This is a genomic window from Microvirga splendida (assembly GCF_016427565.1).
Lineage (GTDB): Bacteria > Pseudomonadota > Alphaproteobacteria > Rhizobiales > Beijerinckiaceae > Microvirga > Microvirga splendida.
This window is the reverse complement of record NZ_JAELXT010000016.1, coordinates 1-57,671: the sequence shown is the minus strand read 5'-3', so window position 1 is coordinate 57,671 and position 57,671 is coordinate 1. Positions and strand designations below refer to the sequence as shown.

The window sequence follows — 57,671 nt, the reverse complement described above, 5'->3', positions numbered from 1 at the left end:
GCCAGCGCATCTGTATCGCGCGTGCGCTCGCCAGCAATCCCAAGCTCATCATCGCGGACGAGTCCGTCTCCGCCCTTGATGTGTCGATCCAGGCGCAGATCGTCAACCTGCTCATGGAGCTTCAGGAGAGGCGCCGCCTGTCCTATCTCTTCATCACCCACGACATGGCCGTGGTGGAAAAGATCAGTCATCGCGTCGCTGTGATGTATCTGGGCCAGATCGTCGAGCTCGGGTCCCGGCAGGCGATTTTTGAGAATCCGCAGCATTCCTACACCCGCAAGCTGCTTGCGGCGGTGCCTATCGCCGATCCGCAGCGCGAGCGGGCGAAGGTGCGGATCGAGGGAGAAATCCCGAGCCCGGTACGTCCGGTCGGGCAGGAGCCCGCCATCCATCGCATGCGCGAGGTCGAGCCGGGGCACTGGGTCGCCATCGAGGCGGATTCGCTTCGTGGGGCAGCGTAAAAAAGTTTTCCAGAGGGAGATAACAGGATGAAGTTTTCGACAACACTGAAAGCGCTCGGTTTCACGACCGCAGTGGCCCTGGCGCCGCTGATGGCGGTGAGTGCGCAGGCGGCCGGCACCCTGACGACCGCCGTCGCCATCGATCCCGGCAGCTGGGATCCGATCGACACCTTCCTGGTCGATTGGTCGTCCGCCGCCAACAACATCTTCGACGGGCTGACCGCCCGCGGCGCGGACATGAAGCTGAAGCCGGGTCTTGCCACGTCCTGGGAGCTCTTGGACGACAACAAGCGCATCCGCTTCAAGCTGCGCGAGAACGTGAAGTTCCATAACGGCGAACCCTTCAATGCGGAAGCCGTGAAGTTCACCTTCGACCGCCTTCTCGGTGAAGAAGGCAAGAAGGGCCCGCAGCAGTCGAACTATACCTCCATCGACCATGTCGAGGTTGTGGACGAGAATACGGTCGACTTCGTCATGAAGCAGCCCGATCCCGTTCTGCTCACCAAGCTCGCTGGCTACGGCGCGATGATCGTGCCGCCGAAGTACATCCAGGAGAAGGGTGACGCCTATTTCAACACCCATCCGGTCGGCACCGGCCCGTTCAAGTTCGTCGAGTACAATCCGAAGGTGAACCTGGTTCTGGAAGCCAACCCCGAGCACTGGGGCGGTGCTCCCAAGCTCGACAAGGTCGTGACCCGCTTTATCTCCGAGGCGAACACGCAGGTCGCCGAACTCCAGGCCGGCCGCATCGATGTCGCGACGCTTATTCCCTTCGGCCTTGCGCCGACGGTCGAGAAGAGCCCGAATCTCGACCTCGTCAGCATCACTGGCCCGACGGTGGTCTCGCTGCGCTTCAACACCAAGGAAGGCATCACGAAGGACCCGAACGTCCGCAAGGCGCTCATCACGGGCGTCGACCGCGATGCGATCATCAAGGCGGTGCTCCTCGGCCACGCCAAGCCGATCGCCAGCTTCCAGTCGGAGCTGTCCTTCGGCAACGATCCGGCCATGAAGCCGGTGCCCTTCGATCTCGCCAAGGCGAAGAAAATGCTGCAGGACGCGAAGGTTCCGGCCGGCGCTCCGGTGCGGATCGATTTCCGCGGCAACGATGCGACCTTCCGCGAGGTGGCTCAGGCTACGGCGGGCTATCTGCAGGCGCTGGGTCTGAAGCCCTCGCTCCAGCCGCACGAGCCGCCGGTCCTGCTCAACGACATCATCCCGAACGGCAAGACAGGCGAAGCCTGGCACCAGGCCTGGGGCGGCTGGACCTTCGACTACGACAACACGGCTTACCTGATGTACCACACGGGCGAGAAGTGGAACCCGTACGGCAGCGATCCGAAGCTCGATGCACTTCTCGAGAAGCAGCGCACGGTCTACGATGTGAAGGAGCGTGAGAAGATCCTGCAGGAAGTGGCCCGCTACGTGGCCGATCAGGCGCTCGAGCTCCCGCTTTACAACCAGAACACGATCTACGGCGTGAACAAGCGGGTGAAGAACTTCGACGCTCCCGCCGACCGCCGCTTCCGCTTCACCGAAACGACCGTGGAGTAAGCGGACCGCTCCGGCGCCTTCAAACGGGCGCCGCGCACCGACGACACGAGCAGGCCCCGCGCGAGCGGGGCCTCTTTCAAAAGCAACAACACCGAAACCCGGACGGACCACGGCATGGCAGGCTTCATCCTCAAGCGATTGCTGCAGGCGATCTTCGTGATCCTGGCCGTCACCCTGATCGTGGCTTTCGCGATCCGGCTCTCCGGCGATCCGGCCGTCATGCTGCTCAGCGGCGGCGGCAATGTCACCGAGCAGGACCTGCAGAACATCCGGCAGGCGCTCGGTCTTGAGCGCCCCTTCTACGTCCAATATCTCGGCTTCCTGCGGGGAATTTTCGTCGGCGATTTCGGCAAGAGCTTCATGGGCGCGACACCCGTTTCCGCGCTGATCGCCCAGGCGCTTCCGGCAACGCTTCTCCTGGCTTTCGTCTCGCTCCTGATATCCATCGTCCTGTCCGTGCCGCTCGGCATCTACGCCGCTGTCCATCGCGGCCGCTGGCCGGATCAGCTCATCCGCATCCTGTCGCTGGTGGGGCTGTCCTTTCCGAATTTCTGGCTCGCCATCATGCTGGTGCTGCTGTTCTCCATCGTGCTCGGCATCCTGCCGCCGAGCGGCATGGAAGGGCCGGAGAGCTTCGTCATGCCGGCGCTCACCATGGCGATCATCCTCACCGCGACGAACGTGCGCCTCGTTCGCACCTCCATGCTGGAGACGCTCTCACAGCAATACATCATGGTGGCGCGCTCCAAGGGGCTGCGCGACCGGGTGGTCCTGTACAAGCATGCCCTGCGCAACTCGGCGATTCCGCTCGTCACCTACATCGGCCTGCAGTTCGGCAGCCTCATCGGCGGCATCGTGATCGTGGAGCGGGTGTTCAACTGGCCGGGCATGGGCTCGCTCGCGTTCGATGCCATCTCCAACCGCGACTATCCGGTGCTCCAGGGCGCCATCACGGTGCTGGCGCTGTTCATCGTTCTCATCAATCTCCTGGTCGATATCGCCTATGGGCTGATCGATCCGCGCATCCGGACGGAGTAAAGCCCATGGCAACGGCTCAGGCTGTCTCCCCGTCGCGCTCGTGGTTCAAGTCGCTCGAGCTTGTCCTCGGCATCCTCTTTGCAGGCGGTATTACCCTGGTCGTGCTGCTCTCCCCGGTCCTGTTTCCGGATGGCGGCGAGGGCATGGACCTTATGGCGAGGCTCATCCCGCCGTTCGAGAGCTGGGAGCACATCCTCGGCACCGACCCCCTTGGCCGCGACGTGCTGGCCCGCGTCGCCGTGGGCGGCAAGATTTCGCTCATGGTCGGCTTTCTCTCCGTGCTCGGCGCCGTCACCATCGGCACCCTTGTCGGTTTGGCGGCGGGTTATTATCGCGGCATTGCCGAGATACTCCTGATGCGCTTCGTGGACATTCAGCTCGCGCTGCCCTTCATCCTGGTGGCGATCATGTTCCTGGCCATTCTGGGTGCGGGCATCGACAAAGTGATCCTCGTCATGATCGCCACCCAATGGGTGCAATATGCCCGCCTCGTGCGCGGCTCCGTGCTGGCCCTGCGGGAGCGCGAGTTCATTCTCTCCGCCCGCGCCATCGGTGTTAGCAACGGGCGCATCATCTTCACGCACGTGCTGCCCAACGTGCTCGGCCCCATCGTGATCCTCATGACCCTGCAGGTGGCCAACAACATCCTGTTGGAGAGCAGCCTGACCTTCCTCGGCCTCGGCGTCGATCCGCTCATCCCGAGTTGGGGCGGCATGCTGGCCGATGGGCGCACCTATCTGCAGACCGCCTGGTGGGTCAGCGTGTTCCCCGGGCTCGCCATCATGTTCACCGTGCTCGGCCTGAACCTTCTGGGCGACTGGCTGCGCGATTATCTCGACCCGACAGGACAGACCTCGAAATGACGATTTTGCTCGACGAGCGGGTTCCGCGCACTCTCGATGCCCTCGTGCGCGAATGGGCCAGCGATGATCATCGCGGCATGGTCCTCGAGGCCTGGCTGTTCGAGGACGAGGCGGCGCGTCGCCGGGCCGAACAGGTCTTCGCCGATGCGGGCGTCCATGCCCGCCTGCGCAGCGCCTACAAGCCGCTCGTCCATGCCTTCCTGGAAGAGTTCGACATGGCGGGCGTGACCCGCGCGATCGTGCGCTACCCCGTGCATGAGAATGCCGACCGCCTCCGCTTCCTCTCCGAGGCTTATCCCCTGGCGGCCCTGCTCGGCAGCATCGAGACCCGCTTCGAGCCCGGCGAGGCCGATCTGACCTATGAGGTCACGCTGGAATATGCGGATGAGAGCGTCGCGAAGCATGAGGTCTTCGCGCCCAACCGCCTGCGCACCAACCATCTGGACCAGGTCGACCTCACGCCTACCGGCTGGCTGAAGGTGACGGGGCGTATCGATGGGGGCGCCGATCTCGACGAGCCGGTCGAGACCGAGATCGAGCAGGTGTTCCATAAGGTGATGGGGGCTGTCTTGGCCCATGACTGGCCGGCAACGGAGCCCTATGTGGAGACGCTCGCCATCGATGTCGCTATTCCCGGCATCGAGCGCGAGCTCGCTTACGGCGACGAGGTCATGAGCACCCGCGAGGCGCTGCACGAGGATTTCTATTTCTCCATTCTCGAGTTCTTCAAGCACCACTCGGGCCGCCCCTCCGACGACCGGGGCCTGCAGCCGGGTCAGATCGTGCCGGATATCCGCGCAGGCGAGGGCGATGCGCATGTTCGCGTGACGCTGCGCTCTTTCGGCGTGCCGTCCGATCCGGTCCGGCCGGAGCAGGATATCGAGGCGGCGGACGCCGCGCCGTCCTTGGCTCAGATCCATCGCGAGCTTGCGGAGCTTCCTGGCGATGCCTTCGAGGGTGTCTCCCGCGAGGGGCGGCCGGTGCGCGGCATCTATCGTCCCGGCTCGCGCCCGGCCGTCCTCGTCACGAGCGGACAGCACGCCAACGAGACCTCGGCTCCCGTTGGAACCTTGAGGGCCGTGCGCCGGCTTCTCGCCAATCCCGAGGCCAACATCGCCTATATCCCGGTCGAAAACCCGGACGGCTATGCGCTGCATGGCCGCCTCTGCGAGGGCAGCCCGCGGCACATGCACCATGCCGCGCGCTACACGTCGCTGGGCAATGATCTGGAATACGGCCGCGCCGAACCCGGCTACGAGATCGGCGCCCGCAACCAGGCCCTGGCCCTGTCGGGCGCACAGCTTCACCTCAACCTGCACGGCTACCCGGCCCATGAATGGACCAGGCCGTTCACGGGCTACCTGCCGCGCGGCTTCGAGCTCTGGACGATCCCGAAGGGCTTCTTCCTCATCATGAGGCACCATCCCGCCTGGAGCGAAACGGCCAGGACGCTGATCGAAGCCGTCACGACAGGCCTGTCGGCCGTCCCAGGCCTGGCCGAGTTCAACCGGCGCCAGATCGAGATTTGCTCGATCCATTCCGGCGGCACGCCCTACGAGATCATCAACGACATCCCCTGCCTGATCACGGCGGACGAGCGGCACCCGACCCCGCTGACTCTCATCACAGAGTTTCCTGACGAGACGATCTACGGCGAAGCTTACCGCTTCGCTCACACGGTCCAGATGGCGACGGTGATTGCCGCCGAGGAGGCCTTCACGTCCATGATGGCGGCGGTTGGCTGAGGCTGCCTGCGGTTATGGCGGCCTGACGATCAGGCAAGCCGGGCCTTGGTGCGCAGATATGATGACGTTGCGTCATGGGGATCATGTGACGTGACCCGCAAAGCTTCCACGCCCCTTGTACAGCCCATAATATAACGTTATATCACTTGATTATTCCAAAAGCGCGAACGGCGCGATTCCAAGTTGCTTCAGGGGTGTCGATACCATGCCTAAATTGTTTGAATTTCAAGGGAATACCCTGCCGTCCTGGTATGACGGGAACTACGAGGCGACATGGCTCTCAAGAAATTACGATCTGATCAGGGATGATGGCGCATCGCAGATGGTCATCGTCCCGACGGTCTATATGGACACGCTGAGCTCGACAGATATTTACCGCGACAACAATGACCTCGGCGGCCACAGCAGCGATCCCTATACGCGCACCGAGAGCGACGATTCGATCCGCTATGCCATCGCTCAGGCCAAGGGGCGCGAACTCGAGGTTGTCTTCAAGCTGCATGTGAACATCCAGACCGAGGAATGGAATGCCCTCATCGGTCCTCCGGCGGGTTCGACCCCGGCTGAGGCTAAAGCCTGGGCGGATGCGTGGTTCGCCTCCTACAAGAAGGAGGTGCTCCACTATGCCAAGTTGGCGAAGGAGGAGGGCGTCACCACTTTCGTGATCGGCAACGAATGCGAAAGCATGACGCGGCCCCAGTACACCGAATACTGGCAGGACATCATTGCGGCTGTCCGCGAGGAAATGAAGGAAGAGGGAAAGCCGGATTATCCTCTAAAGCTCACATACGCTGCGACCTGGACCGAGGCTCTTCATGTCGGGTTCTGGCAAGAGCTCGATTACGTCGGGGTCAATCCTTACATCGCCTTCTCCAACAAGGATGACCCGACCCTGCAGGAGATGATTGCCGGGTGGACCGAGCGGTCCGAGGTTCCCTATGTTCGGGGCGTCATCGACGCAAGATTCCCCGGACAGGACCTGTCCGCCATCGATGCCTTGAAACAGATTGCCGAAATAGCTGGCAAGCAGCTGGTATTTACCGAGGTGGGCTTCCGCAGCCTGGATGGTACGAACAAGGATCCGGGCGTTTACACCAGCAACGGTCAGGTCGACGAGCTTGAGCAGCTCGACATGTTCAAGGCCTTCTACAAGATCATCACCGATCGCGTGGGGGAGGGCTGGATCGCCGGCTACTGGTTCTGGAACTACGCTCAGGGCTCGGATTCCTTCGATGAGAATCCCGACGACAATTACTATACCCATGGCAAGCTCGCCGACGCGGTGATCGAGCAGTACTTCAAGAACCCGACGTCGGTCATCGGCCGCAAGCTCGTCGGCAAGGATAGTGCTCAGAACCTGAACGACACGCTTCTCGGCGGGTTCAATCACGACACGCTCATCGGCGGCAAGGGCAGCGACGTGCTGCTCGGCGGCGCCGGTGCCGACGTATTCGTCTATTATGGCGGTGACGGCGCCGATACCATCACCGACTTCAAGGCTTCGGAAGGCGACAAGATCAGCCTGCTCAACGCCGGCGTCATCGGCTTTGCCGATCTGAACATTTCCGCCATCCCTAACGGCGACGGCTACGTGGTCCGGTTCGCGGATGGCGGCAGCATCACCATCCTGACGAAGGAAGCGCTCTCGGCCAGCTGGTTCCTGTTCAACACCCTCGGCCAGACCGGGCCTTCGGTGAAGCCGACCTCCGGCAATGATGAACTCACCGGAACCAACACGGGCAACAGGATCGACGCGGGTGCCGGCGACGACCTCGTCAACGGCCTCGGTGGCAACGACCGGCTTTACGGCGGCACCGGCAACGATACCCTCAACGGCGGCGAGGGCAACGATCAGCTTTATGGCGGTGCCGGCCTCGACATCGTCAATGGCGGCAACGGCAACGACCGGCTTTATGGCGGCAGCGAGACCGACATCATGCATGGCAATGCCGGCAACGATCAGGTCCGCGGCGACGACGGCAACGACATGCTCTACGGCGACGCCGGAAACGATCTCGTCCGTGGCGGCATCGGCAACGACCAGCTTTATGGCGGATCGGATAACGATAAGCTTTATGGCGATCTTGGCAACGATAACGCTCAGGGCGGCCAGGGTCACGATACCATCTACGGCCACAGCGGCAATGACACGCTCGATGGCGGGGAGGGTAACGACAGGATCTATGGCGGCAGCGGCGACGACAACTTGCAGGGCTGGTTCGGCAACGACTTGCTCTGGGGCGGCACCGGTGGCGACACCATCGCTGCCGGCGGTGGTGTCGACAGGATCTGGGGTGGCAGCGGTGCCGACCGCTTCGTCATCGGCGAGGGCTTCGGCCGTGACATCATCTATGACTTCAAGCTCAAGCAGGGCGATCAGCTGATCCTCCAGAGCAACATGAACGGCCTGCGTTTCACACGCGACACGTTCGCATCTCTGCAGGACCGCATGAAGCAGGTCGGCAGCGATACCGTGATCGATCTTGGCGGTACCGACAACATCACGCTGAAGAGCGTCAAGGCATCCACTCTCGACGTGAACGACTTCTGGTTCTACTGACGGAATGCAGATTCGATGACGATGCGGCCGGGGATTTCCCCGGCCGTTTTGCTTTCAGGGCCCGGTTTCTGCCCGACCGGGAACAAGCCCGCTTCCGCTGCCGTTCCTCCGGCGAGGTGGAGCGATGAGGTTCCGGTGGGAGGTGCAGCCATGGCCCGGTTGTCCTGGAAGCAAGGCGAGAACGATGCGTCCATCAAGGAGGCTGTCGATCTGGTGCGCGAGCACGGCGAGACCCTGCCGCCGATTGTCGACGAGCAGGCCTTCGGCGCCATGTTCGACCGCTTTGCCGACGCCAAGGTGGTGCTGCTGGGCGAGGCGAGCCATGGCACGTCGGAGTTCTACCGGGCGCGGGCTGCCATCACGAAGCGCCTGATCGAGCAGCACGGCTTCACCATCGTGGCCGTGGAGGCCGACTGGCCCGATGCGGCGCGGATCGACGCCTATGTGCGCCGCCGCTCTCCTGCCGATGGTGAGGACGAGGCATTTGAGCGTTTTCCCACATGGATGTGGCGCAACGAGGAGGTCTACGATTTCGTCAACTGGATGCGCGAGCACAACAAGGATCGCGCCGAGGATGAACGGACCGAGTTCCGCGGGCTCGACGTCTACAGCCTGAACGGGTCCATCCGCTCCGTGCTCGATTATCTCGACAAGGTCGACCCTGAAGCCGCCAGCGAAGCGAGGGGGCGCTATGGCTGCCTGAGCCCGTGGCAGTCGGATCCGGCGCGCTACGGCCGCGCGGTTCTCACCGGGCAGAAGAAGCCCTGCGACGAGGCCCTGCTGCGCCAGCTCCAGGATATCCTCGACAAGCGCATGGAATACCTCCAGGCCGATGGCGGCGAGGCCTTCTTCGATGCGGTCCAGAACGCCAAGATCGTCCACGCGGCCGAGCACTACTACCGGATCATGTACGAGGGCGCGACGGAGTCCTGGAACCTGCGCGACCGCCACATGTTCGAGACGCTCCAGAGCCTGCTCGCGCGGCGCGACAACGCCAAGGCCGTGGTCTGGGCCCACAACTCCCACATCGGCAACGCCGCCGCCACGGCCATGGGCTGGCAGGGGGAGTTCAACATCGGCGAACTCTGCCGCAAGACCTATCGCAATGAGGCGGTGCGGATCGGGCTCAGCACGGATCGCGGCACCGTGGCGGCGGCCGACGATTGGGACGAGCCCATGCGGGTCAAGAACGTGCTCCCGGCCCGGCCCGACAGCCACGAGCGGATCTTCCGGGAGACGGGCTTAGGCTGCTTCCTCACCGACTGGCGCGAGAACGGGCAGGCCGACCTGACGGGGGTTCTCTCGCGGCCGCGCCTGGAACGGGCCATCGGGGTGGTCTACCGGCCCGAGACGGAACTCTACAGCCATTATTTCGAGGCAATCCTCGCCGAGCAGTTCGACGCCCTCGTCTGGTTCGACGAGACCAAGGCCGTGACGCCACTCACCCGTGCCCACGGCAAGGGCATGCCGGAGACCTATCCGTTCGGGCTCTGATGCGGACAAACCCTCCCCCCGTTGCGGGGGAGGGTGGCGAACGGAGTGAGCCGGGAGAGGGGCTGTGCTCGACGCTCGACGGCCCCTCTCCCGACCTGCTTTCGCAGGCCACCCTCTCCCGCTGAAGGGGAGAGAGTTTGGGTGAGCGCGTGTTCTCACTTTGTTCTTGACGGCGGCCTCAATCTTGGCTATAACATTCCCCTAGATCTGCTCCTCTGAGGGGCGCGCTCGCGAGGCGTCGCAGTGTGGGAGCAGGCACGGTCCCGCCGCAGGGCTCGCACCCCTGTGATCGCGGGTGGCCGATCCTGGCTCAGACCAGGTCCGCTGAAACAAACCGTGCGCGAAGAGGCAGTCTGGCTCTTCCATTCACCATCACACAGCGAGCCGGGCTGCCCGACGCGCCACCCTCGACCAACCCCTCAGGCTCGCAGCGCACGCTGCGGGCCCACAGGTGCTGGCTCTTTGGAACTCCGCGGGCGACACTCCCCCGCCTTGCCCCGGTGGCCTGCCCCTGCTAACTGACGGCCAACTCCATTCACATCTCGATCAAGCAGGGCTTTTTCCGTGTCCCGTCAATTCATCTACCACATGCGTGGCCTCACCAAGACCTATTCGGGCGGCAAGAAGGTCTTGGACAACATCCATCTGTCCTTCTACCCGGACGCCAAGATCGGCGTGCTCGGCGTCAACGGTGCCGGTAAGTCGACCCTGCTTCGCATCATGGCCGGCACCGACACGGACTGGACCGGCGAGGGCTGGGTCGCCGAGGGCGCCCGCGTCGGCTACCTGCCGCAGGAGCCGCAGCTCGATCCGTCGAAGAACGTGCGCGAGAACGTCATGGAGGGCGTGGCCGCCAAGAAGGCGATCCTCGACCGCTACAACGAGCTCGCCATGAACTACTCCGAGGAGACGGCGGACGAGATGACCCGCCTGCAGGACGAGATCGAGGCCAAGGGCCTGTGGGATCTCGACTCTCAGGTCGACCAGGCCATGGATGCCCTGCGCTGCCCGCCGGACGACTGGGCCGTGGACAAGCTCTCGGGCGGCGAGCGCCGCCGCGTGGCGCTCTGCAAGCTGCTCCTGGAGCAGCCGGAACTGCTCCTCCTCGACGAGCCCACCAACCACCTGGACGCCGAGACCACCGCCTGGCTCGAAGGCCACCTGCGCAGCTATCCGGGCGCGATCCTGATCGTCACCCACGACCGCTACTTCCTCGACAACGTCACCGGCTGGATCCTTGAGCTCGACCGCGGGCGCGGCATTCCCTACGAGGGCAATTACTCGTCCTGGCTCACGCAGAAGCAGAAGCGCCTCGAGCAGGAGGGCCGCGAGGACGAGGCGCACAAGCGCACCATCGAGCGCGAGCGCGAGTGGGTGTCGGCCTCGCCGAAGGCCCGCCAGGCCAAGTCGAAGGCCCGTATCCAGCGCTACGAGGAACTCGTGGCCAAGGCCAACGAGAAGGGTCCGACGACCGCCCAGATCGTCATCCCGATCGCCGAGCGCCTGGGCAACAACGTCATCGAGTTCGACAACCTGAAGAAGGCCTTCGGCGACAAGCTCCTGATCGACGGCCTGTCCTTCAAGCTGCCGCCGGGCGGCATCGTGGGCATCATCGGCCCGAACGGCGCCGGCAAGACGACCCTGTTCCGCATGATCACCGGCCAGGAGCAGCCGGACGAGGGTTCCATCAAGATCGGCGAGAGCGTCAAGCTCGGCTACGTCGACCAGAGTCGCGACTCGCTTGACGCCAACAAGACCCTCTACGAGGAGATCTCCGGCGGCAACGAGGTGCTCTATCTCGGCAAGCGCGAGATCAATGCCCGCGCCTATTGCGGCGCCTTCAACTTCAAGGGATCCGACCAGCAGAAGAAGGTGGGCGTGCTCTCCGGTGGTGAGCGCAACCGCGTGCATCTGGCCAAGATCCTGAAGTCGGGCTCCAACGTCCTGCTCCTCGACGAGCCGACCAACGACCTCGACGTGGACACCCTGCGGGCGCTCGAAGAGGCGCTGGAGGATTACGCGGGCTGCGCGGTCATCATCTCGCACGACCGCTGGTTCCTCGACCGCATCGCCACCCACATCCTGGCCTTCGAGGGCGACAGCCACGTGGAATGGTTCGAGGGCAACTTCGCCGATTACGAGGAGGACAAGAAGCGCCGCCTCGGCACGGATTCCACGATCCCGCACCGGATCAAGTACAAGAAGTTCTCGCGGTAATTCACTCGCGGGAACTATCCTTGTCGGCATTCATAAACGCGGGATCGGGCGCAAGCCTGCCCGCGTTCTTTTATGCCAGAGATCAAGAGCGCGCTCGATCGGCGCCTTAGATCTTCAAGATGCTCTTCGCCTCATCGAGGAGCCTCTCCGACTCGGGATGGTTGCCAGCCTTGTGGGCTTCCTCGCCTCTCTGGCGCAGGCTCATGACCCTTTGCCGCTCGGCCGCCGTGAGCTGCGCCGTCTGCATGGCCTTGTCGATGGCGGCCATGTCCATGGGACAGCGGCGGGCGAAAGCCGGCGCGGTGGTGGCCATGCCGAAGGCGAGAACGAGAGTTAGTGTGCGAAGCATTGTAGGCCCTCCTGTTCCGCAAGAGCGCCAGGCTCTGTGCAGAAGGCGTCAAGTGTTTTGCCCCCAGGCTCAATTCTACGCCAGTATCCTCGACGGGAGAACTTCACCTGATGGATGAGAGCCGGGCAATGGGGCAGCCATTGGAGGGTCAGGTGGTCTGGCCCATGGCTCGCTGACGCAGCCTTTCGGTTTACGCCAAGCCTTAGGTCTGGTTCCGGCCTCGCTGAAACAGTGATCCGTCGTCTCCTCTAAAGGGAGTTGGGTTCTTCAACGAAACAGTGTATGACCCTTGAGGCACGAGAGATAAGAAAGAAGACGTTCCGTGCCAGCCGATCACATTTCCAGCTTTGAATCCGTTGCTACGCCTGAAGAAGCCGTCGAGCGGCTCATCGAGCTCCATGATAGTGCCATCGAGGCGCAACGCCATGCTGTGGAGCATTTCTTCGCCACCGGCACGGCCCCCACACCCCTTGAGCGCTCCCGCTTCCGCTATCCGGAGCTTCGCCTCGGTTACCGGGCGAACTCGGTTCCGCCGGTCAAGCAGCGCGCCTATGCCAAGTTCCAGGGGCCCGGCGTCTATGCAACCACCATCACCCAGCCGACCTTCTACCGGAACTACCTGCTGGAGCAGCTGAACTACCTCGTGCGCGACTACGGCGCCACCATCGAGGTCGGGGTCAGCGACCAGGAGATCCCGTACCCTTACGTGTTCGAGCGGGGCGACGAACTGGGCCGGGGGGCCCATTCGGCCTCCGAGCTCGCCCAGCACTTCCCGACCCCGCTACTCGCCAAGGTCGGCGACGAGATCGCCGACGGCACGTGGATGTTCCATGACGGCGATCCCCGCCCCCTGGCGCTCTTCGATGCGGCCCGCGTGGACTATTCCCTTCGCCGCCTCGTGCACTACACGGGCAGCGACTGGCGCTGCGTCCAGCCCTGGATCCTGCTCACCAACTATCACCGCTATGTGGACCAGTTCATTCGCTGGGCCGTGAAGGAGCTTGCCGACGAGAACGGGCCCTATACACGGCTCGTCCTGCCCGGCGGCGTCAGCATCGAGCGGGGCCTCGACGAGACGACGGTCGAGGACCTGATCGGCTCGTCGCCGTGGCACCGGTTCCAGATGCCGGCCTACCATCTCATGCGCAAGGACGGGCAGGGCGTAAGCCTGGTCAATATCGGCGTCGGCCCGTCGAACGCGAAGAACATCACGGACCACCTGGCCGTGCTGCGCCCCCATTGCTGGCTCATGGTAGGCCATTGCGGAGGCTTGCGCCAGTCGCAGTCCATCGGCGACTACGTGCTGGCCCACGGCTATCTCCGGCGCGACCACATCCTCGACGGCGCCGTGCCGCCGGAAATCCCGATCCCGGCGCTCGCCGAAATCCAGGTCGCCCTGCAGGAGGCGGCCGTTCAGGTGACGGGCGAGAAGGGCGAGGAGCTGAAGCGGCGCCTGCGCACCGGCACGGTCGTGACCTATGACGACCGGAACTGGGAGCTGCGCTGGAGCCAGGAGCGGCGCCAGATCAACCTCTCCCGCGCCATCGCGGTGGACATGGAGAGCGGCACCATCGCGGCCCAGGGCTATCGCCTGCGCGTCCCTTACGGGACCCTGCTCTGCGTCTCCGACAAGCCGCTGCACGGGGAAATCAAGCTGCCGGGCGCGGCCAATGCCTTCTATGAGCGCGCAGTGAGCGAGCACCTCATGATTGGCCTTTCGGCGCTCGACATCCTCCGGGGACAGCGCACTTCCCTTCATTCGCGCAAGCTGCGGAGCTTCGACGAACCGCCGTTCCGGTAGGCGTTTCTTCCTCGGCGTCGGCGCAGCCCGCCGGCCGTGGGGCCAAGATCGTGTGCAGGAAAGCATTCGGACGTCCTTGGGCCAAGTCCCAGGGCGTTCGGCTGTTGCAGAAAGCTCTTCCAGCGCTGCTACCGAATGTCGCTACAATCCACAGCAACCAGCGCGGCCGCGCTAAGGCATTATTTCCTCAAGGAAAAGGGGAAAACGAGAGACTTCGGCGAAAGGCTCTCGTGACTCGACAGAGGAAGAAAATGATTCGTATCTTTATAACGTAGAAGGATTCGCTAGAGCCTGAATGAAGGCCCCCATGAGGATCGAACAACAAAGGTCATTCAGAGGGGTACCAGGCCTATGCCTTCAGCCAAGCACTTATTGACGACGGCAGCCGCCGTCCTGATCGCCTCCGCCGTCGGCCAGCCGGCCTCAGCGGAAACTGTCCTGAAGATCAGGATGCTCGGCGATCTCAAGATCATCGATCCGGTCATCAATACGGCGTCGCCCATCCGAGACATGGGCTACATGGTATGGGACACCCTGTTCGCCACCGACGCTGACGGCAAGATCCAGCCGCAGATGGCCGAGAAGAACGAGGTCAGCGCCGACGGCAACGTTCATACGATCACGCTGCGGGACGGGCTGAAGTGGCATGACGGCAAGCCGGTGACCGCTGCCGATTGCGTCGCCTCCATCGAGCGCTGGATGCAGAAGGATGCCTTCGGCAAGGAGCTGAAGGCGAATCTCGGCAAGATCGAGGCCGTGGATGCCAAGACCCTGCGCATCACCATGAACAACTATGGCGGGCTCGTCCTGCAGGCGCTGGGCAAGCCGGGCGCCAATGTGCCCTTCATGATGCCCGAGCGCCTGGCCAAGACGCCGGTCGATCAGCCGGTCACCGAAGCCATCGGCTCCGGCCCGTTCAAGATGATCGAGTGGACTCCGGGCAGCCGAGTCGTCTATGTGAAGAACCAGGATTACGTGCCGCGCAAGGAGCCCGCGAGCGGAATGGCCGGCGGCAAGGTCGCGAAGGTCGACCGTATCGAGCGCATCCATATTCCCGATGATACGGCCGCGGTGAATGCGCTGATCGCCGGCGAGGTCGACTACGTGGAGAACATCCCGCCGGATCTGATCCCGCTCGTCGAAACCAACAAGAACATCGAGGTTCACGTCCGCGACAAGCTCGGCAAGAACCTCCAGATCGTGCTGAACCACAAGCAGCCGCCCTTCGACAACGCGAAGGTGCGTCATGCCGTTCAATACGCCCTCTCCCAGAAGGAGTTCATGGAGGCGTATTTCGGCGAGCAGACCAACCTCTACAAGCTCTGCCCGTCCGTGTTCTTCTGCGGCGCTCCCTATGAGAGCAGCGCCAACGGCGAGCGCGTTATGACGCAGGATTTCGAGAAGGCGAAGGCGCTGCTTGCAGAGGCCAAGTACGACGGCACGCCGCTCGTGGTGCTGCACCCCACCGACCAGAAGGAGCAGAACGACTGGGTCGCTGTGCTCGTGCAGTCCCTGCGCAAGGCCGGCTTCAAGGTCGACGATCAGACCATGGATCTCGCCACCATGTTCTCGCGCCGCGCGAACAACAAGCCGGTGAGCGAAGGCGGATGGCACATCTTCACCACGGGTTGGGGCGGCGTCGACCAGATGCATCCGGCCACCAACGTCTATGTCACCGGCGCCTGCGACCAGGGCTGGTTCGGCTGGGCGTGCGACAAGGAACTGCAGGACCTGCGCAAGGGCTTCTTCGCCGCAACGACGGATGCGGGCCGGAAGGCGGCTGCGGAGAGGATTCAGGCCCGCGTGCACGACGTGGTGCCGTACATTCCGATGGGTCAGAACTTTGCCGTCCATGCCTGGAGCAAGAAGCTCGAGGGCGTTCTCGACGGCCCGGCCTTCTCGTTCTGGAACGTCTCCAAGAAGTAAGCCGTCCACACGGCGCGGCTCTCGCGGGAGGGCTCCTGCAGCCTTTCCCGTGAGGCGCATCCGGCGTGCATGCCGAGGGCGCGGGAGGTCTCCGCAAGGTGCCGGAAACCTCCCGTGTCATGCATCCTCGCAGGTCTCGCCGCATTCTCTCTAGGACAGTTCCATGTTCCGCTACATTGCCCTGCGCCTCCTGACGGCGTTGCCGATCGTTGCCTTCGTGGTCGTTTTCATTTTTTTGATGCTGCATCTGGCGCCCGGCGATCCCGCCGCGCTGGTCGCGGGCGACAATGCCACGCCGCAGCAGCTTGAGGCCATCAGAGCGCGCCTTCATCTCGATCGACCGCTCGCCAGCCAGTTCTGGCTCTGGCTCGTGCAGTTGTCGCAATTCGATCTCGGCCAGTCGATCTTCTCCAATCAGCCGGTCGCCGCACTCATTCTCAAGCGCATCGAGCCTACACTGATGCTGGCGATCTGCACCATGACCATCACGGTGCTCTTCGCCGTTCCCCTCGGCGTTCTTGCCGCGTGGCGCTCCGGCGGCGGAGTGGATCGCTTCGTCATGGGGCTGTCCGTCGTCGGCTTCTCGGTGCCCGTCTTCGTGGTTGCCTATTCCCTCGTCTGGGTGTTCTCCATCAAGCTTGGATGGCTGCCCGTGCAGGGCTACAAGCCGCTCGCGGAAGGCATCTGGGAATGCCTGCGCGGCCTCGTCCTTCCCAGCATCACCCTGTCGCTCGGCCTCTCCGCCCTGGTTGCCCGCGTGACCCGCTCGGCCATGCTGGAAATCCTGTCGGAGGATTACATGCGCACGGCGCGGGCGAAGGGGGCCGGGCTCATGCGCCTGCTCGTCGTCCATGCGCTCAAGAATGCGGGCGTGCCGGTGATGACCGTCGTCGGCATCAGCTTCGCGGTGCTCCTGGGCGGTGTGGTGGTGACCGAGTCGATCTTCACGATCCCGGGGATCGGCCGCCTGACGGTTGATGCCATCCAGCAGCGCGACTACCCGATTGTCCAAGGCGTCATGCTGTTCTTCTCGCTCGTGCTCATCGCCGTCAACCTCCTGGTCGACCTGAGCTATGCGCTCTTCGACCCCCGTATCCGGTACTAGGCTCATGACAACACCGCTCGCCCTGTCCGCGGAGGAGCCTCAGGCTCCGGCTCTTCCCCGGTTCGCCTGGGCCCACAGCCCGCTTCTCCTGGCCGGCGTGGTCATCCTCGGCATCTTCGTGATGATCGCCCTCCTGGCTCCTTTCCTGGTGGCGGATCCCACCGCCATCAACACCTCGAAGCGGCTGAAGCCGCCAAGCGAGATGTTCTGGTTCGGTACGGACCACCTGGGGCGGGATATCTTCGCCCGCACGATGGTCGGCACGCGCAATTCACTCCTCGTCGGGTTCGGCGTGGCCATTTCGGTGACACTCCTGGGAGTCACGATCGGCCTTTACGCCGGCTTCTCCAAGTGGGGCGAGCGCATCTTCATGCGGCTCATGGACGGCCTCATGGCCATCCCCGGCGTTCTCCTGGCCATCGCCCTCGTTGCCCTGTTGCGGGGTGGGCTGCTGGTCGTGATCATCGCCATCACGATCCCGGAAGTGCCGCGCATGGTGCGTCTCGTGCGCAGCGTCGTGCTCACGGTCAAGGAGCAGCCTTTCGTTGATGCCGCCATATCGGTTGGATCGTCGACGCCCAAGATCCTGTGGCTGCACGTGCTGCCCAACACCATCGGGCCGCTCTCGGTTCAGGCTACCTACGTGGCTGTCTCGGCGATCATCGCGGAGGCGGTGCTGAGCTTTCTGGGTGTCGGCACGCCGCCGGAGATTCCGAGCTGGGGCAACATGATGGCTGAAGGACGCGCCTATTTTCAGCTGGCTCCCTGGATCATCGGCTTTCCCGGCCTGATGCTCTCGATCATTGCCCTCACGGTGAACCTTATGGGCGATGCCTTGCGCGAGCGACTGGATCCGCGCCTTGCCCGTCGGAGCGGCCTGAAATGAGCGCCCTTCTTCACGTCGAGAACCTCTCCGTCACATTCGGTTCGGCAGACCGCCGCACCCATGCGGTTTCGGACGTATCCTTCACGCTCGAAGCCGGCAGAACACTCTGCCTCGTGGGCGAGTCCGGCTCCGGCAAGAGTGTGACGTCCATGGCCGTGATGGGCCTCCTGCCGGCCCGCGGCGCAACCGTCGAGGCCAGGCGCCTCGCGTTCGCCGGCGAGGATTTGAGAACCGCGACACCGGCCAGACTCGCCCAGCTCCGGGGCAAGGAAATCTCGATGATTTTCCAGGACCCGATGAGCTCTCTGAACCCGGCCCTCACAATCGGCTACCAGATTGCCGAGGCGGTGCGCCTGCATGAGCCGGTCTCGCGCGCCGAGGCCAGGCGCCGGGCGCTCGACATGCTCGACCGGATGCGCATTCCCGATGCCCGGCGGCGGCTCGACCAATACCCGCATCAGATGTCCGGCGGCATGCGCCAGCGGGTGATGATCGCCATGGCGCTCGCCTGCAACCCGAAGCTCCTCATCGCCGACGAGCCGACCACGGCCCTCGACGTGACCGTCCAGGCGCAGATCCTCTCCCTCATGGACGAGCTCAAGCGCGACATGGGCATGGCCATCCTGCTCATCACCCACGATCTCGGGGTGGTGGCGGAAATGGCCGACGAGGTTGCCGTCATGTATGCGGGGCGCATCGTCGAGCGCGGGCCTGTGACGGCCGTGTTCGACCGTCCCTCGCACGGCTACACCCACGGCCTGCTCGGCGCGAAGCCACGCCGCTCCAGCAGCGAGCGTCTGCTGGAGCTTCCAGGCGGCGTGCCGCGCCTCGATCGTCACGTCGAGACCTGCGCATTCGCGCCTCGCTGCCGTTTCGCCGAGACCGCATGCAGCCAGGAGCCTGTCGCTCCCATCGCCTTCGATGCGGGCCATATGGGCCTTTGCCGCCGCCATGCCGCCGTTCGCGCGGCCGTCGCAATGCAGGTAGATCACCATGCCTGAGACACAACCCATCATCGCCGTCGAGGGCGTGAAGCGTCACTACAAGATCGGCTGGAAGAAGCATGTGCGGGCCGTGGACGGCGTCAGCCTCGAGGTTCATCCCGGCGAAACCCTGGCCCTCGTCGGCGAAAGCGGCTGCGGGAAGTCCACGCTCGCCCGCCTCATCATGCGGCTCGAGCCTGCCACGGCAGGGCGGATCCTCCTGGAAGGGCAGGACATCACGGCCCTTCGGGGTGCGGCCCTCCAGTCGTCGCGCCGCCAGATGCAGATGGTGTTCCAGGACCCTTATGCCTCCGTGAACCCGCGCCTCACGGCCGAGGACATCGTGCGTGAGCCCCTCGACAATTTCCGCATCGGATCGCCGGAGGCGCGGCGGACGATGGTTCGAGCCCTGCTCGGCCGCGTCGGCCTTTCCGCGCAACATGCCACGCGCTATCCGCACGAGCTGTCGGGCGGTCAGCGCCAGCGTCTCGGCATTGCCCGTGCGCTCGCCCTGAACCCGAAGCTGATCGTCGCCGACGAGCCGGTCTCCGCCCTCGATCTGTCGATCCAGGCCCAGGTGATCAACCTGCTCCGCGACCTCCAGGCGGAACTCGGGCTCTCCATGCTGTTCGTCTCGCACGACATCGGCGTCGTGGCCCATGTGAGCCACCGGGTTGCTGTCATGTACCTCGGCCGAATCGTGGAGACCGGCACGACGGCGGATGTGGTGAGCCGCGCGCTGCATCCCTACACCCGTGCCCTGATCGATGCGGTGCCGGTGGAGCATCCGAGTCAGCGCCGGGTGCGCCGCCCCCTCGAGGGAGACCTGCCAAGTCCGTTGAACCCGCCTTCGGGCTGCCGCTTCAACACCCGCTGCCCCCATGCGGAGGCGCGCTGCCGTATCGAGGAGCCGGTGCTGAGAGGCGTCGGCGGCGAAGGGCATCAGGTCGCCTGCCACCTGCTGGCAGAGGATGGCAGCCTGCCGGCGCAGAAGACGGCAGCCTGATGGAGACGCTCGTCCTCGTTCCCGGCCTCCTCTCCGACGAGACCACCTGGGCGGCTCAGATCGGGCATCTCAGCGACCGCTACCGCGTCGTGGTGCCCAAAAGCCATTTCGCCGAGCCCACCATCGCGGCCATGGCGGCGCGCATGCTCCGCGACCTCCCGGAGCGTTTCATCCTCGTCGGCTGGTCCATGGGCGGCTACATCGCCTTCGAGGCGATCCGCCAGGCGCCGGAGCGGATCGCCAAGCTCGGCCTCATCAGCACGTCGGCACGCGCGGATGCGCCTGAGGCCGCCCCCTTGCGCCGGGCGTCGGTGGAACTGGCCGAGCGCACGTCTCCGCGCACGGCCTGGGAGGCGGGCGTGCCGCAGACCTATCACCGTCCCGAACGGATCGACCCTGCCTGGTTCGAGCAGCTCGCACACATGAACGACCGGCTCGGCGCCGCGCTCTACCGCAGCCAGCAGGAGGCGATCATCGCCCGCGCCGACTTGCGCCCGCTCCTCGCCGGGATTCAGGTGCCCACCTTCGTGCTCTGCGGAGTCTATGACCAGCGGACGCCGCCCGACCGTTCCTGGGAAATCGCCAGCGGAATCCCGGGCGCGGAGCTGCACATTCTCGCCGAGTGCGGTCACTGCGCGCCCAACGAGGACCCGGTCATGACCAATGCTCTGCTCGATGCTTGGCTGGCGCGGAAGCAGGGCTCGACCGGCACCTCTTCGAGGTGAGCTGCCGGGCCGGCCCCCTCTGCGGCGACGGAAAGGAGATGGCATACAGAGCCGTGAGAGCGCCATACTTGCTCCTGCTCCGAAAAAGATATAAATATATCTTTATATGTAAGAGCGAGATTTGGCCGTGCCTGACACTCCGTCTCCATCGCTGGACCTGACCCTGGACGTCTTGCGAGCCGCCGCAGAAGAGACGCGCCTGCGGATTCTGGCCCTTCTGATGGAGGGCGAGCTGTCCGTCTCCGACTTCACCGACATCCTGGGCCAGTCCCAACCGCGCATCTCCCGACATCTGAAACTCCTGGTCGAGGCCGGGCTCGTGGAGCGGCACCGGGAGGGGGCCTGGGCCTTCTTCCGTCTCACCGACCGGGGCGCTGCCCTGCGCATCATCCGCCCGACCCTGGAGAGCCTCGACCGCTCCGACCCGCAGCTCCTGGAGGACAGGACCAGGCTTCAGGCGGTGCGCGCCCAGCGTTCGCAGGCGGCGCAAGCCTTCTTCTCCCGGCTGGCGCCCGATTGGGACCGGATCCGCTCCCTGCACGCCCCGGAGGCGGTGGTCGAGGCGGCCGTGCTCGATGCCCTAGGCACGCGGTCGATCCGCAACCTCGTCGATCTCGGCACCGGCACCGGCCGCATGCTCCAGCTGCTGGCGCCCCGCGCCCAGCGGACGGTCGGCCTCGATGCCAGCCATGCCATGCTCTCGGTGGCCCGCGCCAATCTCGAGAAGGCGGGCTTAAGAGGAATCGAGCTGCGCCAGGGCGACATCTATGCCCCTCCGTTCCCGCGCGACACCTTCGATCTCGTCGTGATTCATCAGGTGCTGCACTACCTCGACGACCCAGCCCGGGCGATCCGCGAGGCCGCGCGCCTCGTGGCGCCGGGCGGTCGGATCCTCGTGGTGGATTTCGCGCCCCACAGCCTCGAATTCCTGCGCGAGGCGCAGGCGCATCGCCGTCTCGGCTTCGCCCCGGCCCAGGTCGCCTCCTGGCTCGATGAGGCCGGGCTCGACTGCACCCTCAACCGGGAAATCGCTCCGCCTAAACGAGGCGAAGAGCACCTGACCGTATCCCTTTGGCTTGGCCAGGATCGCCGCACCGTGACGGATTGGCCCTTGAACGAACCCGACAGAGAGGTCGCCTGATGTCACCGCTCACCCTTCGCGCCAGCCGTCAGGCTTCCCGTCCGATCAAGGTGTCGTTCGAGTTCTTTCCGCCTAAGACCCCGGAGATGGAGGCGACCCTGTGGTCGTCGATCCAGCGTCTGGCTCCGCTCAATCCGCAGTTCGTCTCCGTGACCTACGGGGCAGGCGGCTCCACCCGCGAGCGCACCCACGCGACGGTTTCCCGGCTCGTCCGGGAGACGCACCTGAAGCCTGCGGCGCATCTCACCTGCGTGGCGGCCACGAAGGACGAGGTGGATGATGTCGTGCGCTCCTACTGGGATGCAGGCGTGCGCCACATCGTGGCTCTGCGCGGCGATCCGGTGAGCGGAATCGGCACCCAATACGAGGCTCATCCGGGCGGCTACCAGCAGACCTGCGATCTCGTTGCCGGCATCAAGGCCATCGGCGACTTCGAGGTCTCCGTCTCGGCCTATCCGGAGAAGCACCCCGAAGCGGCCTCGCTCGATGCGGACATCGATGCCCTCAAGGCCAAGGTCGATTGCGGTGCGGACCGGGCGATCACGCAGTTCTTCTTCGATAACGACCACTACTTCCGCTATCTCGACCGCGTGCGGGCCCGCGGCATCGACATTCCCATCGTGCCCGGCATCGTGCCGGTGCAGAACTTCAAGCAGACGGCGAACTTCGCCTCGAAGACCGGCGCAAGCGTTCCCGCGTGGCTGGCGGCCCGCTTCGACGGTCTCGACAACGATGTGGAGACCCGAAAGCTCGTAGCCGCAGCGGTGGCTGCCGAACAGGTGCTCGATCTCGTCGACCGCGGCGTCAGCGAATTCCACTTCTACACCATGAACCGCGCCGATCTGGTCTACGCCATCTGCCATCTCCTTGGCCTGCGCGATCAGAACGTGAAGGCGGCTGCCTGACATTACCGAAATCACCGTCGCCAGCCCACAAACCGGCTGCGACGCAAAGAGAACAGATCGAATGACTGCATTCACTCCTCGCCCGGCCAACGGCTCCGACGTGCTCAAGGCGCTTCGTGAGGCCGCATCCAAGCGGATCCTCGTGCTCGACGGCGCCATGGGCACGGAGCTGCAGCGTTCGCGCTTCTCTGAGGAGGACTTCCGCGGCGAGCGCTTCCGGGACTGGAAGCAGGACGTCAAGGGCAACAACGATCTCCTGATCCTCACGCAGCCCGATGCGGTACGCGATGTGCATCTCGCCTATTTCCTGGCAGGTGCCGACATCGTCGAGACCAACACCTTCTCCGGCACCTCCATCGCCCAGGCCGATTACGGCATGGAGGAGATCGTCTACGAGCTGAATTATGAGGGCGCGCGCCTTGCCCGCGAAGCCGCTTTGATGGCCGAGAAGGAGGATGGCCGCCGCCGTTTCGTGGCTGGCGCCGTCGGGCCGACGAACCGCACGCTCTCCATCTCGCCCGATGTGAACAATCCCGGCTACCGCGCCGTCACGTTCGATCAGGTGCGCGAGTCTTACGCCGAGCAGGTGAGGGGGCTCGTCGACGGCGGTTCCGAGATCATCCTCATCGAGACGATTTTCGACACGCTCAACGCCAAGGCGGCTATCGTGGCCACGCAGCAGGTCTTCGCCGAGAGAGGCGTGCAGCTGCCCGTGATGATCTCGGGCACGATCACCGACCTGTCCGGCCGCACGCTGTCGGGCCAGACCCCGGAGGCCTTCTGGTATTCCGTGCGCCACGCGGAGCCGTTCTCCATCGGCCTCAACTGCGCCCTCGGCGCGCGCGAGATGCGGGCGCATATTCAGGAGATCGGCCGGGTCGCCGACACCCTCGTCTGTGCCTATCCCAATGCCGGTCTGCCGAACGAGTTCGGCCTCTACGACGAGCGCCCGGAGGCCACCGCCTCGATGCTGGCGGAGTTCGCCGATTCAGGTCTCGTCAACGTGGTCGGCGGCTGCTGCGGCACGACGCCGGAGCATATCCGCGCGATCGCGGAGGCCGTCGCCGGCAAGGCGCCGCGCTCGGTGCCTAAGATGCAGCCGCTCATGCGCCTATCGGGGCTCGAGCCGTTCACGCTCACCTCCGACATTCCTTTCGTGAATGTGGGCGAGCGCACGAACGTCACCGGCTCCGCCAAGTTCCGCAAGCTCATCACCAACAACGATTACGCCGCCGCACTCGACGTCGCGCGAGATCAGGTGGCGAACGGCGCCCAGATCATCGACGTCAACATGGACGAGGGCCTGCTCGATTCCGAGAAGGCCATGGTCGAGTTCCTCAACCTCGTGGCCGCCGAGCCCGACATTGCCCGCGTGCCGGTGATGGTGGACTCGTCCAAGTTCCATGTGATCGAAGCCGGCCTCAAGTGCCTGCAGGGCAAGGCCATCGTGAACTCGATCTCCATGAAGGAGGGCGAGGCGGCCTTCATCGAGCAGGCGCGGATCTGCCGTGCCTATGGCGCTGCCGTGGTTGTCATGGCCTTCGACGAGCAGGGCCAGGCGGATACCCTGGAGCGCAAGGTCGAGATCTGCACCCGCGCTTACAAGATCCTCACGGAACAGGTCGGCTTCCCGCCGGAGGACATCATCTTCGATCCGAATGTGTTCGCAGTGGCGACCGGCATCGAGGAGCATAACGGCTACGGCGTCGCCTTCCTTGAGGCGACACGAATCATCCGCGAGACGCTGCCGCACGCCCATATCTCGGGCGGCGTGTCGAACCTGTCCTTCTCCTTCCGCGGCAACGAGCCCGTGCGCGAGGCCATGCACTCGGTGTTCCTGTTCCACGCCATCAAGCTCGGCATGGACATGGGCATCGTCAATGCCGGCCAGCTTGCGGTCTATGACGAAATCGATCCAGAACTGCGTGAGCTGTGCGAGGACGTGGTGCTCAACCGCCGTCCCGATGCGACGGAACGCCTGCTTGAAGCGGCGCCCCGCTTCAAGGGCGACGGAACAGGGGCCGTGAAGGCGGCCGATCTCGAATGGCGCTCGTGGGCCGTGGAGAAGCGCATCGAGCATGCCCTCGTCAACGGCATCACCGAGTTCATCGAGCAGGATACGGAAGAGGCCCGCCAGGCGGCCGAGCGCCCACTGCACGTGATCGAAGGTCCGCTCATGGGCGGCATGAACGTGGTGGGCGATCTCTTCGGCGCCGGTAAGATGTTCCTGCCGCAGGTGGTGAAATCCGCCCGCGTGATGAAGCAGGCGGTGGCCTATCTGATGCCGTTCATGGAAGCCGAGAAGGCAGCTAACGGATCCACCGAGCGTTCCGCCGCCGGCAAGGTGCTGATGGCGACCGTGAAGGGTGACGTGCACGACATCGGCAAGAACATCGTCGGCGTGGTTCTTGCCTGCAACAACTACGAGGTCATCGACCTCGGCGTCATGGTGCCGGCCCAGAAGATCCTGGAGACCGCACGCCGGGAGAACGTGGACGTGATCGGCCTCTCTGGTCTCATCACGCCCTCCCTTGATGAGATGGTGAACGTGGCGAGCGAGATGGAGCGTGAGGGCTTCGACATCCCGCTCCTCATCGGCGGCGCCACCACGAGCCGTGTGCACACGGCAGTGAAAATCCACCCGAACTACAACAAGGGCCAGGCGGTCTACGTGACCGATGCGAGCCGCGCCGTCGGCGTCGTGTCCTCGCTGCTCTCGTCCGACATGAAGGACGGCTATGTGGAGACGCTCCGGGCCGAGTACCGCAAGGTGGCGGATGCGCATGCGCGCTCTGAAGCCGACAAGCAGCGCCTTTCCATCGAGAAGGCGCGCGCCAACAGTTTGAAGATCGACTGGGCATCGTACCAGCCCCCGAAGCCTACCTTCACCGGTGCGCGCGTGTTCCGCAGCTACGATGTGAGTGAACTCGTGCCCTATATCGACTGGACTCCGTTCTTCCAGACCTGGGAGCTGAAGGGCCGCTTCCCGGCGATCCTCGAGGACGAGAAGCAGGGCGAGGCCGCGCGCCAGCTCTGGGAGGATGCTCAAGGAATGCTCAAGCAGCTCGTCGAGGAGCGCTGGTTCAATCCGAAGGCGATCATCGGCTTCTGGCCCGCCAACGCGGTGGGCGACGACATTCGTCTCTTCACGGGCGAGAGTCGCTCGGAACAGCTTGCCGCCTTCCACGGGCTGCGCCAGCAGCTCTCCAAGCGCGATGGCAAGCCGAATATCTGCCTGTCCGATTTTGTAGCGCCCGTCGAGAGCGGCAAGCCCGACTGGATTGGCGCCTTCGTGGTGACGTCTGGCATCGAGGAGGTGCGCATCGCCGAGAGGTTCGAGCGCGCCAACGACGATTATCGCTCGATCATGGTGAAGGCCCTGGCCGACCGCATCGCGGAAGCCTTTGCCGAGCGCATGCACGAGCGCGTACGCAAGGAGTTCTGGGGCTATGCGCCGGACGAGAACCTCGGCAACGAGGGCCTGATCGGCGAGGAATACCAGGGCATCCGCCCGGCGCCCGGCTATCCGGCGCAGCCCGATCACACCGAGAAGGCGACCTTGTTCAGCCTGCTCGAAGCCGAGCGCCGTATCGGCGTGACACTCACGGAATCCTACGCCATGTGGCCGGGCTCCTCCGTGTCGGGCCTCTACCTGTCGCACCCGGAAGCGTATTACTTCGGCGTCGCCAAGGTCGAGCGCGATCAGGTTGAGGATTACGCCGAGCGCAAGGGCATGAGCGTGACGGAAGTCGAGCGCTGGCTCAGCCCGATCCTCAACTACGATCCGGCAAGCTACCGGGTGATGGCGGCGGAGTAAGGCCGTATCGTGCACGTCATCCCGGACGGCGCAACCGATCCGGGATGACGAATCCCAATTGTCACTCCCGCCGCAGCGCCTCGATCGGGTCGAGCTTCGCCGCGCGCTGCGCCGGGTAGAACCCGAAGAAGATGCCGACCAGGGCCGAGAAGCCCGCGGCCATGAGGATGGCGTTGGTCGACACGAGCGAGGGCCAGCCGGCGAGCTGCGCCACGAGATAGGCGGCGCCGACGCCAAGGGCGATGCCGAGCGCGCCGCCGATGGTTGAGAGCGTCGTCGCCTCGATGAGGAACTGGCTGAGGATGTCGCGCGGGCGCGCGCCCACCGCCAGCCGCAGGCCGATCTCGCGGGTGCGCTCGGTCACCGAGACCAGCATGATGTTCATGATGCCGATGCCGCCGACGAGCAGCGACACGGCGGCGACGGCTGCGAGCAGCATGGAGAGAGTATTGGCGGAAGCCGAGGCGGTGTTGGCGATCTCGGTCAGGTTGCGGATCGAGAAATCGTCCTCCTGCTCAGCCGTGATGCGGTGGCGCTGGCGCAGCAGGTCCGAGATGCTCTCGATGCCGGGCTCGATGTCGCTCTCGTTGGCGAACTTCACGAAGATCGACCCGACGGAGCCGTCCTTGGCGTAGTTGCGGCCGATCACGCGGCGGCGGCCCGCGTCGAGCGGCACGAAGATCACGTCGTCCTGGTCCTGCCCGAAGGCGGATTGACCCTTGGATGCCATCACGCCGATCACGCGGAACGGCACGTTGCGCACCCGTACGATCTGGTCGATGGGGTCCTCGTCGCCGAAGAGGTTGCGCGCCACCGTCTGCCCGAGCAGGATGACGATGTCTCCGCGGCGGATCTCCTCCGGATCGAAGGTGCGCCCCTCGGCCACGTCCCATTCGCGGGCGGAGAACCAGTCGCCGTCGATGCCGTAGATCCGCGTGCCCCAGTTGCTGCCGCCGGCCACCACCTGCGCGCCGCCCTGCACGAAGGGCGCTGCCGCCACAACGCCGTCGATCTCGCGCCGGATGGCCTCGGCATCGTCATCGGTGAGCGAGGAGGCCGCACCCGCGCCGAGCCGCGCGCCGCCCTGCGTCACGTTTCCCGGCGTCACGATGGCGAGGTTGGCGCCGAGCGAGCGGATCTGCTGGTCGACGAGATTGCGCGCGCCCGAGCCGATCGCCACCACGGCGATCACGGCCGCGACGCCGATCACGATGCCCAGCATGGTGAGCAGGCTGCGCAGGGCATTGGCCAGGATGGCCGAGAACGCAGAGCGGATCGCCTCGAACAGCCTCATTCGGCGGCCTCCGGCGCGAGATCGCGGGCATCGACGGGTGTCTGGCGGCGATCCTCGATCACGCGGCCGTCGCGGAAGCGGACGAGGCGGTGCGCGTGCCGCCCCACCTCCGCATCGTGCGTCACGAGCACGATGGTGACGCCCTCGCGGTTGAGCTCCTGGAACAGCGCCATGATCTCATTGGCCGTGCGGCTGTCGAGGGCGCCGGTCGGCTCGTCGGCGAGCAGCAGGCTCGGGCTGTTGACGAGGGCGCGGGCAATCGCCACGCGCTGCTGCTGCCCGCCGGAGAGCTGCATCGGCCGGTGATGGTCGCGGTCTGCCAGACCGACGCGGCCGAGCGCCTGCAGGGCGCGCTTGCGGCGGGTCCTGCGGCTGAAGCCGGCATAGACCATCGGCAGTTCCACATTGCCCAGCGCATCCACGCGCGGCAGCAGGTTGAACTGCTGGAACACGAAGCCGATCTCCCGGTTGCGCAGGCGCGCCAGGCCGTCCGCATCGAGGCTCTCGACGGCTGTGCCCGCAAGCCGGTACCCGCCGCCGGTCGGCCGGTCGAGGCAGCCGATCAGATTCATGAAGGTGGACTTGCCCGAACCGGATGGACCCATGACGGCAACGAAGTCGCGCTGATCGATGTCGAGCGACACGCCGTCCAGCGCCACGACGCGTCCGGCATCGAGATCGTAAACCCGGCTGAGATCGCGCGTTTCGATGAGAGCCACGGCGCGTTCCTAGAACATCCGCGGCGGGCGCGGGCGGCTCCTGGCGGCGCCATTTTCGCCGTCCGCCGCATCGGCGCGCGCAGCCCCGACGATGATCGCGGCGCCTTCCTGCAATTCGCCGCGGAGAATCTCGGTATAGGCACCATCCGTTGCGCCGAGGCGCACCGGCACGACCTGCGGCTTGCCGTCGTCGCCGATACGATAGATGCGCGCCCTGGTTCCCTCGTCCTGCTCCGGCGGAGCCTGATCGCGGCGCGCACGGCGTCTCGGCTCCTGACCATCGGGCGGAGTACCCCGTGCGTCGCTCGCCATCAGGGCTGCCGGAGGCCGGAAGCGCAGAGCTGCGTTGGGAATGCGCAGCACATCCTCGCGCTCGTCCGTGATGATCTGGAGATTGGCCGTCATGCCGGGCAGCAGCGCCTGATCCTGGTTGAGCACGCTGATGACTGCCGTGTAGGTGACCACGTTCTGCACAGTCTGCGCGGCAAGGCGCACCATGCGCACCCTGCCGTCGAAAGCGCGGTTCGGATAGGCGTTGACCGTGAAGGAGACCTTCTGCCCCTCTTGGAGACGGCCCACATCCGCCTCGTCGATATTGGCGTAGATATCGATCTCGCTGAGGTCCTGCGCGATGGTGAAGAGGGTCGGCGCGGAGAGCGAGGCGGCGACGGTCTGGCCGAGCTCCACTTCGCGCTTCACCACCACGCCGTCGACCGGCGACTTGACCTCCGTGCGGGCGAGATCGATCTCCACGTCCCTGAGCTTCGCCTGCCGCTGCAGGATGATCGCCTCCGTGGATTTCACGTTTGCTTCCGCGAGCGCGAGATCGGCTTTCAATCCAAGCGTCTCCGCTTGGTTCGAGGCGATCTGCGCGTCGGCGGAGGCGAGGTTTGCCGTCTGGATGTCCACCTGCGTGCGGGCCTGCTCCAGGGCCGTCTTCGTTCCCACGGCGCGGCTGGTGAGTTCCGTCTGCCGCTGGAGGCTGCGCCGGGCCTCCTCCAGCTGAGCCTGCGTGCGCTCGCGCTGCGCCCGCAGATCGGCGGCCTGGGCTTCGCCGCGCTGGAGCGCGGAGCGGGCCTTGTCGATCTGCGCGCGTTTGGTGTCGAGATCGGCTTTCGCCTGGGCGAGGTCCGCCAGCGCCGCATCGCGCCGCGACTTGATCTGCTCCGCATAGAGGCGGGCGACCACCTGACCTTGCTTCACGGGGGTGTTGTAGTCGGCGAGGATCTCGACCACCTGGCCGGAGAGCTGCGAACCGACGAGAACCGTCGTGACCGGGTTGAGCGTTCCGGTGGCGCGCACGCTCGCGGTGATCGGGCCGCGATCAACGGTGCCGAGGCGATAGGCCTGGTCCGAGGCGTTGCCGCCCGTGGGCTTCCACAGAACGAAGCCCGCACCTCCCGCCACCAGAAGAATGCCGATGAACCAGACCCAGACGCGCCGCAACGAAAAAACCTCTCGAGCATGGGATGTCATGCGGGGCGATTGTGGCCGATTTCCTATAGTGTTGCGAGTTAACTCTTTGTCATGCGGCCGCTTGCGGCCGGGCTGCGATCAAATTGCGCAGGGTCATGATCGTGGAGGCATCCGCCACGCCGTCCACGCGCTCCGGCCGGAAATGGCGCTGGAAGGCGGCCACCACCTTTTCCGTGTCCTCATCGAATGCGCCGTTGATCTTCAGCCCGTAGCCGTACATCACGAGCATGGCCTGAAGGGCCTCGATGGGCATGCCCTGGTCGCCGCGGGAGAAGAAGCGGCCGTCGCTCGTGGCGGTCGGCGCAACCCAGTGGCCGACCCCCGCCTCGTGCAGGGTCTTCCAGGGAAAGAGCTCGCCGGGATCGACCTTGCGGCCGGGCGCCACATCCGAATGGCCAAGCACGCGGGTGGCGGGAATGCGCCAGCGGGTGACGATGTCCCTGCTCAGCGCCGCCACGCTCTCGATCTGTACATCGGGGAAAGGCGGCAGGCCGCCGGGATGGCCGGGATTGGCGATCTCGATGCCGATGGAGCAGGAATTGATGTCGGTCTCCCCGTCCCAGGAGGAGAGGCCCGCATGCCAGGCCCGGCGCGATTCCGGCACCAGCTGCAGCACGCGCCCGTCACCGAACACGAAGTAATGGGCGGAGACCTGCGACACGGGATTGCAGAGCCATTGCAGCGCCTCGCCCTCGTCCGGCATGCCCGTGTAGTGCAGGATGAGCATGCTGGGGCGCCGGCCGTCCTTGCGCTCGCCGTGATTGGGCGATGGAAACACCTTGGCGGCAACGGGGCTTTCCGGTGTCAGCGCGCTCATGCGGTCACCTGATGTTCCGCTCGGCGGCGACGCGTTCCCAGGCCTCGTTGATGGTGGCGAGCCGCTCGGTGGCGATCTTCACGGCCTCCGGCGGCAGGCCGCGGGCGATCTCCCGGTCCGGGTGGTTGTCGGCCACGAGCTTGCGATAGTGCCGCTTCAGCTCATCGTCGCTCATGCTCCGGTCGGCCTTGAGGATGAGGTAAGGGTCGTCCTTGCGCTTCACATGGCGCGCCGCGATGCGCTCGAAATCCATGTCGGAGAAGGCGAAGATCGTCGCCACATCCTTGAGATAAGCATATTCGGCCTCGTGAACGGCCTCGTCCGCCTTGGCGATGTGGAACAGGCCGTCGAGCACGTCCTCCAGAAGGGCGGGCTCCTCACGGAATTCCTCGTGGATCTGGCGGGCATAGGCCTCGAAGCCGTCCGAGGTTTGCATGGCGAGCTTGAACAGGCGCTCCACCTTATCGTGCTCGCTGTCGGGCACCTCGACGATCTGCTCGAAGGCCCGGATCTCCACGTCGACCACGACGCCGTCGGCCTTCGCCATCTTGGCGGCCAGCGCCACGAGACCCATGGTGAAAATGATATCGCGCGGCGGCTTTCCGAACAAAGCGCCTTCACGATCGACGAGCACATGCCCGGCTACGCCGCCCAGGAGAGCGCCTATCGGCCCGCCAAACGCGAGGCCTATGCCGGCACCCCCGAGCTTACCCCAAATCGACTGAATCATCTTGAGATCAGTCGTACGCTCAAGTGCAGGCAAAAGAAAAGGGGCCGAGAACGCCTCGGCCCCTGAAATTCGCGGTTCTGCGAGATTAGCGGCAGTACACGTTGCCGTAGACGTCCTGGTAGGTGCCATAGGGGCAGGCCGGGCCGCGCGGAGCCGTCGAGGCACCCACGATTGCACCGCCAGCGCCGCCGATGGCCGCACCGGCCAGAGCGCCGCTTGCCGAGCCCGTCGCTGCGCCGCCGATGGCCGCACCAGCGAGACCGCCGATGGCGGCGCCGCCGACTGCACGCTCACCAGGAGTATTGCAGGCTGCCATCGAGAGGGTGAGGGCACCGGCGGCAATGGCTGTCATGATCTTCTTCATGGAGGCTTCCCTGTTGTTGAGCGGGCCGTTGGCCCGGCGGTAGTAGCTTGACCTTACGCTGTCGCCAACTCCTGTGCGGGGAAAGAGTTCCTCCAAACACAGGCGAGACGGCGCGATTCAGAGCCGCTTCAAGGCTAGAATTGCGTTGTAGGGCTCAAGCTCCATGAAGACAATACGGTCAAGCTTGAACCAATTCTGAACAAACTTGCGGCCGAAGGTGCCACATCTTCGCCTCATTCCGCCGTCACCCAGCCCGCCCTTATGGTGATCGGCGGCTGGAGTTTCGGTTTGACTTGGCAACACTTCCTCAGAACGCTGGCGATTGCATGTCTTGGCGCAACGGCCCTCATTGTGGCATCGCAGGCGCGGGCCGGCGGAGGTGACAACGCTCCCATCTCTCCCGACCAGGCCGAGCAGTTCCTTGACGCCGCGGCCGCCGAGGCAGCGGCCTTCGCCGAGGAGGAAGCCGCAGCAGCCTCTGCCGAGGAGGAGCCGGAGCCGGACGCCAAGGCTGCCGGCAAGAAGAAGCCGGAAGCCGTCGCCTCCAAGCCAGCCAAGCCTCAGGCAGGCAAGGCGGAAGCAGCCCGACCTGAGAAGGCCGTGGCAGCGACGGCCGTCCCGGAAGAGGCGGATCAGGAGACCGCGTCCCTTCCCGCGTCGCCGGTGGGTGCCGGGTCGAAGGCCCGTATGCCCGACGCGGCTCGTGCCGTCGCGCTCAAGCCTCTCATTGCCCGCTACGCCTCCGAGAACGGTCTGCCCTACGAATTGGCCGATGCCGTGGTCCGGCTCGAGAGCCGCTACAATGCGGGCGCGCGAAACGGCCCGCACATGGGCCTCACCCAGATCAATGTCCGCACGGCCCAGTCTCTGGGCTATAAAGGGGATGCCGCCGGCCTTCTCGATGCGGAAACCAATCTCCGCTATGGCCTCAAGTACCTCGCCACCGCCTACAGGCTCGCAGGCGGCGATACCTGCGGCACGATCCTGCGCTACCAGTTCGGCCACCGCACGCAGACCATGACGGCAGCCTCCCGTGCCTATTGCGCCAAGGTGAAGGTCATCACGGCGGCGGCGGATTAGAGCATCGGACCCAAAAGTGGATCTGCACTTTTGGGATCAATTCTGATGCTCAACCCCTTCGCCCTTGACGCCGGGACCCATTTGGCACCACATCGCCTCCGTCAGCCGGCCGGGCGGCCGCTTCGAGCTTGCTCGGGGAGGAAAGTCCGGGCTCCATGGAAGCAAGGTGCCGGATAACGTCCGGCGGGGGAAACCCTAGGGAAAGTGCCACAGAAAGCAGACCGCCTCGCAAGGTCCTCGGACCCCGAGGTCAGGGTGAAAGGGTGCGGTAAGAGCGCACCGCGGACGCAGCAATGCGGACGGCATGGTAAACCCCACCAGGAGCAAAACCGAATAGGGACGACAGGCGCTCGCGCCAGGCCCGCTTCCAGGCTGGTCGTCCGGGTTGGTTGCTTGAGGCGGTCAGCAATGATCGTCCCAGAGGAATGGTCGCCACGTCCAAGGTCTTAGACTTTGGGCCCCACAGAACCCGGCTTACAGGCCGGCTGACCCCATCTTTCCACAGGCCACAATCTGCAAGAAAGCGGAGCAAACCTTTGCTCCGCTTACGATTCATTAACCGTAAATGCGTCTCATGGGGAACGCATGCCATAAGGCCTGCGCTCCCGCTCCGTTCCGTTGACGACCATATTATCCCATGTTATCCCAAACCATCCCGTCGACGGTGTCTTCCGAAGAGGGCGTCAAGCACAGAAGAGATGCTGACGTTCTGCCTCGGAAAGTAGCGTCTCCACCATCTGCGGGTGGCAGATCCTCAAGATCTGCCGGGGGGCTGACAATCAGGAGCGTGCGAGCTGCGGCCAATGAACCGCTTCGTGTCCAATTTCACCAACAAGTTGGATTCGAAGGGTCGCGTCTCGATCCCCGCATCCTTCAGGGCCGTGCTGGCCCGGGATGGATTCGAGGGGCTCTACGTGCATCCGGCGCTCGATGCGCCGGCATTGGACGCGGGCGGCAACGTGCTTCTGAACGAGATCGATGCGTTCTTGTCGACGCTGTCGCCCTATTCGGACGAGCGGGATCAGCTGTCGACGGCATTGTTCGGAACCAGCGAGATTCTGAAGGTCGATCCGGAGGGGCGTGTCATCCTGACGGACACAGTAAAAGTGCATGCCGGGATCGGCGATACGGTGACGTTCGTCGGACTTGGTCACAAGTTCCAGATTTGGGAGCCAGAACGCTTCCGTGCGCACTTGGAGGAGGCGCGCACGAAGGTCCGAGACCTGAAGAAAGCGTTGGGCAACCGGATTGTGGAGCCGAGGCTAGTGCAGAACACCTCACCAGGAGTACGGGAACGATGATGGGACGCGGCGACGGCCCAGGAGCCGGAGCCGCTGGCGGACCGTCCCGTCACGTTCCCGTTCTCCTGGCGGAGGTTGGCACGGCACTCGATGCAAAGCGCGGCGGCGTTTTCATCGACGGCACATTCGGCGCAGGCGGCTACACGCGCGCCATTCTCGATGCGCATCCGCAGAACAAGGTGATCGCCATCGACCGCGATCCCGATGCCATCGCAGGCGGCGCGGCGCTTGCAGCCAAATACAAGAAACGTCTGATGCTCGTGCCGGGACGCTTCGGCGATCTCGACGACATCGCGCGCGAACAGGAATTCGACGCCGTCGACGGCGTCGTGCTCGATATCGGCGTGTCCTCCATGCAGCTCGATCAGGCTGAGCGCGGCTTCTCGTTCCGCAACGAGGGGCCGCTCGACATGCGCATGGAGCAGTCGGGCCCGAGCGCGGCGGACCTCGTCAACGAGGCGTCGGAAGCCGAGCTCGCGGACATCTTCTATCATTACGGCGAGGAGCGGCGCGCCCGTGCCGTCGCACGCGCGGTCATCGAGGCGCGGCGCCGCCAGCCCTTCGAGACCACGCGGCAGCTGGCCGATCTCGTGGCCTCCCTGATTCGCCAGGAGCCCAGCGGCATTCACCCGGCCACGCGCGTGTTCCAGGGGCTGCGCATCGCCGTCAACGACGAACTCGGAGAGCTGGCTCGCGCCCTGCATGCGGCCGAGCGCATCCTCAAGCCGGGCGGACGCCTCGTGGTGGTCACGTTCCACTCGCTCGAAGACCGCATCGTGAAGCAGTTCTTTGCCTCCCGCACCGGGCGTGCGCCGACAGGCTCACGCCATCTGCCGACGGCGGCCGCACCTGAGCCCACTTTCGATGCGATCACCCGCGGCCCCATCGCTCCGAGCGAGCAGGAGATGGCGCGCAACCCGCGGGCGCGTTCGGCGAAGCTGCGCGCGGGCGCACGCACCGACACGCCGCCGCAGGAGCCGTTGAGCGCCATCACCATGCTGGCCGAACTGCCGCAGACAGCCGAGAAAAGGGGAGGGCGCCGGTGATCCGATTGCTCCATATCATCGTGATCTCCGCCCTCATCGCGTCGGCGGGATACGCCTACTCGGTCAAGTACGAGACGCTCTACTATGTGGAGCAGGTGGCGAAGCTGAAGTCGCAGGTCAGCCGCGAGCGCGAAGCCATCGCCGTGCTGCAGGCCGAGTGGCAATATCTCGATCGTCCGGATCGCCTCCAGGAGGCCGCCGACAAGCACCTCGATCTGCAGGCGCTGAAGATCCAGCAACTCGCGCGTCTGTCCGACCTGCCGAACCGCCCGTCCCGCGAGGATGAGATCGGCCGCAAGCTCGAAGCCCTCGGACTGCTCGAGCCGACCTCGACCCCGAAGGACAAAAACTCGGGCGCCCGCACCCCGACGACTCAAACCCCGAAACGGTGAGCCTCGTGTCGCAAGAGTCCCAAACCGAATGGCAGGATCAGAGCCTTCCTGCACGGCGCCCGAAGCGCGGCGTGCTCGGTCACGCCCGCGAATTGTTCCGTCTGCGCCATGACAAGAGCACGTCGCGCGTGGGCCTTGCGGCTGTGTGCTTCGTGGGTCTGTTCAGCCTGATCGGCGGGCGCCTCATCCATCTTGCCGTGACGAGCGAGAACACGAGCGAGGTGCGCCGTGCGGCCTCCTCCGAGATCTCCGCCGCGCGCCCCGATATCGTCGATCGCAACGGCGAGGTTCTGGCGACCGACGTGAAGATGGTGTCGGTCTTCGCCGAGCCGCGCAACATCGTCGACAAGGATGAGGCGGTCGAGCTGCTCACCGCCGTGCTGCCCGATCTCGACGCCACGGACCTGCGCAACAAGCTTGGTACGAAGAAGGGCTTCGTCTGGGTCAAGCGCGAGATCACGCCGCGCCAGCAGGCGGAGGTGCACCGCCTCGGCATTCCCGGTATCGGCTTCCTCCCTGAGAACAAGCGCGTCTATCCTAATGCGGAGGCCGCCGCACACGTGCTGGGCTTCGCCAACGTGGACAATGTGGGCATCGCCGGCATCGAGAAATACATCGACAGCATGGGCCTGCAGGACCTCAACGGCGCAGGCTTCAACATCTCCGCCGCCGACCTCAAGCCCATCCAGCTCTCCCTGGATCTGCGCGCACAGCACGCCCTGCGCGACGAGCTGGCAAAAGGCATGGCGAAGTTCAAGGCCAAGGCCACGGCGGGCGCGATCCTGGACGTGAACACGGGCGAGATCATCGCCCTCGTGTCGCTGCCCGACTACGATCCCAACAACCCGGTCGACGCGCTCGACAAGGACCGGATCAACCGCATCAATGTCGGCGTGTTCGAGATGGGCTCGACCTTCAAGGCGTTGACGGTCGCCATGGCGCTCGATTCCGGCAAGTACAACATCAACTCGACCTTCGATGCGCGCTCCGGCCTGCGCTACGGCAAGTTCACCATCGGCGACTATCACCCCACCCGGCGCGTTCTCTCTACCCCGGAAGTGTTCGTGCACTCGTCGAACATCGGCACCGCCCGCATGGCCCTTGGCATCGGCGTCGAGGGTCACAAGGCCTTCCTGCGCAAGATGGGCCAGCTCACCCGTCTCGAGACGGAACTGCCGGAAAGCGCGCTGCCGATCGTCCCGCCGCGCTGGGGCGAGCTCAACACGATGACCATCGCGTTCGGCCACGGCCTCGCGGTCGCGCCGCTTCAGGCGCTCTCGGCCGTGGGCGCGCTGGTGAACGGCGGCATCATGATCAAGCCGACCTTCCTGAAGCGCACGGTGGAAGAGGCGCGCCAGAACGCCCTGCAGGTGCTCAAGCCCGAGACGAGCGAGGCTATGCGCTATGTGATGCGCCTCAACGCTTCGACGCCGGAAGGCTCCGCCGGAAATGCCTCGATTGCCGGCTTCTTCGTCGGCGGCAAGACCGGCACCGCCGAGAAGGTGATCAACGGCCGTTATGCCAAGAACAAGAACTTCACCACCTTCACGGCGGTGGTTCCGGCCGACAAGCCGAAATACGTGTTCCTGACCATCATGGACGAGCCGCAGGCGGTGGAAGGCACCTACGGCTTCTCGACCGCGGGCTGGAACGCGGCTCCCGTGACCGGCAACATCATCGAGCGCATTGCGCCGCTGCTCGGCGTGCCGCCGCGCTTCGAGCCGCCGGCGCAGCCTTTCCCGCTCATGTCGCGACTCGGCGCCTGGGGCAGCAATCGATGAACGCACGATCCAAAACTCTCGGCGATCTTCTCGATCTCGCGGCAGGCGACGCTCACGCGTCTCTTGCCGTGTCGAAGATTGCCTCCGACAGCCGCAAGGTGGAGCCTGGCACCCTGTTCTTCGCCGTGCCCGGCACCAAGGTGGACGGCATGAGCTTCGTGCCGCAGGCAGCCGCCGCGGGTGCGGTTGCCATCGCTGGCGAGGCGGAGCGGCCGGCGGATCTGCCGGATCACTTAGCTTATGTTCAGGTGAAGGACGTGCGCCGAACGCTCGCTCTTGCGGCCGCGCGCTTCTACCCGGCACAGCCCGAGAAGGTCGTTGCCGTCACTGGCACGAGCGGCAAGAGTTCCGTGGCCGATTTCATCCGCCAGCTCTTCGCACATCTGGGCTACAAGTCCGCCAGCGTCGGTACGCTCGGCATCATCACGTCGGATGGCGCGGCCTACGGCTCGCTCACGACGCCCGATCCGATCTCCCTGCACGAGAGCTTCGACCGCCTGGCCAATGACGGCGTCACGCGTCTTGCCATGGAGGCGTCCTCGCATGGCATTGATCAGCGCCGCCTCGACGGGGTGCGTCTGCATGCTGCAGGCTTCACCAATCTCGGCCGCGACCATCTCGATTATCACGCCACGACGGAAGCCTATGCGGCGGCAAAGCTTCGTCTGTTCGATACGCTTCTGCCGCAGGATGCCCCCGCCATCATCAATACGGACGGCTCCTATGCGGACGTGTTCCTGCACGGGGTGCACAATCGCGGGCTCAAAGTCATCACCACCGGCAGCACGGGCGAGACTATTCGTCTCGTCGAAGCGCGCGCCGAGGGCTTCACGCAGGCGCTGACCATCGAGGCTTTCGGGAAAACCTTCCGGACACATCTTCCGCTTCTCGGTGCCTTCCAGGTCGAGAACGCGCTCGTCGCCGCAGGCCTCGTGCTGGCGGTGGAAGGGGAGGGCCGGGCGGCCGAGGTGTTCGAGGGCTTCACGGAGCTGAAAGGCGTGCGCGGCCGTCTCGAGCAGGTAGGCGAGGTGGATGGTGCCATCTGCATCGTCGATTACGCCCACAAGCCCGATGCGCTCGCCCATGTGCTCGATGCCCTGCGCCCGTTCGTGACGGGCAAGCTGTTCTGCATCGTCGGTTGCGGCGGTGACCGGGATCAGGGCAAGCGCCCTCTGATGGGCCGCATTGCCAACGACAAGGCCGATGTGGTCATCGTCACGGACGATAATCCTCGCTCCGAGGAGCCGGCCGCCATCCGCGCTGAGGTCATGAAGGGCGCGCCCCGCGCCCGGGAGATCGGCGACCGCGCCGAGGCCATCCGCACCGCTGTTAGCGAGCTTCGCCGGGGCGATATTCTGGTCGTGGCCGGCAAAGGCCATGAAACGGGCCAAATCATCGGCGACCGGACCCTGCCGTTCTCGGACCACGACGAGGTCCGGGCGGCCATCGCAGCGAGGCAGGGATGAATTCGCCCCTCTGGACGAAAGATGAGATTGCAGCCGCCACCGGCGCCCGCATCGGCTCCGGCTTCGCGCAGGCGACGGGTGCGTCCATCGACACGCGTACGCTCGAGCCGGGTGATCTGTACTTTGCCATCAAGGGCGACGTGCATGACGGCCACGCTTTCGTGCCGGCGGCCCTGGAGAAGGGCGCCTCGGCCGCCATCGTGTCCGAGGACAAGGCTCCTGAATTCGCAGGCTCCGACCGGCTGATCGTGGTGCCCGACGTGCTCGAGGCCATGCGCCAGCTCGGCCGCGCGGCCCGTGCCCGCACGAAGGCCAGGATCGTCGCCGTCACCGGCTCCGTCGGCAAGACCGGCACCAAGGAGGCCATGCGCCTCGCGCTCTCCGGCCAGGGCGTAACCCACGCATCGGTCGCCTCCTACAACAACCATTGGGGCGTGCCGCTGACCCTCGCCCGCATGCCGCGCGAGACCACGTTCGGTGTGTTCGAAATCGGCATGAACCATGCCCATGAGATTCTGCCGCTCACCGGCATGGTGCGCCCGCATGTGGCGGTGATCACCACGGTCGAGCCTGTCCATATCGAGTTCTTTCCCTCGCTCTGGGGCATCGCCGATGCCAAGGGTGAGATCTTCTCGGGTCTGGAGCCCGGCGGCACGGCCGTCATCAACCGCGACAACGCCTATTTCGAGCGCATGCGCGCCCATGCCTATGCCTCGGCGGCCGGACGGGTCGTCACCTTCGGCGAGCACGAGGCGGCGGATATCCGCGCGCACCGCATCGTCGTGAAGCCCGACCATTCCATGGTCGAGGCCACGATCTTCGGCCAGCCCCTGACCTACAGGATCGGCACGGCAGGCCGGCACCACGCCCTGAATTCCTTGAGCGTGCTCGCGGCCTCATATGCGCTCGGCGCAGATCCGGCGCTGGTGGCGCGCTCCTTTGCCGAACTCAAGCCCCCGGTCGGGCGCGGCGAGCGCACCATGCTCGCCCTCGACGGCGGCGAGGCCCTGCTGATCGACGAAAGCTACAATGCCAACCCGGCTTCCATGCGCGCGGCGCTGGCCAATCTCGGCGCTGTGGAGCTGGAGCGCGGGGCGCGGCGGATCGCCGTGCTGGGCGACATGAAGGAACTGGGCGAAACGGGCCCGGCTCTGCATGCCGGGCTGGCGGAAGCGGTCCGGGCGAACGGGGTCGATCTGGTCTTCGCTGCCGGCGGCCTGATGAAGAACCTCGTGGATGCCTTGCCGCAATCGCTGGTCGCAGCACATGCGGAAACCTCCGCCGAACTGGTCGACGCGGTCTGCGCTGCGGTCCGTCCCGGCGATGCGGTGACCGTCAAGGGCTCGCTCAGCATGAAGATGGCCCTGGTTGTCAAAGCTTTGAAAGAACGTTACGGCGCGAGCGCAACGGCCCACGCGCTGAAAGGATGATCGATGTTAACCTGGTTGGCTGAGCTCAGCCCCTATTTCAGCCCCCTCAACATCTTCCGCTACATCACGTTCCGCACCGGGGGCGCGACGGCGACCGGCATGCTGTTCGTGTTCCTGTTCGGCCCGGCGATCATTTCGCTCCTGCGCGTGCGCCAGGGCAAGGGGCAGCCGATCCGCGAGGACGGGCCGCAATCGCACCTGCTGACCAAGCGCGGCACGCCCACCATGGGCGGCCTGATGATCCTCGCGGGCGTCCTGGTCTCGACCCTGCTCTGGGCGAACCTCGAGAACCACTATGTCTGGATCGTGCTGTTCGTCACCGTGGGCTTCGGCGCCATCGGCTTCTACGACGACTACCTGAAGGTGACGAAGCAGTCGCACAAGGGCTTCTCCGGCCGCTCGCGTCTGACCATCGAGGCGATCATCGCGGTCGTGGCCTGCCTCGCGATCTCCTTCATGGCCACGCCGGGGCTCGCGAACAAGCTGGCGCTGCCGTTCTCGAAGGACCTGATCATCAATCTCGGCTGGTTCTACGTGATCTTCGCCGGGTTCGTGATCGTCGGCGCCGGCAACGCGGTGAACATCACCGACGGGCTCGACGGGCTCGCCATCGTGCCGGTGATGATCGCCGCCGGCACCTTCGGGTTCATCGCCTATCTCTCCGGCAACGCGGTGTTCTCCAACTACCTGCAGATCCATTTCGTGCCTGGCACCGGCGAGCTCGCCGTGCTCTGCGGCGCGCTGATCGGCGCAGGGCTGGGCTTCCTCTGGTTCAATGCGCCGCCCGCCCAGATCTTCATGGGCGACACGGGCTCTCTGGCGCTCGGCGGCATGCTCGGCGCCATCGCGGTTGCGGCCAAGCACGAGATCGTTCTCGCCATCGTGGGCGGCCTGTTCGTGCTGGAGATCCTGTCCGTCATCATCCAGGTGACGTCGTTCAAGCTCACCGGCAAGCGCGTCTTCAAGATGGCGCCGATCCACCATCACTTCGAGCAGCTGGGCTGGACCGAGCCGCAGGTGGTGATCCGCTTCTGGATCATCGCCGTGGTGCTCGCGCTCACCGGCCTCGCGACCCTGAAACTCCGGTAAGACGCATGACGCCCGTCACCTCCTTCGCAGGCAAAACGGTTGCTCTCTTCGGCCTCGGCGGCTCGGGGCTGGCGACTGCGCTTGCCCTGAAGGAGGGCGGGGCGCGGGTGATCGCCTGCGACGACAACCCGGCGAAGATGGCGGAAGCTGACGCCAAAGGCATCGAGACCGCCGACCTGCGCAACATCGACTGGTCAAAGGTCTCGTCCTTCATCCTCTCGCCCGGCGTGCCGCTCACCCATCCCGAGCCGCACTGGTCGGCGAGGCTGGCGAATGAGGCGGGCGTCGAGATCATCGGCGACATCGAGCTGTTCTGCCGCGAGCGGGCCAAGATCGCACCCAATGCGCCGTTCGTGGCCATCACGGGCACCAACGGCAAGTCCACCACGACGGCGCTCATCGCGCATATCCTGCGCGAGGCCGGCCGCGACGTGCAGATGGGCGGGAATATCGGCACCGCAATTCTGTCGCTGGAGCCGCCGTCCGGCAGCCGCATCCACGTCGTCGAGTGCTCGTCCTTCCAGATCGACCTCGCGCCGTCGCTCGCGCCCACCATCGGCGTCCATCTCAACCTGTCGCCCGATCACATCGACCGGCACGGGACAATGGAGCTCTATGCGGCGATCAAGGAGCGGCTGGTGGCGAAGGCGGGCCTCGCCGTCATCGGCGTTGACGATCCAATGAGCCGCGCGATCGCCGAGCGCTGCGAAGCTAGCGGCGTGAACGTTGCCCGCGTGTCGGTTGAGCCGCTACACGTGAAGGGCATCTTCGCGGATGGCGAAACGCTTGTCGGCGTGACCGGGGCCGATGCGGCTGCGGTGGCGGATGTCGCGGGCATCGGTTCGCTGCGCGGCGCGCACAACGCGCAGAACGCCGCTGCGGCCGTGGCCATTGCACTGGCGCTGAATGTTTCACCGGACGAGATACGCTCCGGCCTTCACACCTTCCCCGGCCTGCCGCATCGCATGGAGGAGGTTGGCCGCATCGGGTCCGCTCTCTTCATCAACGATTCCAAGGCGACGAACGCGGACTCGACCGAGAAGGCGCTCAAGTCCTTCGACGACATTCTCTGGATCCTCGGCGGCAAGGCGAAGGAGGGCGGCATCGAGCCGCTGAAGCCTTACTTCCCGAAAATCCGCAAGGCCTATCTCATCGGCGCCTCTGCGGAAGAATTTGCCAGGACGCTCGGCGATGAGGTGCCGCACGCTCAATGCGGCACCCTCGACAAGGCGGTGGAGCAGGCGGCATCCGACGCGCAGACGCTCGGCGCCCCTGCGGTCGTGCTGCTGTCGCCGGCCTGCGCGTCCTACGACCAATTTCCCAATTACGAAGTACGCGGAAACCATTTCCGCGATCTGGTCCGGGCATTACCCGGCATCGAAGCCAAGGGGGCTTAGCCATGGTGTCACGCGCGGAACGCTCGGCTTTCGGCGATTGGTGGTGGACGGTCGACCGTTCGCTTCTCGCGGGCCTCGCCATCCTCATGCTGGCCGGCCTCGTCTTCCTCATGGCGGGCGGACCACCGGTTGCGGAGCGGCTCGGACTCTCCACCTTCCACTTCGTGAACCGGCAGGTGATGTTCCTCGTCCCGGCCCTGTTCATCATCGTCACCGTCTCGTTCCTGTCGCTCCGCCATCTGCGGCGCCTGGCACTCATCGTCTATGCGGCCGGCATGGTGCTGATCCTGCTGGCGTTCCAGTACGGTCCGGAGATCAAGGGCGCCCATCGCTGGATCATGATCGGCCCGCTCGGCCTCCAGCCCTCCGAGTTCGTGAAGCCCGCCTTCGTGGTGCTCTCGGCCTGGGCCTTCTCGGAAGGCGCGCGGCGCAAGGACGTGCCCGGCACGCTCATGGCCTTTCTGCTCCTGCCCGCCACCATCATCCCGCTCATCCTGCAGCCCGATTTCGGCCAGACCATGCTCGTCACCATCGTGTGGTGCGGCCTGTTCTTCGTCGCCGGCCTGCATTGGTTCTGGGTGATGGGCCTCGGCGGGGCCGGGCTCCTGGGCATCGGCGCGGCCTATCAGTTCCTGCCGCACGTGCGGGCGCGCATCGAGCGCTTCCTCGACAAGGATTCCGGCGACACCTTCCAGGTCGATACGGCCATGGAATCCTTCTCCCGCGGCGGCTGGCTCGGGCGCGGTCCGGGCGAGGGCTCGGTGAAGCGCATCCTGCCCGACGCGCATACCGACTTCATCTTCGCCGTCACGGCAGAGGAGTTCGGGATCGTCGTGTGCCTCGCGCTCCTCGTGGTCTTCGCCTTCATCGTGCTGCGCGGCCTGACGCTCGCCCGCCGCAGCGAGGACACCTTCTGCCGCCTTGCCGCCACCGGGCTTATCTTCATGTTCGGCCTGCAGGCCTGCATCAACATGATGGTGAACGTGCACCTCATGCCGGCTAAGGGCATGACGCTGCCCTTCATCTCCTATGGCGGCTCGTCGCTGCTCTCACTCGCGCTCGGCATGGGCTTCTTGATCGCACTCACGCGGCGGCGCCCGCGCGCCGAGATGATGGACCATTTCGGCCAGGATCGGATGTGAGGATGAACGCTCCCCTCATTCTCCTGACCGCCGGCGGCACCGGCGGTCATCTCTTTCCGGCCGAAGCGCTCGCCAATGCCCTCAAAGCCTCCGGCGCGAAGGTGGCGCTCGCCACCGACAAGCGCGCCAATGCCTATGCGGGCTCGTTCCCGGCCGACGAGATCGTCGAGATCCCCTCCGCCACGCCCTCCGGCCGCTCCGTGCCGCAGATGGCCGGGGCCGCGCTCATGCTCGGGCGGGGCACGCTGCAATCCGTATCGGTGATCCGCCGGCTCAAGCCCGCCGCGGTCGTCGGTTTCGGGGGCTATCCCACGGTCCCGCCGGTGATCGCCGCCTCGCTCCTCAAGGTGCCGACGGTGATCCACGAGGCGAACGGCGTGATGGGGCGGGCCAACCGCCTGCTCGCCCGCCGCGCCACCGTCATCGCCACGGGCTTTGCCAACATCAAGGGCATCCCGGCGAACGTGCCGGGAAAGGTGGTCCACACCGGCAACCCCATCCGCCCCGCGGTGCTGGAGGCGGCCCGGCAGGCCTATGCGCCGCTGGAGGCCGGCGGGAAGCTGCGCCTCCTCGTGGTCGGCGGCAGCCAGGGCGCCCGGGTCATGAGCGACGTGGTGCCGCCTGCCATCGAGCTTCTGCCTGTGGAACTTCGGGCCCGCATCGCGGTCACCCAGCAGGCGAGGGGCGAGGATCTGGAGCGCGTCCGCGAGCATTACCAGCGCCTGGGCGTGGCGTTCGAGGCCGAGCCCTTCTTCAAGGACCTGCCGCACCGCCTCGGCAGCGCCCATCTCGTGGTCTCCCGCTCCGGCGCCTCGACCGTGGCGGAACTGGCCGTGATCGGTCGCCCGTCGATCCTCGTGCCCCTCCCGGGCTCCCTCGATCAGGACCAGGCGGCCAACGCCAGGACCCTCGGGGATCAGGGCGCCGCCATCGTTTGCCCGCAATCGGACTTCACCCCTGAGCGGCTGGCCAGCGAGATTCGGACGTTTTTTCAAGAGCCTGACCGCTTGACCCGGGCCGCCGCCGCCGCACATAGCGCCAGCATCACGGATGCGGCGGAGCGGCTTGCTCAGGCCGTCCTCTCCCTCATTTCTGCGAATCATAACGGAAAAAGCCCATGAAACTGCCGCCGAAGCTCGGACCCATTCACTTCATCGGCATCGGCGGCATCGGCATGTCGGGCATCGCCGAGGTCATGCACAACCTGGGCTACACGGTTCAGGGCTCGGATGCCGCCGACAACTACAACGTGAAGCGCCTCGCCGACAAAGGCATCAAGACCTTCATCGGCCACAAGGCCGAGAACGTGGATGAGGCCGAGATCGTCGTGGTCTCCACCGCCATCAAGCGCGACAACCCGGAACTGGTCGTCGCCCGCGAGAAGCGCCTGCCGGTGGTGCGCCGCGCCGAGATGCTGGCCGAGCTCATGCGCTTCAAGTCCTGCGTGGCGGTGGCCGGCACCCACGGCAAGACCACCACGACCTCGCTGGTCGCCACGCTGCTGGATGCCGGCGGGCTCGACCCGACTGTCATCAACGGCGGCATCATCAATGCCTACGGCACCAATGCCCGTATGGGCGACGGCCAATGGATGGTGGTGGAGGCGGACGAGTCCGACGGCACCTTCCTAAAGCTCCCGGCGGACGTGGCCATCGTGACCAACATCGATGCCGAGCACCTCGACCATTTCGGCACCTACGACGCGATCAAGGACGCCTTCCATTCCTTCATCAACTCGATCCCGTTCTACGGCTTCGCGGTGATGTGCATCGACCATCCGACCGTGCAGGACCTCGTGGGCCGCATCGAGGATCGGCGCATCATCACCTATGGCGAGAACCCGCAGGCCGACGTGCGCCTGATGGACGTGGATTCCCGCGGCGGCAAGAACCGTTTCCGCGTGATGATCCGCGACCGCCGTCCCGGCTTCCGCCTCGAGCTCGAAGACCTCGTGCTGCCGATGCCGGGCGCGCACAATGCACTCAACGCCACGGCGGCCATCGCGGTGGCGCACGAACTCGGCGTCTCGCCCGATGCGATCCGCAAGGCGCTCGGCGGCTTTGGCGGCGTGAAGCGCCGCTTCACCCGCACGGGCGAATGGAACGGCGTCACGGTGTTCGACGATTACGGCCACCACCCCATCGAGATTGCCGCGGTGCTGAAGGCAGCGCGCGCCTCGACGGACGGGCAGGTGATCGCCGTGGTGCAGCCGCACCGCTATTCGCGCCTCTCGTCCCTGTTCGACCAGTTCTGCACCTGCTTTAACGATGCCGATGCGGTCATCGTGGCGCCGGTCTACGCGGCGGGCGAGCAGCCGATCCCCGGCATGGACCGGGACGGCCTCGTGTCGGGCCTCAAGGCGCGCGGTCATCGCAGCGTGATGGCGTTGGACAAGTCGGAAGAACTCGCTGGTCTCGTCAAGGGCGTGGCAAAGCCGGGCGATTACGTGATCTGCCTTGGAGCCGGCAACATCACGCAATGGGCCTACGCTCTTCCGACCGAGCTCGAGGCCCTCGGCGAGAAGGCCGCTTGACAAAGTGTGGCACGACACAAGGTTTCCTCATCCTGAGGAGAGCGCAACGCGCTCGTCTCGAAGGACGAGGAAACCGCTTCCAGTGTTCACTGGAGACGCAGTCGTCCTTCGAGACGCAGACTGCGTCTGCTCCTCAGGATGGGGGCTGCGGGGTGGCTGATGTTTTCTGATATTGTTCCAGACCTGAAGGCCCGCATGCCGGAACTGCGCGGCAAGCTGGAGCCGAATGCGCCAACCGCGCCCCTGTCGTGGTTCCGCACGGGCGGCCCGGCGCAGGTGCTGTTCACGCCGGCGGACGCGGATGACCTCGCCTACTTCCTGCAGCGCCTCGACCGCAGCGTGCCGGTGCTCGTGGTGGGCCTCGGCTCCAACCTGCTCATCCGCGACGGCGGGTTCGAGGGCGTGGTGATCCGTCTCGGCAAGGGCTTTGCCGAAATGTCGGTGGAGCCGAACCTGCGCGTGCGCGCCGGCGCGGGCGCCCCCGACGTGAAGGTGGCGCGCGCAGCGGCCGAAGCCGGCATCGCGGGGCTCTCCTTCCTGCGCGGCATTCCCGGCACCATCGGCGGCGCGCTGCGCATGAACGGCGGCGCCTATGGCGGCGAGACCAAGGATGTGCTCGTCGAGGCCAGGGGCGTGACCCGCACCGGCGAGGCGGTGACCTTCACCAATGTGCAGATGGGCTTCACCTATCGCCATTCCTCCGTGCCGGACGACGTGATCTTCACCGAGGCGTTGTTCGAGGGGCGTCCCGGCAATCCGGAAGAGATCCTGGCCGAGATGAACGCCATCACCGAGGCGCGCTCCTCGACCCAGCCGGTCAACACCCGCACGGGCGGCTCCACCTTCAAGAACCCGCCGGGCCGGAAGGCCTGGGAGCTGGTCGATGCCGCAGGCTGCCGGGGCTTGCGCGTGGGCGATGCCCAGGTGTCCGAGATGCACTGCAATTTCCTGATCAACCATGGCTCCGCCTCCGCGGCCGATATCGAAGGCCTGGGCGAGGAGGTCCGCCGCCGCGTCCGCGAGATGTCGGGCGTGGAGCTGGAATGGGAGATCAAGCGGGTCGGGCTGCCCAGCGCATAGTGCGGAAAAGTGGATCCGGTTTTCCGCTCCGAACGATGCGCCAGCCAAGAGCAGGAGCGCCGGCCCCCTCTTAAGGCCGATGCTCCGGCCCTGATTCGAATCACTCTTTGATCCCGGCTCGCCGGGTCGCACGACGGGAGAGTCCCATGGCGAAACACGTTGCCATCCTTTACGGCGGCTGGTCGGCGGAGCGCGAGGTCAGCCTGGCGTCGGGCCGGGCCTGCTGCAAGGCTCTGGAGAGCCAGGGCTACAAGGTCACTCCCATCGACGTGCAATCCGACATCGCCACCGTTCTCCAGGCGGTCGCGCCGGACGTGGTGTTCAATGCGCTCCATGGGCGCGTGGGCGAGGACGGGACCATCCAGGGGCTCCTGGAGGTCTTAAGAATTCCCTACACCCATTCCGGCGTCCTCGCCTCGGCGCTCGCCATGCAGAAGGACAAGGCGAAAATTGTCATGGCGGCGGCCGGCGTGCCGGTTCCCAGGGGCATGGTCGTTAACCGTCTGGAGGCGGCGAAAAGCCACGTCCTGCCGGCCCCCTACGTGGTGAAGCCCATCAGCGAAGGCTCGTCCTACGGGGTCATCATCGTCCGCGAGGACCGCTCCCATCCGCCCCAGGAACTGACCCGCGAGGACTGGGCGTTTGGCGACCAAGTCCTTGTGGAATCTTATGTTGCGGGCCGTGAGCTGACCTGCGCGGTCATGGGCGACAAGGCCCTTGGGGTCATCGACATCCGGCCCGCCACAGGGGTCTTCTACGATTACGATGCGAAATATGTGAAGGGGGGCTCCATTCACGTCCTCCCGGCAGAAATTAAACCGAATATTTACCAAAAGGTCCAAGAGTTGGCGTTAACGGCGCATCAAGCGCTCGGCTGTCGGGGAATCAGCCGCGCCGACTTGCGGTACGACGATACTCCTGGGGGAACCGGGGAACTCGTCGTTCTTGAAGTCAACACGCAACCCGGCATGACCGAGACGAGCTTGGTGCCAGAACTGGCAGCCCATGCGGGCTATACGTTTGGCGAGCTTGTGCAATGGATGGTGGAGGACGCTACCTGCAACCGATGACGGCCTACCCGGCCGGATTCGCCGTTGCGCGCGCTGCCTCCGGAGGCCGGAGGCCCGCTTCATCCTTCAAGCAGCCCTCCCGAATCAGAAAGCTGTTCGGATCCTCCGGCAGCGTACGCCGCCGCTCCGCCGGCGCCCCGATCGAGCAGCGTCTTCCGCGCTTCCTCGGAACCGGCCTGACGCTGGCCTTCTTCTCGGCCGTCATCGGCTATGGCCTCTGGCAGGGCGGACATATCGACGGTTTCATCCGCCAGCACGGCGAGCCCCACCATGCGCTGGCGCGGACCGTGGGCCTCGGCCTAGAACAGGTGACGATCTCCGGCATCTCGCAGATGGGCGAGAACGAGGTCCTCGCCGCTGCGGGCATCAACGGCAAGCTGTCGCTCGCCTTCCTCGATGTGAACGACCTGCGCGAGCGCCTTGAGCGCGTGCCGATGGTCAAGTCGGCGACCGTGCGCAAGCTCTATCCGAACGAACTCGTCATCACGCTCACGGAGCGCGAGGCTCATGCCATCTGGCAGAACAACGGCGAGCTCTTCGTCATTGCCGCCGACGGCACGGTGATCGACCTCATGCAGGACGAGCGCTACCTCGATCTGCCCTTCGTGGTGGGCGAGGGCGCCAACGCCCGCAGCAAGGATTACCTCGCGCTGGTCGAGGCGGCAGGCCCCCTCAAGGGCCGCATCCGCGCCGGCACGCTCGTGGCCGGGCGGCGCTGGACTCTGAAGATGGACAACGGCATGGACGTGCGCCTGCCGGAGATCGGAGCCGCCGACGCGCTGGCCCGTCTCGTGAAGCTCGAACACGAGCAGAAGATTCTGGAAAAGGACGTGCTGGCGATCGATCTGCGCATGGCGGATCGCGTCGTCGTCCGCTTGACGGAAGAGGCCGCCTTGGCCCGCGCCGAGGCCCTCAAGAAAAAACCAATGCGCGGCAAGGGGGTCGATACATGAGTCTCTCGGGTCACGGTTTGACGCCACGCCTGAAGCCACTCTCCGCACGCAAGAGCGCCATTCTTTCGGTGCTCGATGTCGGAACGAGCAAAGTCGTCTGCGTCGTTGCGGAGCTGAAGCCGGCCGACGAGGTCGAGTCGCTGCGCAGCCGCACCCATGTGGCGCGCATCCTCGGCATCGGCCATCAGCGCTCCATGGGCCTGAAGGGCGGCGTTGTCGTCGATCTGGAAGCGGCCGAGTCCGCGATCCGCCAGGCGGTGCATGCCGCCGAGCGGATGGCGAAGGTCGAGATCCAGTCGGTGATCGTGAACCTCACCGGCGGGCGTCTCGCGTCCGAGCATTTCGAGGCGCATGTTCCCGTGCGCGGCGCAGTGAGCGAGGGCGACGTGCATCGCGTGCTCGACGCCGCCTCGAGCTACGACCTGCGTCGCGGCCGCACTGTTCTTCACGCTCTTCCCACGGGCTTCTCGCTCGATGCGCAGAACCACATCGTCGATCCCGCCGGCATGATCGGCGAGCGCCTCGGCGCGGATCTCCATGTGGTGACCTCCGAGGCGGCGGCTGCGCGCAACCTCATGCTGGCGGTCGAGCGCTGCCATCTGGGTGTTGAAGCTGTCATCGCCACCCCTTACGCAGCGGGCCTTTCCGCTCTCGTCGACGACGAGGCCGACATGGGCTGCGCGGTCGTCGACATGGGCGGCGGCACCACGAGCGTCGGCATTTTCTCCAACGGGCATCTGGTTCACTCCGATGCCATCGCGGTCGGCGGTCACCATGTGACCATGGACATCGCGCGCGGTCTCACGACCCGCGTGTCCGCTGCCGAACGGCTCAAGACTTTCTACGGCTCCGCCATCGCTTCGAGCGCGGACGACCGGGACATGATCGCGGTGCCGCAGGTCGATGAGGACGAACGGGACGTTCCGAACCATCTACCGAAGTCGCACCTCGTCCGCATCATCAAGCCGCGGGTCGAGGAAGTTCTCGAACTCGTGCGCGACCGGTTGAAAGGTGCGGGCTTCGCGGCCCAGGCCGGACGGCGGGTCGTGCTGACGGGCGGCGCAAGCCAGCTCGTCGGGCTGCCGGAAACGGCGCGCCGCATCTTGCAGGGCCAGGTACGTGTCGGGCGCCCGCTCGGCATCAAGGGCCTGCCCGAAGCGGCAAAGGGCCCTGCCTTTTCGGCGGTGGTCGGCCTCCTGGTTTATCCGCAGGTGGCGCATATCGAGTATTTCGAGCCGCGGAGCAGCGGCTTGTTCCAGAGTACGGGAACCGACGGCTATTTCTCGCGAATGGGCCGTTGGATTCGGGACAGTTTCTAGAGCATTTTCCGCAAAAGTGGGTTCCGGTTTTGCGACAGAAAATGCGGTGAAGAGAGTGAGAGTGACTTCCGGTTTCTTGGAAGTCACTCGAGTGAGTAACGCGCTGGCGCGGCGGGCCAACGTGAAGAGTTCAAGTCAACAAGGGTTAGCGTCGGCCAAACGCTTATCGGTATAAAGGCCAGAAGAGGCACAGGTCATGGCAATGAATCTGCAAACTCCGGACATCCGGGAACTCAAGCCGCACATCACGGTTTTCGGCGTCGGCGGTGCCGGCGGCAACGCCGTGAACAACATGATTGAATCCGGTCTGGAGGGCGTCGAGTTCGTGGTGTCGAACACCGACGCGCAGGCGCTAGCCTCCTCCAAGGCCCAGCGCGTGATCCAGATGGGCATCCAGGTCACCGAAGGCCTCGGCGCCGGCTCGCAGCCGGAAGTCGGCCGCGCGGCCGCCGAAGAGGTGATCGACGAGATCCGCGATCAGCTCGCCGGCTCGCACATGGTGTTCATCACCGCCGGCATGGGCGGCGGCACCGGCACGGGCGCTGCCCCGGTCGTGGCCCGCGCGGCCCGCGAGCTCGGCATCCTGACGGTCGGCGTCGTGACGAAGCCGTTCCAGTTCGAAGGCGTGCGCCGCATGAAGCTGGCGGATGCCGGCATCAACGAGCTGCAGCAGGCCGTCGACACGCTCATCGTGATCCCGAACCAGAACCTGTTCCGGGTCGCCACCGAGAAGACGACCTTCGCGGACGCCTTCGCCATGGCCGACCAGGTGCTCTACTCGGGCGTTGCCTGCATCACCGACCTGATGGTGAAGGAAGGCCTCATCAACCTCGACTTCGCCGACGTGCGCTCCGTCATGCGCGGCATGGGCAAGGCCATGATGGGCACAGGCGAAGCCTCCGGCGAGAAGCGCGCGATCCGCGCGGCCGAAGCCGCCATCGCGAACCCGCTCCTCGACGACGTGTCGATGAAGGGCGCGCGCGGCCTGCTGATCTCCATCACGGGCGGCAACGACCTCACCCTCTACGAACTCGACGAGGCCGCCACCCGCATCCGCGAGGAAGTGGACCAGGATGCCAACATCATTCTCGGCGCCACCTTCGACGAGAGCCTGGAAGGCATCATCCGCGTCTCCGTCGTGGCGACCGGCATCGACCACGCGATCATGGAGAACGGCGGCGATCTCACCGCCACCGAGCAGCGCATCTCCGAGGTCGCCGAGCGCCTGCGGGCCGAGGCCCGCGCCCGCGCCACCCAGGCCACGCCGACCTTTCGCTCCGCCGCCCAGCCCGAACCGGTGAAGGCGGCTTCGATCCTGACCCAGGGCTCGCCCGTTCTGGCGCCGGCTCCGGCGCCCGTGGCTGCGGCCCAGCCGGTGGAGCCCGCTCCCCAGCCGATCGTGCGCGACGACGTGGTGCTCACCCCGGCCCAGCCGCGGCAGGCGGTTGCCTACGAGGCTCCGGCCCCTCAGGTGCCGGTCTACGAAGAGCCCGCCGAGCAGGGCGCCTTCATCCCGCCGCAGGCCGAGCGCGCCATGCGCCCGGCCCGGATGCCGCGCATCGACGAGCTGCCCATGCCCGGTCAGGTCGCCCTGCGCGCCAGCCGCGGCGAGGAGCCTGCCCAGGAGCACAAGCCCTCCCTGATCCAGCGTCTCGCGACCATCGGCTTCGGCCGCCGCGAGGAGGCGCAGCCGGCCCCCGTCGACCCGCGCCAGGAGGCCCCGCGCCAGCCCATGTCGTCGGTTCATGCCGAATACGCCCGCCGGCCCATGCCGGCCCAGGCGCAGCGCCCGCCGCAGGGCCAGCCGGCTCCGGCTCCGCGGGCCGCTTCGGAGGATGACCAGCTGGAGATTCCCGCCTTCCTCCGCCGCCAGGCCAACTAAGCAAGAGCATCGTGCGGCCCGCTGGGTCCGCTCCGAACGATGCGCTCTTTAGAGAAACGGGCATCGATGATTCCTAAAAGTGGAATCCACTTTGAGGTTTGATGCCCAGCCCGACAGCGCTGTTACAGCTGTTACAAAAGGCTCCCAGTCCGAACCGGCTGGGAGCCTTCTTCGTTAAAAAACCATTAACATCAAAGGCTTGTGACTTATCCCCTTTGTAACACACGGTAAGAAAGCGTGATTTGGCCTAGCCTGACAGCGGGACTATGGTGCCTGCACATCAAAAGGGGCAGCACTCAAAAGAAGCCTGCCGGTCGGAAGCACAAGGCAATCAATGCACCTTCCCCGGCAAAACAGGCTCTGTGAGGCGACAAGGGTAGTTGAGGTCCAGGACTCATGAAGCAAAGCCAGCAGACCACGCTTCGCGCCGCCGTGACCCTCATTGGAACCGGAGTTCATTCCGGGGATGAAGTGAAGATGATCCTTCATCCGGCTGAAGCGAACCATGGCATTGCTTTTCTCCGCACCGGCCTGCCGGGCGGACTGGACCGGCTGATCGACGCTCGACATCTGGCGGTGACCGCCACCGAGCTTTGCACGGTCATCGGCGACCGCGAGTCGGGCGCGGTCGCCACCATCGAACACCTCATGGCGGCTCTTGCCGGCCTCGGCATCGACAACGTTCTCGTCGAGATCGACGGGCCGGAGGTTCCGATCCTCGACGGCAGCTCGGCCCCGTTCATCGATGCCATCGATCAGGTCGGCATCACGGCTCAGGGCGTCAGCCGCCGCTACATCAAGGTTCTCAAGCCCGTCCGCGTCACGCAGGGCCGGGCCTTCGCCGAACTCCTCCCTAACGAGCGCGCCTTCCGCCTCGACGTGGAGATCGACTTTCCGACCCCGGTGATCGGTCGCCAGCGCAAGGTCATCGACCTGTCGCCTTCCGTGTTCCGTCGCGAGATTTCCCGCGCCCGCACCTTCGGCTTCATGCGCGACGTGGAGAAGCTCTGGAGTGCCGGCTTCGCGCTCGGCGCCTCCCTCGACAACACCGTGGCCATCGGCGACGACGGCATCATGAACCCCGAGGGTCTGCGCTACGCCGACGAGTTCGTCCGGCACAAGCTCCTCGACGCCGTCGGCGACCTGTCGCTCGCCGGCCTGCCGCTGCTCGGCACCTACCGCTCCTATTGCGGCGGTCACCGCATGAACTTCTCCGTGCTGGAAGCCCTGTTCTCGAGCCGCTCCAACTACGCCATCGTCGACGCCACGCCGCGCCGCGAGACGGGCTATGCGGAAATCGGCAGCGCTGTCGCTTCCGTTTTCGCTCCCGAAGTGCACTGAATCCTTCCTTTGGAGCGCTGCTTCCACGTCATCGGCGTCGAGCGCCCATTGGCCGCATGATTTCGTGCAGGCTTTCTTAATTCCTATTGGGTAAAGCCTGTGCTATGGGCTTGGCTCTTGCCCAGGGCTTGAGCTAAAGAACGCTTGATGCACCGTTAAATACATCGGGCACGGTTTTTGGAGGACCGCGAGGCATGTCGTTCGCGAAGGCTTATTCGGGTATGAAAGGCGCGGCCGCCCGCGCCCTGATCCTTGGCGTCTGCGGCCTGGGACTCGCGGGGTGCGAATCTCTCTCGTCGCTGAACCCGTTCGAGAAGGACACGAGCTACAAGCCCGAAATCGTGAGCAACGCTCCGGCGGAGGAGATCTACAACGACGGTCTCGCCCGGGTGCAGAAGGGCGATTTCGACGGGGCGGTCACCAAGTTCAGCAGCCTCGACAAGCAGTATCCCTACACGGATTGGGCGCGCAAAGGCCTGATCATGGAGGCCTACGCCAATTACGAGGGCGGCTTCTATGACGAGGCCATCACGGCCTCCCGGCGCTACCTCCAGAGCTATCCCAACACCTCGGATGCGGCCTATGCCCAGTACCTGCTGGCCTCGTCGTATTACGACCAGATCCCGGACATCACCCGCGACCAGGAGAAGTCCGAGCGTGCCGTGCTGGCTCTGCAGGAACTGATCCAGCGCTATCCGAACTCCGAATACGTGTCCGACGCCCGCAAGAAGATCCAGGTGGCCAGCGACCAGCTCGCCGGCAAGGAGCTCGAGGTCGGCCGCTTCTATCTGCAGAAGCGCAACTACGCGGGCGCCATCAACCGCTTCCGCAATGTCGTGGCCCGCTACCAGACGACCCGCCACGTGGAAGAGGCGCTCCAGCGCCTCACCGAGGCCTACATGGCCATGGGCATCGTCAACGAGGCGCAGACCGCCGCCGCCGTTCTCGGACACAACTTCCCCGACTCTCCCTGGTACAAGGATGCCCACGCCCTGCTGACGAAGGGCGGCGTGGAGCCGCGCGAGGACTCCCAGTCCTGGATCAGCAAGGCCTTCCGCGGCGTTCCCCAGGTCGGTCAGCGCACGGGCTAAGCCTCACCCTCCATGCTCATCCAGCTGGCGATTCGCGATATCGTCCTCATCGACAGGCTTGAGCTTCACTTCCATGAGGGCCTGAGCGTCCTCACGGGTGAGACCGGCGCCGGCAAGTCGATCCTGCTCGACGCTTTCGCCCTGGCCCTCGGCGGCCGCGGCGACGGCAGCCTCGTGCGCCATGGCGAGAACCAGGGCCAGGTGACGGCCGTCTTCGACTGCCCCATGGATCACCCGGCCCGCCGCATCGCGACGGATGCGGATATCGACATCGACGGCGACCTGATCCTGCGCCGCGTACAGGTGGCCGACGGGCGCACCCGCGCTTTCGTCAACGACCAGCCGGTCAGCGTCCAGGTGCTCAAGGCCATCGGCGCGACCCTGGTCGAGATCCACGGCCAGCACGACGACCGCGCTCTGGTCGATCCCGTCTCCCACCGCGCCATCCTCGATGCCTTCGGCGGCCTCTCCTCCGAGGTCCAGGCCGTGTCCGAGGCTGCACGGAGGGTGCGCGACGCGCGGTCCGCCCTTCAGGATCATCGCAGCCGCATCGCGAAAGCCCGCAAGGAGGCCGATTTCCTGCGCCACGCGGTCGAGGAGCTGACGAAGCTCAACCCGCTCGCGGGCGAGGAGGAGAGCCTCGCCGAGCGGCGCGTGGTCATGATGCAGTCCGAGAAGGTGTCGACGGACCTCAACGAAGCCTACGAGGTGGTCGCCGGCAACGCCTCCCCGGTCAACGAGCTCTCGGCCGCCGTGCGCAAGCTGGAGCGCCGCAGCGCCCAGGCGCCCACGCTGGTGGAGCCCAGCGTCAAGGCCCTCGACGCGGCGCTCGTCGCCATTGACGAGGCCCGCGCGGCCCTGGAAGACGCCATCCGCGCCACCGAATTCGACCCGCGCGAACTGGAGCAGACCGAGGAGCGGCTGTTCGCGCTTCGCGCCGCCGCCCGCAAATACGACGTGCCCGCCGATGAGCTGGCCGCTCTGCGCCAGCGCTTCGACGAGGACGTGGCTGCCATCGATGCCGGCGAGGAGAAGCTTGCCGGCCTGGAGAAGGCTCTGAGCGAAGCCGACGACGCCTATCTGAAGGCGGCCAAGGCGCTGTCCGCCGGCCGCAAGAAGGCCGCCCAGTCGCTCGACGCCGCCGTCCATGCCGAGCTGCCGCCGCTCAAGCTCGAGCGGGCGCGCTTCATCACCGAAATCACCACCGACGAGTCGAGCCGCGACGCGGGCGGCTTCGAGCGCGTCGAGTTCTGGGCCCAGACCAATCCCGGCACCCGCGCGGGTCCGCTCATGAAGGTGGCGTCGGGCGGCGAGCTTTCGCGCTTCATGCTGGCCCTGAAGGTGGTGCTGGCGGACAAGGGCTCGGCCCCGACCCTCGTCTTCGACGAGATCGACACCGGCGTCGGCGGCGCGGTGGCGGATGCCATCGGCCAGCGCCTCGCGCGGCTCGCCCGCAAGGTCCAGGTGATGGCCGTCACCCACGCGCCGCAGGTGGCCGCCAAGGCCGAGAGCCACTTCCTCATCGCCAAGGAGGGTGTGCGCGGTGAAAAGGACCGGGTCGCCACCCGGGTCATCCCGCTCGAGGCCACGCCGCGTCGCGAGGAGATCGCCCGCATGCTCGCCGGCGCGACCATCACCGAGGAAGCCCGCGCGGCGGCCGCGCGCCTGCTGGAAGCGTCGGCGCACTAGCATCGGACCCAATAGTGGAATCCGCTTTTGGGATCGAATCCGATGCTTTCTTCCTGAATGAGAGCACCGCCGCCCGCATGGTCCCGCGTGCGCGCTAGCGCCATGCCGGACCTAAGTCGGCCAGGACCCCGGACCTCAGTCCACATTGCACGCTTTGCCGGCTCAATCACAATCGAGCGGTGACGACTTCGGGCTGAGGTCGAGGCGAGCAGAGGGCGGGGGAGGCTACAATGGTCCTGGAGAGGCACTGTCACGGCGATGCGCAGTTTCCACGCTGCTGGGCGAAGCTCACGGATACCGATGGATCGAACACCAGGTGCGAAACGGCCACGGCCCTGCTGGCTCGCCCTCCCGTGTCGCTTAAGGTCGTCAAGCCCGCGCCCGCGCCGATCTGGAAGGCGCCTGCTCCCAGGAGCTACACCGGCTATTTCGATGCCGCCATCGCGCGGCTGAAGACTGAGCGGCGCTATCGCTCCTTCGTCGATCTCGAACGCATGGCCGGCAGCTTTCCGAGCGCGATCTGGCACTCCCCGGAGGGGCCGCGCGAGATCACGGTCTGGTGCTCCAACGACTATCTCGGCATGGGCCAGCATCCCGCCGTCGTCGAGGCGAT

Annotated in this window: 46 protein-coding genes, 1 other RNA gene and 1 pseudogene (1 of these 48 running past the window's edge); 41 read left to right on the top strand and 7 right to left on the bottom strand. The window is 65.5% G+C overall.

All coding sequences use genetic code 11. The features are described 5' to 3' along the window. From JAO75_RS15325 to ettA, 8 genes are all read left to right on the top strand, one after another. A protein-coding gene (locus JAO75_RS15325) for an ABC transporter ATP-binding protein (protein WP_199050009.1) crosses the window boundary here: on the top strand, positions 1–461 show its 3' end. It extends 1,414 nt beyond the left edge of the window; the window shows 461 of its 1,875 coding nt (coding positions 1,415–1,875); its start codon lies beyond the left edge, outside the window; it ends in the stop codon at positions 459–461. A gap of 27 nt (positions 462–488) precedes the next feature. After that, on the top strand, positions 489–2,015 hold the full coding sequence (locus JAO75_RS15320) for an ABC transporter substrate-binding protein (protein ID WP_199050008.1): 1,527 nt from the start codon (positions 489–491) through the stop codon (positions 2,013–2,015). A 114-nt stretch (positions 2,016–2,129) separates the two neighbouring features. Next, positions 2,130–3,053 carry an ABC transporter permease gene (locus JAO75_RS15315; protein WP_199050007.1) on the top strand — a complete coding sequence of 308 codons (924 nt, stop codon included), beginning with the start codon at positions 2,130–2,132 and terminating at the stop codon, positions 3,051–3,053. 5 nt (positions 3,054–3,058) lie between these two features. After that, positions 3,059–3,916 carry an ABC transporter permease gene (locus JAO75_RS15310; RefSeq protein WP_199050006.1) on the top strand — a complete coding sequence of 286 codons (858 nt, stop codon included), beginning with the start codon at positions 3,059–3,061 and terminating at the stop codon, positions 3,914–3,916. Beyond that, the gene (locus JAO75_RS15305) at positions 3,913–5,661 is read left to right on the top strand and encodes a M14 family zinc carboxypeptidase (RefSeq protein WP_199050005.1); all 1,749 of its coding nucleotides are present in this window, start codon (positions 3,913–3,915) and stop codon (positions 5,659–5,661) included. Before JAO75_RS15310 ends, JAO75_RS15305 begins: the two co-directional genes overlap by 4 nt. A 205-nt stretch (positions 5,662–5,866) precedes the next feature. Then, positions 5,867–8,221 carry a glycoside hydrolase family 113 gene (locus tag JAO75_RS15300; RefSeq protein ID WP_199050004.1) on the top strand — a complete coding sequence of 785 codons (2,355 nt, stop codon included), beginning with the start codon at positions 5,867–5,869 and terminating at the stop codon, positions 8,219–8,221. Positions 8,222–8,371: 150 nt separating this feature from the next. Further along, positions 8,372–9,715, top strand: a complete 1,344-nt coding sequence (locus JAO75_RS15295; RefSeq protein ID WP_199050003.1) for an erythromycin esterase family protein — start codon at positions 8,372–8,374, stop codon at positions 9,713–9,715. 564 nt (positions 9,716–10,279) lie between these two features. Then, positions 10,280–11,932 (top strand): energy-dependent translational throttle protein EttA, encoded by a 1,653-nt coding sequence (gene ettA, locus JAO75_RS15290; RefSeq protein WP_199050002.1) that lies wholly within the window; start codon positions 10,280–10,282, stop codon positions 11,930–11,932. Positions 11,933–12,038: 106 nt separating this feature from the next. On the opposite strand, the gene JAO75_RS15285 is transcribed toward ettA, so the two are convergent. After that, positions 12,039–12,281 carry a hypothetical protein gene (locus JAO75_RS15285; protein ID WP_199050001.1) on the bottom strand — a complete coding sequence of 81 codons (243 nt, stop codon included), beginning with the start codon at positions 12,279–12,281 and terminating at the stop codon, positions 12,039–12,041. Positions 12,282–12,603: 322 nt separating this feature from the next. Here JAO75_RS15285 and JAO75_RS15280 point away from each other — a divergent pair, with 322 nt between their 5' ends. From JAO75_RS15280 to metH, 10 genes are all read left to right on the top strand, one after another. After that, entirely contained in the window at positions 12,604–14,082 is a 1,479-nt protein-coding gene (locus JAO75_RS15280; RefSeq protein ID WP_199050000.1) for an AMP nucleosidase, read from the top strand. A 372-nt stretch (positions 14,083–14,454) separates the two neighbouring features. Beyond that, positions 14,455–16,008 (top strand): ABC transporter substrate-binding protein, encoded by a 1,554-nt coding sequence (locus tag JAO75_RS15275; RefSeq protein WP_199049999.1) that lies wholly within the window; start codon positions 14,455–14,457, stop codon positions 16,006–16,008. A 163-nt stretch (positions 16,009–16,171) separates the two neighbouring features. Then, a complete protein-coding gene (locus JAO75_RS15270; RefSeq protein WP_199049998.1) occupies positions 16,172–17,113 on the top strand; it encodes an ABC transporter permease in 942 nt (313 codons plus the stop codon). 4 nt (positions 17,114–17,117) lie between these two features. Continuing rightward, on the top strand, positions 17,118–17,999 hold the full coding sequence (locus JAO75_RS15265; RefSeq protein ID WP_199049997.1) for an ABC transporter permease: 882 nt from the start codon (positions 17,118–17,120) through the stop codon (positions 17,997–17,999). Continuing rightward, positions 17,996–19,000 (top strand): ABC transporter ATP-binding protein, encoded by a 1,005-nt coding sequence (locus JAO75_RS15260; protein WP_199049996.1) that lies wholly within the window; start codon positions 17,996–17,998, stop codon positions 18,998–19,000. The genes JAO75_RS15265 and JAO75_RS15260 overlap by 4 nt, the downstream gene beginning before the upstream one ends. Beyond that, positions 18,993–19,988, top strand: coding sequence for an ABC transporter ATP-binding protein (locus tag JAO75_RS15255; RefSeq protein ID WP_199049995.1), 996 nt, complete (start codon positions 18,993–18,995; stop codon positions 19,986–19,988). The genes JAO75_RS15260 and JAO75_RS15255 overlap by 8 nt, the downstream gene beginning before the upstream one ends. Next, positions 19,988–20,713 carry an alpha/beta fold hydrolase gene (locus JAO75_RS15250; RefSeq protein ID WP_199049994.1) on the top strand — a complete coding sequence of 242 codons (726 nt, stop codon included), beginning with the start codon at positions 19,988–19,990 and terminating at the stop codon, positions 20,711–20,713. The genes JAO75_RS15255 and JAO75_RS15250 overlap by 1 nt, the downstream gene beginning before the upstream one ends. Before the next feature lie 127 nt (positions 20,714–20,840). After that, a complete protein-coding gene (locus JAO75_RS15245; protein WP_199049993.1) occupies positions 20,841–21,854 on the top strand; it encodes a metalloregulator ArsR/SmtB family transcription factor in 1,014 nt (337 codons plus the stop codon). Then, entirely contained in the window at positions 21,854–22,759 is a 906-nt protein-coding gene (metF, locus tag JAO75_RS15240; RefSeq protein WP_199049992.1) for a methylenetetrahydrofolate reductase [NAD(P)H], read from the top strand. The genes JAO75_RS15245 and metF overlap by 1 nt, the downstream gene beginning before the upstream one ends. 61 nt (positions 22,760–22,820) lie before the next feature. Continuing rightward, complete coding sequence (gene metH / locus JAO75_RS15235) at positions 22,821–26,576, top strand: methionine synthase (RefSeq protein ID WP_199049991.1); 3,756 nt, start codon at positions 22,821–22,823, stop codon at positions 26,574–26,576. Positions 26,577–26,637: 61 nt separating this feature from the next. On the opposite strand, the gene JAO75_RS15230 is transcribed toward metH, so the two are convergent. The 6 genes from JAO75_RS15230 to JAO75_RS15205 form a co-directional block, all read right to left on the bottom strand. Next, positions 26,638–27,870: an ABC transporter permease gene (locus JAO75_RS15230; RefSeq protein WP_199049990.1), complete on the bottom strand. Its 1,233-nt coding sequence runs from the start codon at positions 27,868–27,870 to the stop codon at positions 26,638–26,640. After that, complete coding sequence (locus JAO75_RS15225; protein WP_199049989.1) at positions 27,867–28,589, bottom strand: ATP-binding cassette domain-containing protein; 723 nt, start codon at positions 28,587–28,589, stop codon at positions 27,867–27,869. Before JAO75_RS15225 ends, JAO75_RS15230 begins: the two co-directional genes overlap by 4 nt. A 9-nt stretch (positions 28,590–28,598) precedes the next feature. Further along, positions 28,599–30,035 (bottom strand): efflux RND transporter periplasmic adaptor subunit, encoded by a 1,437-nt coding sequence (locus tag JAO75_RS15220; protein ID WP_199049988.1) that lies wholly within the window; start codon positions 30,033–30,035, stop codon positions 28,599–28,601. 79 nt (positions 30,036–30,114) lie between these two features. Continuing rightward, the gene (locus JAO75_RS15215) at positions 30,115–30,882 is read right to left on the bottom strand and encodes an N-acetylmuramoyl-L-alanine amidase (protein ID WP_199049987.1); all 768 of its coding nucleotides are present in this window, start codon (positions 30,880–30,882) and stop codon (positions 30,115–30,117) included. Positions 30,883–30,886: 4 nt separating this feature from the next. Beyond that, positions 30,887–31,612, bottom strand: coding sequence for a TerB family tellurite resistance protein (locus tag JAO75_RS15210; RefSeq protein ID WP_199049986.1), 726 nt, complete (start codon positions 31,610–31,612; stop codon positions 30,887–30,889). 85 nt (positions 31,613–31,697) lie between these two features. Then, positions 31,698–31,976, bottom strand: coding sequence for a glycine zipper domain-containing protein (locus JAO75_RS15205; protein ID WP_036351002.1), 279 nt, complete (start codon positions 31,974–31,976; stop codon positions 31,698–31,700). Positions 31,977–32,264: 288 nt separating this feature from the next. Between JAO75_RS15205 and JAO75_RS15200 the strand changes: the two genes are divergently transcribed. The 23 genes and pseudogenes from JAO75_RS15200 to JAO75_RS24880 form a co-directional block, all read left to right on the top strand. Beyond that, a complete protein-coding gene (locus JAO75_RS15200; protein WP_199049985.1) occupies positions 32,265–33,056 on the top strand; it encodes a lytic transglycosylase domain-containing protein in 792 nt (263 codons plus the stop codon). 101 nt (positions 33,057–33,157) lie between these two features. Further along, positions 33,158–33,549, top strand: an RNA gene (gene rnpB / locus JAO75_RS15195) — RNase P RNA component class A. 310 nt (positions 33,550–33,859) lie between these two features. Further along, the gene (gene mraZ / locus JAO75_RS15190; RefSeq protein ID WP_199049984.1) at positions 33,860–34,357 is read left to right on the top strand and encodes a division/cell wall cluster transcriptional repressor MraZ; all 498 of its coding nucleotides are present in this window, start codon (positions 33,860–33,862) and stop codon (positions 34,355–34,357) included. Further along, complete coding sequence (gene rsmH / locus JAO75_RS15185; protein ID WP_199049983.1) at positions 34,354–35,403, top strand: 16S rRNA (cytosine(1402)-N(4))-methyltransferase RsmH; 1,050 nt, start codon at positions 34,354–34,356, stop codon at positions 35,401–35,403. Before mraZ ends, rsmH begins: the two co-directional genes overlap by 4 nt. Beyond that, entirely contained in the window at positions 35,400–35,795 is a 396-nt protein-coding gene (gene ftsL / locus JAO75_RS15180) for a cell division protein FtsL (RefSeq protein ID WP_199049982.1), read from the top strand. Before rsmH ends, ftsL begins: the two co-directional genes overlap by 4 nt. After that, positions 35,792–37,576 carry a penicillin-binding transpeptidase domain-containing protein gene (locus JAO75_RS15175; RefSeq protein WP_199049981.1) on the top strand — a complete coding sequence of 595 codons (1,785 nt, stop codon included), beginning with the start codon at positions 35,792–35,794 and terminating at the stop codon, positions 37,574–37,576. The genes ftsL and JAO75_RS15175 overlap by 4 nt, the downstream gene beginning before the upstream one ends. Then, the gene (locus tag JAO75_RS15170; RefSeq protein ID WP_199049980.1) at positions 37,573–39,042 is read left to right on the top strand and encodes a UDP-N-acetylmuramoyl-L-alanyl-D-glutamate--2,6-diaminopimelate ligase; all 1,470 of its coding nucleotides are present in this window, start codon (positions 37,573–37,575) and stop codon (positions 39,040–39,042) included. Before JAO75_RS15175 ends, JAO75_RS15170 begins: the two co-directional genes overlap by 4 nt. After that, a complete protein-coding gene (locus JAO75_RS15165) occupies positions 39,039–40,472 on the top strand; it encodes a UDP-N-acetylmuramoylalanyl-D-glutamyl-2,6-diaminopimelate--D-alanyl-D-alanine ligase (protein ID WP_199049979.1) in 1,434 nt (477 codons plus the stop codon). The genes JAO75_RS15170 and JAO75_RS15165 overlap by 4 nt, the downstream gene beginning before the upstream one ends. A 3-nt stretch (positions 40,473–40,475) precedes the next feature. Continuing rightward, positions 40,476–41,561 (top strand): phospho-N-acetylmuramoyl-pentapeptide-transferase, encoded by a 1,086-nt coding sequence (gene mraY, locus JAO75_RS15160; protein ID WP_199049978.1) that lies wholly within the window; start codon positions 40,476–40,478, stop codon positions 41,559–41,561. A gap of 5 nt (positions 41,562–41,566) precedes the next feature. Beyond that, complete coding sequence (gene murD / locus JAO75_RS15155) at positions 41,567–42,958, top strand: UDP-N-acetylmuramoyl-L-alanine--D-glutamate ligase (RefSeq protein ID WP_199049977.1); 1,392 nt, start codon at positions 41,567–41,569, stop codon at positions 42,956–42,958. 2 nt (positions 42,959–42,960) lie between these two features. Further along, on the top strand, positions 42,961–44,100 hold the full coding sequence (locus JAO75_RS15150) for an FtsW/RodA/SpoVE family cell cycle protein (RefSeq protein ID WP_199049976.1): 1,140 nt from the start codon (positions 42,961–42,963) through the stop codon (positions 44,098–44,100). Continuing rightward, positions 44,097–45,221 carry an undecaprenyldiphospho-muramoylpentapeptide beta-N-acetylglucosaminyltransferase gene (murG, locus tag JAO75_RS15145; RefSeq protein WP_199049975.1) on the top strand — a complete coding sequence of 375 codons (1,125 nt, stop codon included), beginning with the start codon at positions 44,097–44,099 and terminating at the stop codon, positions 45,219–45,221. The genes JAO75_RS15150 and murG overlap by 4 nt, the downstream gene beginning before the upstream one ends. Then, positions 45,218–46,633 carry a UDP-N-acetylmuramate--L-alanine ligase gene (murC, locus tag JAO75_RS15140; RefSeq protein ID WP_199049974.1) on the top strand — a complete coding sequence of 472 codons (1,416 nt, stop codon included), beginning with the start codon at positions 45,218–45,220 and terminating at the stop codon, positions 46,631–46,633. The genes murG and murC overlap by 4 nt, the downstream gene beginning before the upstream one ends. Then, a complete protein-coding gene (locus JAO75_RS25480; RefSeq protein WP_199049973.1) occupies positions 46,557–46,793 on the top strand; it encodes a phytanoyl-CoA dioxygenase family protein in 237 nt (78 codons plus the stop codon). The genes murC and JAO75_RS25480 overlap by 77 nt, the downstream gene beginning before the upstream one ends. Continuing rightward, positions 46,790–47,713, top strand: coding sequence for a UDP-N-acetylmuramate dehydrogenase (gene murB / locus JAO75_RS15130; protein ID WP_199050051.1), 924 nt, complete (start codon positions 46,790–46,792; stop codon positions 47,711–47,713). The genes JAO75_RS25480 and murB overlap by 4 nt, the downstream gene beginning before the upstream one ends. Positions 47,714–47,859: 146 nt before the next feature. Then, on the top strand, positions 47,860–48,783 hold the full coding sequence (locus JAO75_RS15125; RefSeq protein ID WP_199049972.1) for a D-alanine--D-alanine ligase: 924 nt from the start codon (positions 47,860–47,862) through the stop codon (positions 48,781–48,783). Beyond that, positions 48,750–49,736, top strand: coding sequence for a cell division protein FtsQ/DivIB (locus tag JAO75_RS15120; protein WP_199049971.1), 987 nt, complete (start codon positions 48,750–48,752; stop codon positions 49,734–49,736). The genes JAO75_RS15125 and JAO75_RS15120 overlap by 34 nt, the downstream gene beginning before the upstream one ends. Next, the gene (gene ftsA, locus JAO75_RS15115) at positions 49,733–51,055 is read left to right on the top strand and encodes a cell division protein FtsA (RefSeq protein ID WP_199049970.1); all 1,323 of its coding nucleotides are present in this window, start codon (positions 49,733–49,735) and stop codon (positions 51,053–51,055) included. Before JAO75_RS15120 ends, ftsA begins: the two co-directional genes overlap by 4 nt. A 196-nt stretch (positions 51,056–51,251) precedes the next feature. Further along, a complete protein-coding gene (gene ftsZ / locus JAO75_RS15110; RefSeq protein WP_199049969.1) occupies positions 51,252–52,937 on the top strand; it encodes a cell division protein FtsZ in 1,686 nt (561 codons plus the stop codon). 396 nt (positions 52,938–53,333) lie between these two features. Further along, entirely contained in the window at positions 53,334–54,278 is a 945-nt protein-coding gene (gene lpxC / locus JAO75_RS15105) for a UDP-3-O-acyl-N-acetylglucosamine deacetylase (protein ID WP_199049968.1), read from the top strand. A gap of 194 nt (positions 54,279–54,472) precedes the next feature. After that, the gene (locus JAO75_RS15100) at positions 54,473–55,369 is read left to right on the top strand and encodes an outer membrane protein assembly factor BamD (RefSeq protein ID WP_425523196.1); all 897 of its coding nucleotides are present in this window, start codon (positions 54,473–54,475) and stop codon (positions 55,367–55,369) included. A 12-nt stretch (positions 55,370–55,381) separates the two neighbouring features. Then, positions 55,382–57,058 (top strand): DNA repair protein RecN, encoded by a 1,677-nt coding sequence (gene recN / locus JAO75_RS15095; RefSeq protein WP_199049967.1) that lies wholly within the window; start codon positions 55,382–55,384, stop codon positions 57,056–57,058. 230 nt (positions 57,059–57,288) lie between these two features. Further along, positions 57,289–57,671: pseudogene (locus tag JAO75_RS24880) on the top strand (hypothetical protein); the annotation flags it as partial.

Excerpts from the sequence above, each read along its gene's own strand:
- JAO75_RS15320 (WP_199050008.1), top strand. The coding sequence starts at position 489 with ATGAAGTTTTCGACAACACTGAAAGCGCTCGGTTTCACGACCGCAGTG.
- JAO75_RS15315 (WP_199050007.1), top strand. The coding sequence starts at position 2,130 with ATGGCAGGCTTCATCCTCAAGCGATTGCTGCAGGCGATCTTCGTGATC.
- JAO75_RS15310 (WP_199050006.1), top strand. The coding sequence starts at position 3,059 with ATGGCAACGGCTCAGGCTGTCTCCCCGTCGCGCTCGTGGTTCAAGTCG.
- JAO75_RS15305 (WP_199050005.1), top strand. The coding sequence starts at position 3,913 with ATGACGATTTTGCTCGACGAGCGGGTTCCGCGCACTCTCGATGCCCTC.
- JAO75_RS15300 (WP_199050004.1), top strand. The coding sequence starts at position 5,867 with ATGCCTAAATTGTTTGAATTTCAAGGGAATACCCTGCCGTCCTGGTAT.
- JAO75_RS15295 (WP_199050003.1), top strand. The coding sequence starts at position 8,372 with ATGGCCCGGTTGTCCTGGAAGCAAGGCGAGAACGATGCGTCCATCAAG.
- JAO75_RS15285 (WP_199050001.1), bottom strand. The coding sequence starts at position 12,281 with ATGCTTCGCACACTAACTCTCGTTCTCGCCTTCGGCATGGCCACCACC.
- JAO75_RS15270 (WP_199049998.1), top strand. The coding sequence starts at position 16,172 with ATGTTCCGCTACATTGCCCTGCGCCTCCTGACGGCGTTGCCGATCGTT.
- JAO75_RS15265 (WP_199049997.1), top strand. The coding sequence starts at position 17,118 with ATGACAACACCGCTCGCCCTGTCCGCGGAGGAGCCTCAGGCTCCGGCT.
- JAO75_RS15260 (WP_199049996.1), top strand. The coding sequence starts at position 17,996 with ATGAGCGCCCTTCTTCACGTCGAGAACCTCTCCGTCACATTCGGTTCG.
- JAO75_RS15255 (WP_199049995.1), top strand. The coding sequence starts at position 18,993 with ATGCCTGAGACACAACCCATCATCGCCGTCGAGGGCGTGAAGCGTCAC.
- JAO75_RS15250 (WP_199049994.1), top strand. The coding sequence starts at position 19,988 with ATGGAGACGCTCGTCCTCGTTCCCGGCCTCCTCTCCGACGAGACCACC.
- metF (WP_199049992.1), top strand. The coding sequence starts at position 21,854 with ATGTCACCGCTCACCCTTCGCGCCAGCCGTCAGGCTTCCCGTCCGATC.
- metH (WP_199049991.1), top strand. The coding sequence starts at position 22,821 with ATGACTGCATTCACTCCTCGCCCGGCCAACGGCTCCGACGTGCTCAAG.
- JAO75_RS15230 (WP_199049990.1), bottom strand. The coding sequence starts at position 27,870 with ATGAGGCTGTTCGAGGCGATCCGCTCTGCGTTCTCGGCCATCCTGGCC.
- JAO75_RS15215 (WP_199049987.1), bottom strand. The coding sequence starts at position 30,882 with ATGAGCGCGCTGACACCGGAAAGCCCCGTTGCCGCCAAGGTGTTTCCA.
- JAO75_RS15210 (WP_199049986.1), bottom strand. The coding sequence starts at position 31,612 with ATGATTCAGTCGATTTGGGGTAAGCTCGGGGGTGCCGGCATAGGCCTC.
- JAO75_RS15205 (WP_036351002.1), bottom strand. The coding sequence starts at position 31,976 with ATGAAGAAGATCATGACAGCCATTGCCGCCGGTGCCCTCACCCTCTCG.
- mraZ (WP_199049984.1), top strand. The coding sequence starts at position 33,860 with ATGAACCGCTTCGTGTCCAATTTCACCAACAAGTTGGATTCGAAGGGT.
- rsmH (WP_199049983.1), top strand. The coding sequence starts at position 34,354 with ATGATGGGACGCGGCGACGGCCCAGGAGCCGGAGCCGCTGGCGGACCG.
- JAO75_RS15170 (WP_199049980.1), top strand. The coding sequence starts at position 37,573 with ATGAACGCACGATCCAAAACTCTCGGCGATCTTCTCGATCTCGCGGCA.
- JAO75_RS15165 (WP_199049979.1), top strand. The coding sequence starts at position 39,039 with ATGAATTCGCCCCTCTGGACGAAAGATGAGATTGCAGCCGCCACCGGC.
- mraY (WP_199049978.1), top strand. The coding sequence starts at position 40,476 with ATGTTAACCTGGTTGGCTGAGCTCAGCCCCTATTTCAGCCCCCTCAAC.
- murD (WP_199049977.1), top strand. The coding sequence starts at position 41,567 with ATGACGCCCGTCACCTCCTTCGCAGGCAAAACGGTTGCTCTCTTCGGC.
- JAO75_RS15150 (WP_199049976.1), top strand. The coding sequence starts at position 42,961 with ATGGTGTCACGCGCGGAACGCTCGGCTTTCGGCGATTGGTGGTGGACG.
- murC (WP_199049974.1), top strand. The coding sequence starts at position 45,218 with ATGAAACTGCCGCCGAAGCTCGGACCCATTCACTTCATCGGCATCGGC.
- JAO75_RS15125 (WP_199049972.1), top strand. The coding sequence starts at position 47,860 with ATGGCGAAACACGTTGCCATCCTTTACGGCGGCTGGTCGGCGGAGCGC.
- JAO75_RS15120 (WP_199049971.1), top strand. The coding sequence starts at position 48,750 with ATGGATGGTGGAGGACGCTACCTGCAACCGATGACGGCCTACCCGGCC.
- ftsA (WP_199049970.1), top strand. The coding sequence starts at position 49,733 with ATGAGTCTCTCGGGTCACGGTTTGACGCCACGCCTGAAGCCACTCTCC.
- ftsZ (WP_199049969.1), top strand. The coding sequence starts at position 51,252 with ATGGCAATGAATCTGCAAACTCCGGACATCCGGGAACTCAAGCCGCAC.
- lpxC (WP_199049968.1), top strand. The coding sequence starts at position 53,334 with ATGAAGCAAAGCCAGCAGACCACGCTTCGCGCCGCCGTGACCCTCATT.
- JAO75_RS15100 (WP_425523196.1), top strand. The coding sequence starts at position 54,473 with ATGTCGTTCGCGAAGGCTTATTCGGGTATGAAAGGCGCGGCCGCCCGC.
- recN (WP_199049967.1), top strand. The coding sequence starts at position 55,382 with ATGCTCATCCAGCTGGCGATTCGCGATATCGTCCTCATCGACAGGCTT.